Genomic DNA, 57,671 nt, shown 5'->3' with positions numbered 1-57,671 from the left:
CAGGATATTGACAATATTCAGAAATTGTATGATGAAAGAATAGATTTGTATAGAAAATATGCAGATATTATTATAAAAAATAATGACGATATGGATGTAATTGTGAATAGAATAATTACATCTTTAAAAGGAAAGCTTTAGGCTAAAAAAATGAGGATGGTAAAATGAAAATGAAAAAAATAATGATTATAAATGGCCCTAATTTGAATTTTTTAGGAATCAGGGAAAAAAATGTTTATGGAAACGAGGATTATGAAAGCATTTGCAGCTATATAAAAGATAAATTTTCAGACAAAAAAGTGAGAATTGATATTTTACAGTCAAATTCGGAGGGAAAGCTTATTGATTTTTTACAGTCGGCATATTTTAGGAACTTTGATGGAATTGTAATAAATCCAGGGGCCTATACTCATTACAGCTATGCAATTCTTGACGCAATAAAGTCAATATCAATTCCAACAGTGGAAGTACATTTGAGCAATATTCACGAAAGGGAAGATTTTAGAAAAATCTCAGTTACGGCGCCTGCCTGCATTGCCCAAATTCACGGGAAAGGCAAGGATGGATATGTAGAAGCTGTGGAACTGCTGATAAAGGACGAAAATTAAATGAGTCAATTTAAAAAAAAATTATTCTTTAAGGAGATTCCAAAATGGAAGAAAATAATAAAAGTGTAGAAATATGCAGAACAGCATTAAAAATGGCTATTTCTTCACGAGATGAAGAAAAAAAATTGATGCAGGACTACCGAAAAATCGGGATAAAAACCGCTGCTGTAAATGTCGGCGGCGCAATGCCCCAGTCCCGTTTTAAATTTATTGAAAGCGCATTAATAGCGGCAAAACGAAATACCCTGATTCAAGATGTTCATGCTCACGATGGCGCAGTAATCGGTGCAATGCGTGAAGCAATGAGCCAAATTGAAGCAATTATAAATGGACTTAGTGTCGGCGGGAAAATTGGATTGGCACGAGAAGGAGAGCATCTGGCTGTGGCGATATTTCTAAGCGTGGGAATATTACAGTTCAATGAAGTAATAACTTCTGTTGCTCATCGTTCTGTTTCAATACTTGATAATGAGAAATAAAATTTATAAAATAAAAATACAGTTAAACATAAAATAACAAGGAAATTAAAAATGGGAAAATTAATAATTATTGAAGGTACAGACGGAAGCGGAAAACAGACGCAGACAGAATTGCTGTACAACAAACTGAAAAAAATAAAAGGGGAAAACAAGGTAAAAAAAATATCTTTCCCAAACTATGAAAGCAGAGCCTCCGAGCCAGTGAAAATGTATCTTGCAGGTGAATTTGGAAAAACGGCTGAAAGTGTGAATGCCTATGCGGCTTCGGTTCTTTACTCAGTTGACAGGTTTGCCTCGTTTAAGACAGAATGGGAAGACTTTTATAATAATGGCGGCATTGTTATTAGTGACAGATACACAATTTCAAATATGATTCATCAAGCACCCAAAATTTTGAACAAAGCTGAGAAAGAAAAATATTTAAATTGGCTAATAGATCTGGAATGGGATAAAATTGGAATACCGAAGCCAGATATTGTGTTTTTTCTGGACATTCCTTTTGAGTTTAGTCAAAAACTTATGAAAGACAGGGAAAATAAAATAACTGGTAAAAAAGAGAAAGATATTCATGAAAAAGACAAAAATTATTTAAAAAATGCATATGAAGTTGCTAAAGATTTATCAGAAAAATACAGCTGGAATGTAATTTCATGTGTTAATGAGAATAATTTGAGAGCAATAGAGAATATAAATGATGAAATGCTGGAAATAGTATTGAAAAATATATAATGCTGTTTTTATTTACACATTGTTTTAACCTATCTCTAAACCATAATAAAACCATCTTAAAATCAAACTTACAAATTTTAAATTTTTATATTATATTTTTAAGTAAGGGCACTGTTATTATCATGCCCTTACATTTTTTATTAGTTATTTTATTTTTATTTATAAAAGAAAATAAAGTTATATTAAATCCTGTAAAAAACTATCTCATTGGCGTAACTGCCGTCAATTCCCACTTATGAATACCCTCATCTTTTTTTGATGAATCATATCCAATGTACACATTTTTTAGCCGTTTATTTACTGGATAAAGCTTGTATCTGTACATTAATGGGACTTCCACTGCTTGTCCAATGTAGTATTTTTGCCAGTTCTTGTAGGCTTCCACTTTATAATTTGGAACTGTTAATGATTTTTCTCCTAATATTTCACCTATTAATCTGTCGTTTTCTTCCGATACAAAACGAGAAAAGTTAAGCTGGGATTTTCTTCCTGCCGAACCAGTCGGATCTAGACTTGTTCCAACTCCCCATGCTCCAAAGAACACATCTATATCTTTAGAATCTCCTTGCACTTTTTCGTAAAAATTCTGAAAAGCCAGCAATCTTCCTGATGTAAGAACAGCTTTTATTCCTATTTTTTTCCAGCTTTGAATATAGTTTTGAGCAAGCGGCTCTGCCACATCGCCTCCTGCCATAAATGCCATCTTTATTTCAAAAGGCTTTCCATTTTTATCTTCACGGATTCCATCGCCATTTACATCCTTGTATCCCGCTTCATCCAATAACTGTTTTGCTTTTTCAGGATTATACGGATAACCTTTCAAATCCTTTGGAAAATATTTCTTGAAAACAGGAGGAATTGCTGAAGTCGCTTCCTGTCTTAACCCAAAATAAAATGCCTGTGCTATTTCCTCAACATTTATACCGTATGCAAGTGCTTGCCGTAGTCTCACATCTGACATCTTGGCATTCGGATCTGTCACATTTTCACCTTTAGCCTTGTCATAATGCCCCAATTTAAAGGCTAAATACGAATAATACAAATCCTGTTGCCCTAAAGTTTCTATATTTTTCAAATCTTTATAATTATTGTACAGTGAATCCGGCATATCCAATACAAAATCATATTTTCCAGCTTTTAACGCAGCCACTATTGATTGCGAGTTTACCACTTGCACTATCGCCTTGTCAATCCTTGGCTTTCCTTTGTAATAATACGGGTTTGCCGTAAATTCCAGACTCTCTCCACGTGAAACTTTTGTCAAATTATACGGTCCCAATGTTACTGGTTTTATCCTAATTTTATCCGATGAAATCAAGTCCTTTATCGGAATACCTTTTAAATAGTGTTTTGGTATTGCATTTCCGGATAAACCGTTTGCAACTGTGTAAATACTTTGTCCTAGTTGTAAAAAGGAAATTTCCACCGTTTTATCGTCTATTTTTTTTATTCCTGAAATATTTTGGGCTTTCCCATCGTGATATTCCTTCATCCCAACAATTTTCTGAGTTTCTTCAGTATATCTCACACCTGTATAATCTTTATTTCCTATAATTTCATAAGGGAAAATAATGTCATCAGCTGTTAGAGGCTGTCCGTCAGACCATTTTATGCCATCTTTTATTTTTATTGTAGCTTTTTTATTTTTTGCGTCAACTGTAAGAGTGGCAGGTCCTGTATTTGTTATCTCAAAATTTTCATCCACTTCAAATATACTCGAACTCAAAAACATTGAGATAATCTCGCCATCATAACCATCTGAATAAAATGTTTCATTAAAAACCCCAACCAATGGATCATCCTTTACTATCGCCACTTGCAAAGTTCCGCCTTCCACCACAGGCTCATTATTTGACGTTTTTTCTGGAAATAATGATAAATTCAGTTTTGCTCCTGGCATTTCACTTCTCTTTTTACCAGGATTACACGAAACTGCGAATATTAATACAAGAAACGTGATTATTAATTTCCATTTTTTCATATTGTTCTCCTTTTTTAGTTTTATCCTCTTCTCTGCTTTGCGTCAGCCGCTCTGTTTAAAGCCTGCCCGACATAATTAATACACAGCATCATAATTAAAATCAATATTGACGCTGGAAGCCATATCCATAATTTTGTAGACAATACTTCCGGATCCGCTGCATAACCAACCAATGTCCCAAGGCTCGGAGTAGAAAGCGGCAATCCAAAGCCAAGAAAACTAAGCCCTGTTTCAATTCCAATATTTCCAGCAAAACCTAATGTCAATTCCACAATTATAATTGAACTCAAGTTAGGCAGTATTTCCCTGAAAATTATCGTAAAATCCTTTGTTCCCATAGTCTTTGAAGCCAAAATATAATCTTTCTGACTTTCTGCAAGTGCCTTACTTCTAATCAGCCTTGCTGCTCCAACCCAGTAAAATGCACTCATTATCAGCACAAAAGTCGCTATCGTATACTTTGGAACAATAGTAACAAATACAATAATTATCATAAGTGTAGGCAAAATTGTAATAAAGTCAATAACCCTCATAATCACATTGTCCACCCATTTTCCATAATATCCTGCAATAAGTCCAAAAAATATCCCAATTCCTGATGTTAAAATCGTTATTGTGAAACCAATAATAATCGAGTTTCTAGCACCTAGTATCAACTGCCCCAATATTGAACGCCCACCAGAATCAGAGCCTAGCCAAAATCCCTCTTTCATAGGAATGGCATATTTATCCAGAAGGCTTATTTTCATAATTTCCTCCTGATTTGCAAAAAGCGATCCGATAAAAATTATTCCAAAAAGTATGATAAGAATAATAAGCGAAGCAAGCGCCAGCTTGTCCTTTAAAATCTCCCTTACAATAACACTAATTCCAGTCGGTTTGTCGCTTTTCTTAATTTCGTCAAAATTTTCTACTTTTTCGTTATTTTCCTTTAAAATTTCATTATTAGACATCCCTTCACCACCTACTCTATTCTAATTCTAGGATCAACAATGCTAAGAATAATGTCTGAAAGCAAACTTCCAAGCAATGTTAAAAATCCAAACAGCAGTATTAATGCTGTGACAACGCTGTAATCCCGTGTTATAATTGAATTTACAAACAGTCCTCCCATTCCAGGATAACTAAATATTTTTTCAATAAAAATCGAACCTCCTAGAAGCCCTGTTATCGAATATCCAAAAAATGCTGCAATTGGTAAAATCGAATTTCTGAAAATGTGTCTTGAATAAACCTTATTTTCTGGCACTCCCTTACTTTTCGCCGTTTTTACATAATCCAGATTCTTGGCGTCAATCACTTCATTTCTCAAATACTGCACAATCCAAGTTGTCCCCAGCAACGCATACGTAATCGCAGGCAATATAATGTGATAAATCCTATCCAAAATATGCCCCAAAGTGCCAGTATTAAGTCCAGCCGTCACCGATCCAGTTGTTGGAAACCATCCAAGCGTATATCCAAAAAACCAAATCATTATAAGCGAAAGCACAAAAGTCGGAATCGCATAGCTCACATAATTATAAAATGTAACAAATTTGTCAAGCATTGAGTTCTGATAACGTCCAGCAAGCATTCCAAGGGGTATTGCAATACAATATGTCAAAATAAGGCTAAGCAGCGACAAAATAAACGTATTTACTGCCCGTTCCCCAATAAGCGTCTTTACAGGAACATTATAAGTGTAGCTCATTCCCAAATTTCCAGAAACGGCATTTTTTAGCCATCTTACATACTGAATATGCCAAGGATCCAGCAATCCCGCCTTTCTTCGTAATTCTTCAAGTGCCGCAGGATCAGTCTGTGGTGTAATCAGCCCAGTAAACGGATCTCCTGGCATAAGTTTTGCCAGAACAAAGATTAATAGACTAAGTATAAATAATTGCGGTATCATAACCAGAATTCTTCGTAAAACTGTTTTCCACATTGATTATTTTCCCCCTTTTCCATTATTTTTCACTATTTCATCTTTAAGAGCGACAAAATGGGTATCTGTCAATTTTTTCAAATCAAAGACACGTCCATTTTCATCATAATATTTTTTTTCATTTTTCAAATATTCCTTTTCAATTTCTATCCTTCTTTTTTTATTCTCCAGCCTTTTTTCAGGATGTACTTCTGGAATTGCGGCAATTAGCCGTTTTGTGTAAAAATGTTCAGGATTTTTATAAATATCATTTTTTGTCCCAGTTTCCACAAACCTTCCACGATACATTATAAACATATAATCGCACATATGTTTTACAACTCCTAAATCGTGGGAAATAAAGAGATAACTAAGCCCAAACTGCTCCTGAATGTCTTTCATATAATTCAAAACTTGTGCCTGAACCGATAAATCAAGTGCCGATACAGGCTCATCCGCAATAATCAACTTAGGCTTAGTCGCAACAGCCCGTGCAATTCCCAGCCTTTGCCTCTGTCCGCCAGAAAATTCATGCGGATATTTGTAAATATCTTCCCTATTCATTCCTACAATTTCCAGCAGTTCTGATACTTTCCTCTTTTCCTCATCTAAAGTCAAATTCTCAAAATTTCTCAAAGGCTCAGAAATCAAGTCAAGCACTCTCTTCTTAGGGTTTAAGCTAGATAGCGAATCTTGAAAAATCATCTGCACATTTCTATTATATTCACTTCTTCTATTCCTAAATTTTCCATCAATTTCCTTACCTTCATAAATAATCTTACCACTTTTTATCTTCTCCAGCCCAATTATCGCTTTCCCAATCGTAGATTTCCCAGACCCTGACTCCCCCACGAGTCCGTAAGTCTTCCCTTCTTCAATAACAAAACTGACTCCATCCACAGCATAAACGTAATCAATTACCTTATTGAAAAAACCCCCACGAATAGGATAATGAACCTTCAAGTCTTTCACTTCAATAAAACTCATATTTTTATTTATTCCCTTCTTTAATATTATTTAATAACCTAAATTTTAAAATATTTAATTTATTTTAATTAATAATTTTTTTCTTTTATATTTTTAGTTTTTTTAACGCAGAGGTATCAAACGCCATACCCTCTTTCGCAATAACAGTTATTTTAACATCTTTAACTGACTGCTACTTAGAGATACTGGCGAAACGTTCTACGAACTCCCCCGCTTTACGCAAAACTTTCTTAATAAAGAAAAAATAAAACTCGATTTTAAATTAAAGTTATTTTAACACCAATAACTGAATATAATTTAAAATTTAACCCAAAATCTCAAACAGTTATTTTTTCTTTAACGAAATTTTGCTTGATTTTTATTTTAGTTAAATTAATTGCAATAATTAAACTAAAAATTCTTAGACGAGTTGGGATTAGTGCTTAGCACTTTAGCCTATATCTTAAAATATTATAATTTGAAGAAATTAAAATAACTAGTATTGCGAAATAAAAGGAGATGGCGAATAATCCCCTTTACTTATAAAAAAAGAAAATACAGAAAAAATATTTATTAACAAAAAATTTATTATATTAAAACTTTAAAAATAAGTTAACTCTATGGTTTATTTTTCAAAATGAAAATTTTTCCAGCAAGTACATCTCACAAAATGATTTTCTCCAACTTCATGCAATATTGGATTTTTTTCGTGCTCACTTTCCTTTATCCAGGGGATTCTTTGAGAAAAACGGCATCCTGTTCTAGTTAATTTAGTCAATGACGGAACAATTCCTTGAATTACGTGTAATTTTTCAGTTTCTGTGTCAAGTTGCGGGATTGAATTTAGTAAAGATCTTGTGTAGGGATGTTTTGGATTATTGAATAAATCATTTACGTTTGCGATTTCTACAATTTCTCCAGCGTACATTACTGCCACTCTGTCTGCCATTTCGGCAACTACGCCCAAATCATGTGTAATCAGGATAATTCCAGCATTTATTTCACTTTGTAAAGTTTTTAGCAAATCCAGTATTTGTGCCTGTATTGTAACATCCAGTGCAGTTGTCGGCTCATCAGCTATAATAATTTCAGGCTTGCAGGAAAGTGCTATTGCAATCATTACTCTTTGACGCATTCCTCCCGATAGTTCGTGTGGAAATTGCCTTGCTATACGTTTTGGATTTTTTATTCCTACATTTTGCAGTAATTCCAGCATTCTGTCTTCTCTTTCAGTTTTGGACAATTTTGTATGATAAATCATTCCCTCTTCAATTTGTTCCCCTATTCTCATAAACGGATTTAAAGCCGATAGAGGATCCTGAAATATCATGCCAATTTTATTTCCCCTAATTTTATTATATTCTTCCTCATCAATTTCTACCAAATTTTTCCCTTCAAAATTGATTTCTCCCTCTAATTTAGTGTTATTCGGATTATGCAGCCCAATAATAGATGTCGCAAGCGTACTTTTCCCACAGCCTGACTCCCCCACTATTGCCAGTATCTCATTTCTTCTAAGTTCCAGCGAAACATTATCCACAGCAGGAAAATATTCATCCTTTATCCGAAAACTTGTAACAAGATTGTTAATTTTTATCAATGTTTCAGTTTGCTCCATATTTTTCTCCTCATACAAAAATTTTAATTAAAAAATTTATTTTTTTATAATAATAATATTGTAACACAGATTTTAACATTTTACCTTATAATTTTCAAAAAATTTACATAATAATTTTTACGATTATAAAAAATAAAACCACAGCTAGCCTAAATAACTGTGATTTTTTATATAATTATCATTTGTTTTTTGTGGTGCGAGTGACGGGAGTCGAACCCGTACGGCTACTGCCACTACCCTCTGAAAATAGCATGTCTACCAATTCCATCACACTCGCAAATTATTTTTTAGTTAGTTTTGTTGAAATTTGTTGAAAAATATATTTTTTCTTAAAATAATTTTATATAGAAATTTATTTAATCGGTGGTGCGAATGATGGGACTTGAACCCATACAGCTAAAAGCTACTACCCCCTCAAGATAGCGTGTCTACCGATTCCACCACACTCGCATAATTTTTTATATATATAAAAAATTAATTTATTTATTCCATTAACTAAACTTATTATACATAGAAATTTCTAAATTGTCAATCAGAAAAAATAATAAAATATAATTAAATTGTTTGACTTTTTAATTAGCAAATGTTATAAATATTATAGTGGAAAACATTGCTTAGAAATAGTTAAATTTAAGGAGGAGAACGATGATTTACACATTGACATTGAATCCAGCGCTGGATTATGACATGTATCTGAAGGATGATTTACAGGCTGAACATCTGAATCTTGCTCACGAAGTAAATTATAGGGCTGGAGGAAAAGGAATTAATGTTTCAAAAGTATTGAAAAATCTGGATGTGGAATCTACGGCAATTGGCTTTGTGGCTGGGTTTGTTGGGGATTTTATTATTAAGGATTTAAAAAAGGACAACATAAAATCTGAATTTGTGGAACTTGAAGGAAATACTCGAATTAACGTAAAAGTTAATGGTAATGACAAGGAAACAGAACTTACAGGAGTTTCACCAAAAATTACAGCGGAAAAATTACAGGAACTGACTAACAAAATTTCTAATTTGAAAGATGGAGATATTCTTGTGCTTTCAGGAAGTATCCCAGCTTCAATTAGCAGCAAAATTTACAAAGAGTTATCTGAAAATGTAAAAGCCAATGTGGAAATTGTGCTTGATACAAGAGGAAACTTATTGCAGGACAACATTCATAACAACCTTTTTGTAAAACCAAACATTCACGAACTGAGGGAAATGTTTAATGAAAAATTGGAAACAAAGGCTGAAATTGTGGAAAAATGTAAATTCTTTTTAGACAAAGGTGTAAAAAATGTTATTCTTTCCAGAGGTGGCGAAGGTGCATTGCTTGTAAATAAGGATTTTGTGCTGGAAGCATCAGTTCCAAAAGGACAGCTGATTAACTCAATCGGAGCAGGAGATTCTATGGTTGCAGGATTTATCGCTGGATTTGTAAAAGGTCTTTCTCCAGAAGATTCATTTAAACTGGCAGTCGCTTCAGGAAGTGCAACAGCTTATTCCTATGGACTTGCGGAAAAAGATTTAGTAAATAAATTATACAGCGAAATTGAAATTACAAAAGAAACTTTCTAAAATAAACTTAAATTAATAAAAATCAAATTTCAATTTGAGTAAAATAATGATGATTTTTGGATCGAATTTTAAAGTGGTTTTATTATGTTAAATACAAAAATAAATTTAATAAGGATGGTATAAATATGAAAATATCAGATTTACTGATTAAAGATAGAATAAATCTGGATGTAAAATCTACAAATAAAGTAGATGTTATTAAAGAACTTGCAAAATTGCATGAAAAAACAGGTGTCTTAAATGACTATGACGGTTACGTTAAGGCGTTGATGGCGAGGGAAGAGCAAAGTTCAACTGGAATTGGGGAAGGAATTGCAATTCCACATGCAAAAACAGAATTTGTAAAAGAGCCTGCACTTGCTATGGGAAGAAAGCCTGAAGGGATCGACTATGATTCATTAGACGGAGAGCCTGCGACACTGTTCTTCATGATTGCAGCTCCAGATGGTGCGAACAACACTCATATCGAAACACTTGCAAGATTATCACAATTATTACTGGATGATGATTTTAAGGCGGCATTAGAAAATGCAAAAACTGCCGACGAAGTATTGGAAATCATTAACAAGGCTGAGGCAGAAAAATTTGCAGAGGAAGAAAAGAAAGAAGCAGCGCCTGCACAGACTCCATCAGATGAAAACGCTCCTTACATAATCGCAGCAACAGCCTGTCCAACAGGAATTGCCCACACTTATATGGCAGCAGAAGCCCTGAAAAAAGCGGCTGACGAAATGGGAATAAACATAAAAGTTGAAACAAACGGTGCCGATGGAAGAAAAAATGTCTTAACTGATGAAGATATTAAAAAAGCTACAGGTGTAATTTTAGCAATTAACAGAAATATTGAAGTTGACAGATTTGATGGAAAACCATTAATTCAAGTAGAGGCAAAAGAAGGAATTAACAACGCAAAAGCATTGATTCAGCAAGTTTTAGATGGAAAAGCTCCTATTTTCCATGCAAGCGGTTCTTCTGCGGCTTCTTCTGAATCATCTTCATCTGAGAAAAAAGGACTTTACAAACACTTATTAAGTGGAGTTTCATATATGCTTCCATTAGTAATAAGTGGTGGAATATTGATTGCGTTGGCATTTTTAGTTGACACATTATCTGGTAATGGTGGAGCTGGAGCAGAATATGGTTCTAAAGCACCGCTAGCTAAAATGTTAAAAGATATTGGCGGACAAGCATTTGGATTATTTGTACCAGTTTTAGCAGGATATATTGCCTATAGTATTAGTGAAAGAGCGGCACTTGCTGCAGGATTAGTAGCAGGAGCTATTGCGTCAGCAGGTGGCTCTGGGTTTATTGGCGCATTGCTTGGTGGATTTTTAGCAGGATATGTTGTACAAGGTTTAGTAAAAGCATTATCTGGTATGCCAAGATCTTTAAGCGGATTAAAAATGATACTTTTATATCCAGTTTTATCAGTATTAATCACAGGTGTAGCAATGGTACTTGTTATAAATCCTTTTGCAGCAATAATTAATAATGCTTTAAATACCTGGTTAAACGGAATGTCTGGTTCAAGCGCTGTTCTATTGGGTGCAGTTCTTGGCGGAATGATGGCTATTGATATGGGAGGACCTGTAAATAAAGCAGCTTATGTATTTGGTTCTGGAACATTAGCAGCTACAATGACTTCAGGCGGAAGTTTACCAATGGCAGCTGTTATGGCAGGCGGAATGGTTCCTCCAATCGCAATTGCATTAGCATCCTCTATTTTCAAAAATAAATTTACTGACGAAGAAAGAGAAGCTGGACTTACAAACTACATTATGGGATTTTCATTTATTACAGAAGGTGCAATTCCTTATGCGGCGGCAGATCCTACGAGAGTTATTCCAGCAAGTGTTATTGGTTCAGCAATTGCAGGAGCATTGACAGGTTTATTCAACATAAAAATACCCGCTCCACATGGCGGAATTTTAGTAATGGCATTGAGCAACAACTTCTTCTTATATTTAGTAGCAGTTATTATTGGAAGTATTGTAGCAGCTTTCGTGCTAGGAACATTAAAACCTGTTGTAAAAAAAGACTAAAATTTTAAGTACAATTTATAGTAAATAACAAAAAACCGTCTTATTTGATTAACTCATTTAAAACGGTTTTTTCTATTTCTTATGCTAGACTTGTTTATCAACTTGATATTCTTTATCTCTAACAATTAGATAGTTATCGAAATCTACTAAACTCAAAAAATTATAACTATTTTACACAACTATGAGATTTGTTCAGTTTTTGTTAGCTTTGCTTGAAAAATTCAAGTATAAATTACGATTTTCCAAAAATTTTTTTAATTTATGAAATAAATTTAAAGATGTAATTTTTCGTTTTTCTTGCTGTTTCTCCATATTTCTTTCTCCCTCAATAACTTCCAAATTTCTTTGTAAATTATTCTTTGTAGTTAAATATTCAATTTCGTCAATTTGCTTATTATTCCTTTTTGCCTCATTTTCAAATAACATCTTTATCGTATTCATATCTTCCTCTTCATAATTTATTTCCAGAACTTCCTTAATCTCATTCCCAAAATAAATCATTTTTGCCTCATTTATTACCGCCTTTGTCAGTTCAAAAATATTATTCCTTGTCAAAATCTTCTCTGCCATCTCAAAACTTTCCAGACTGTTCAAATGTGAATCAAGCGCTATTTCAATCATTGCTAATCCATATCCCAGATCCGCTGAATTTTTTAAGTATTTAAAATAATCAAAAAAGTTCATTTTTAAATTTATTTTTTCTGACTGATGTTTTTTCCTTAATTTCCCCATTCGACAGGCTGCTTTGTAATGCCCTTTGGTTATCGCTTTTACATACCATCCAGCAGCCAACTCCATATCACCATAATTTTCTTTATGTTGCCCCAATCTATAAGCTGCCTCAGCCTGTACATCTTCAAAATCAACAGTTTCATATATTCTTTCAAACTCTTCATATTCATCGTCATAATTTTTCACAAGAAATTCCATTAACGGAAAATACCCGTATTCACTATACTCAATTGACTTTTTATAAAATTCCTCCGCTTTTTCTATTTCTCCTAATTTCTCAAGATTTTTAGCATTTTCCACAAATTTTATATATTCCCTGCTCTTTTCATCCCCAAGCATACATTCAACATTGTATAAAATTTCTTTCGTCAAATACAGAATCTGGCTTTCATTCAGCAGTTTATTCTGAATTTCCTTTATTTTTTCAAAATCATTTCTCCAAAAATAATATTTTGCAAATTCATACAGATTTTTAGCACTTTCGCCGTATTGCAACAAATAATAAAAATATCCATCTATTGCCCAGAAATTCTGTTCCCTTATCGCAAAATAAAACAGCTTCATAACAGACTGCTCAGAAAAATTAAAACTCGTAACATACCAGTTTCTAGCCAAATTCACATTCCCGCTCTCTTCTTCCAGCCGCCCCAAATAATACCCGGCTTTCACAATCCCATTTTCAAACGCAATATACAAATTGCTCTCCGCCTTGCTCAAATCCCCCTCACAAAAGTAATAATACTTTCCAAGTTCATAGTATCCCATCCGATGAAACCCCTTCATCTCTTCCAGAAGTCTTCTTGCCTTCTCAAATTCCCCTTTTTTTATAAAATCATTAACTTTTCTAATATTCTGATTATACTCAAGAACATTGTTTTCCTCATCTGTCACACTTCTTGTCTTTCTTTCCAATTCCTCCAAAGTCCGAATATTTATAAAAATATTTCCAAGTCGTTGATTTATCTCTTTTAAATAATTTTTCATTTCCACATCCGTTATTCATCATTTTTTTGTTATTATATCACACTTTATAAGAAATTTATTGTTAAATATTCAAATTAATGATTTTTATTACAAATTAGTCTAATTAATATATATTTATATTAGACTTATTCGGAAACTATATGTATTTAGAATTTGATAAAACAAATGTTCTAAAGCAAGGGATCTTGACCTCTTTTGAAAATAAAAAAAACTAGGTTATCGAACAGGTCTATTTAACAAATTTCAAAATTTATTTATTTTTATTTTCTTCCTCATCAATTTTAGCCTCTATCATCATAATCAAGTAATCGAGTTCCAATTCTCCACGCATTGCAATCATTTGAAGAGTTGCTATTTTAGACATCATCATATATTGAACAGGATCTAAAAGACGTTTGTACTCTGGAGAAATTAATGGCATATATTCCCTGATATAAGGATATTTTTTAACAATGTCCCCTATTACAGTTTTTCCAGTCAAGTTATATTTGCTTGTAAATACTTCATCAGCTTCTTCTTTTTTTTCATCTTTAGCTTTATTTTCCCAAGTCACAAGTTTTCTTTCCCCTGTCAAACTTCTAATTCTTGTAACATCCTGCATCATTTCAAGCACACCTTTAAACACACCATTCTCATCCCTTACAGCCACATAATAGATGTAAATGAATTTCCCTCGCATTTCTAGCCAGAAATCAATCTCATCCTGTTCCCCTTTTCTAAAAGCATCTATTATTTCCAGCACCGAACTCACACTTTCTCTCGGATGGCAATTTTTAACATCACGCCCTATAACTCCTGCACTTCTTGGGAAAACTCTATGTTTAGTGTCCGTATAAAATTTCACAATTTCATTTTCGTCAACAAATGACAAGTCCACAGGTATATGCTGAAAAATAAGATTAATTTGCTCAATCGTCAATTTCCCCTGCTTCACATCAAAAACTTCATTTTCCTTATTTTCATTTTGATTTCCCATATTGTATTTTGCCATAAGGCTTGCAAGATCATTTATAAAGTTTCCAGTATTTTGATTATTCTGAGCAACAGTTTCTGATTTTACAATTTCCTCTTTTACAAACTGATCACTATCATCATCTTGTTTTCCCTTATTTTCAGGATAAAATCCAGTCGGCTTGTCAATCAGGAAATATCCAATTTCATCATCTCCTGCACGCATTTGCTTAAATTCTTCTTCACTAATCATTTTCATCGAAGTTGGAAAAAGCACCTCTTCTTCCTTATGCATAATATCAAGCGTCAATTCCCACACATTTTCCTGTTTTTCCAAAAATTCTTCAATTTTATCATTTTCAAGTAATTTATATGCTTCACTTATGCTATCCCGTACATTATTGTCAAAGCTCCACATTATTCTTGATGGACGGTCAAATCCTTTTTTCTCTAATATTGAAAATAACTGATGCTGTTTTCTTGCAAGATGAGTAGGGTTAAATTGTGATAATTTTTCATAAAGTTCAAGCCATCTATTCTTTATAAATTTTTTCCCAAATTCATCCTTCATTTCCGCAATCAATTTTTTTGCTGCCTCATTTTCCAAAAGATACGTATTTATCGGATGCCCCTCAGGCAAGTCAAATTCATCCTTCACAATAATATCCTCAAAAAGTCCCAAAACATCATTCATCTTATCGTGAACTGTATTGTCATCAAATCCAAGTTCCTTAATTTTCTGCTCCGAATAAGCAAACTCACTTGCCGTCATTTTATCAAAATTCTCTTTTATCAATTTTTTAGTAGTTTCAAAGTCAGTCTTTCCTTCAATATAATCTTTTTTTATCTGAGTCATTTTCTCAATTTTCTCAAGATCTAATTTTAGATAATTCTTCATATCCTGTGCCATAATAACCACCTTCTATTTTTTTATAATCTTTTCTCAACTAAATAAAACTGTTTTGTTAAGATTTTAAAATCATAACTATTCTACTCAAACCTCAGCATTATTTAATTTTATCAATTTGATATAAAAAGATTCAATTATATTTTGATTCTCAAAGTTATTTTAGCATATTTTCACAAAAAAAAGTGTGATAAACAACACACTTTTATAAATATAAATCAAATTATTATTAATTTTATCCCCAAACTTCTTAATTACGTCCACAAAAGCATTCATTGCAAACGAATAATGTTGTGTAGACACAGAAAATCTCCGAGTTATCTTATTCCCCTTCTTATATTCCTCCTCCAACAAATTAGTCTGTTCCAAAACCTGCCTGGCATATCCTAGAAACCTATCCCCTCCCTAGAAACAATAACTCCTTTATTCGTCCTGCTAAAAATCCTGATATTCATCTCATCTTCCAATTTCTTTATAGCCTTAGTCAGTGCTGGCTGTGAAACAAACAGCTCTTTTGCCGCCCTTTTTCAGCGACTGTAACCACATATTTTAGTTGCTGTAGTGTCATTTCCTTCTCCTCTCTCTAATAAATTCTTTCCTATAATTTAAAACTCTTCTTAACTTTTAAATAAATAAAAAGCCAGCTTCAAAGCCGACTTTTCATTATCTACTTATGTAGTTTGATTTATCAAATTAATACCAAAATTCTATTAAATTATTTTATTATTTTTTTAACTACAATTGTTTCAAATATTCCATCAATGAGGTAGCTTTCCGTCCTAAAACTTTCTCAATATCATCTGAAACTCCTGATTGTTCACCTTGAGCAATTGCAATATAAGTCGAAACCCAAGAATCATATTCCCATTGTTCAGCTTTCCAGATTTTACGGCTTTCATAAGCTTCTTTTACAGTTTCATTAGTATACTTAATTTCTTTGCCAAAATGTTCACTCACAATTTTTACAATTTCATTCATTGTAAGTTCCTCAGGCCCCGTCATATTCAAAGTTTGATTTTCCCATTTTTTTGGATTTTCCAAAATTTTTGCAACAACTTCCGAAACATCTGAACGCACTACAACAGAAACCTTTCCGTTCCCAGCAGGTCCTTTTATTTCTCCGTATTCTCTACATAGATTTACAAAGAAATCCGCATAAAAATTATCCCTCAAAAATGTATATTTGAAACCATTTTCCTTAATATACTCTTCTGTTACAAAATGATCCCTAGCCAACGTGAATACAGAATTTTTTGAAGCATTGTAAAACGAAAGATAAATAATGTGCGAAACTTTTGCCATTTTAGCCGCATCAATAAAATCCTTATGTTGCTGAACACGATTAGGATTTTCCGAACCTGACACCATAAAAAGCACATCAATTCCCTCTAACGATTTCACAGTATCTTCAGATTTATCATAACTCGACTTAAAAACATTAGAAAATCCAAGTTTTTTAGCTTTTTCCACATTTCTAGCTAAGTTTCTAACTTCTATTCCATTTTTCTTACATAATTTTGAAACAATTCCGCCTAAATGTCCTGTCACTCCAGTTACTGCTATTTTAGCCATTTTGCTTCCCTCCTATTTTTTTAATTTCATACATACTTTTTCTATTCCCGATTTATCTTTATATCCTTTTAATCCACCTGATAATTTTAAAACTTTATTATGTATTTTCAAAATATCAGAAACTTCAAAATATTTAATCATTATTTATCACGCATTCTGATAAAAACATCTTTATTTTCTTCCATTTTTTCAAATAAAATATCCATTGAACTTTTTGTTATTTTATTTTTTTCAACAAAATTAGACATTAATTGAACTAAAATTTCACTTTCACTTTTTCCAGTTTTTTCTACTGCTTTTTTAAATTCATTAATTAATTCATTATTTTTTATTTCTGCCGTATACATCATTTTAACCACCTCTAATTTCTATTTTTTCCAAAAAATCTCCCACCCTTTTTATTCAAAAACCATTATTTACCCTTTCACAACAACATTAACCAATTTATTAGGTACAACAATCACTTTCACAACTTCTTTTCCATCAATAAATTTCTTAGCTTTTTCTGATTCCAGCGCAAGTTTTTCAGCGTCATCTTTTGAAATTTCGATTTGAGTCGAAACCATATCTCTCACTTTTCCGTTTACTTGGATTACCAAATTGAAAGTATGGTCTTTTGTCAATTCTTCGTCATATTTTGGCCATTCTTCTTCAAAAGTAAATGTTTTATTTCCTAAATAAGCCCACAATTCATCAGCTACATGCGGTGCAAATGGTGCGATTAACAAAATTGTTTTTTCCAATACTTCTCGCCAGATTTTTTTACTTTCTGTAGAAATATTGTCTTTATCAATCACTTCTTGCTTGTATGTCGTCATGTCGTTTAATAATTCCATGACAGCTGCAATCGCAGTATTGAAGTGGAAGTCATCTTCGATACTTTCTGTAACTTTTTTCACTGTTTGATGCAATTTCTTTTGAATTTCTTCATCTTTTTGATTTCTATTTTTTAATTCAACTCCGTAATGATTTTCTGATTTCGCATTGTGGTCAGAAAATTCTGCAGTTCCAGAAACCAATAAATACAATCTATTTATAAATCTGTATGCCCCTGCAAGCCCATTCATGTTCCATTCCAATTCTTTTTCAGGCGGTGCAGCAAATAATGTAAACACTCTTGAAGAGTCAGCTCCGTATTCTTTCACGATTTCTTCGGGGTCAACTCCATTATTTTTTGATTTACTCATTTTTTCTACTTTTGTAACTAATTCTTCCCCTGTTTTAATCGAAAACGCTTTCCCATCTTTAAATTCAGCTTCTCTTGGAAATAAGTATCTTCTTTCATTTTGTGAATAGAATGAAGGTCCTAAAACCATTCCTTGCGTCAACAATTTTTTAAACGGCTCATTTGTATCAACATATCCCAAATCTCTAAGTGATTTGTGGAAAAATCTCGCATAAAGCAAATGCATTACCGCATGTTCAATTCCACCAATATATTGATTTACAGGTGTCCAAGCATCTGCATCCGCTTTTTCAAAAGGTTTATCTGCATTGTGAGAATCCAAATATCTCAAATAGTACCAAGACGAGTCAACGAAAGTATCCATCGTATCAGTTTCTCTTCTACCTTTTTTCCCATTCGGCAAAATCACATTTTTAAACTCTTCCGAAGTTTCAAGCGGATTTCCTTTCCCATTAAATTCAATATCTGTAGGCAGCTTCACAGGCAAGTTTTCTTCTTCTTCCAAGTAAATATTCCCATCTTCATCATAAATCACAGGAATTGGAGTTCCCCAATATCTTTGTCTACTAATCAACCAGTCATGAAGTCTATAATTTACCGTTTTCTTACCAAGCCCAATTTTTTCCAATTTTTCAGTAATTTTCTCTTTTGCTTCATTACTATTTAATCCGTTAAATTCTTCTGAATTTACCAATACTCCCGGAACTGTCAATGCATTTTCCAATTTTTCAACGGAAACTTCTTCTAAATTTCCATTTTTATCAACAGGATTTACAACAATTTTCAAATCCAAGTTATATTTCTTAGCAAATTGAAAATCTCTTTCATCGTGTGCAGGTACCGCCATTACAGCTCCTGTCCCGTAATCCATCAATACATAATTTGCAACCCACAACTGAACTTTTTCTCCATTTACAGGATTAATCACATAAAGTCCAGAAAATACTCCTTCTTTTTCCTTATCTTCCGCTGTACGAGCGATTTTATCCTCATTTCTCATCGCTTCAACTTTTTCTCTAATACCAGGATTTTCCTTTAAAATAACTTCTTCAACCAACGGATGTTCTGGTGCAACAGTTGCATAAGTAACTCCATAAAGCGTGTCAGGTCTTGTTGTAAACACAGAAATTACAACTTCTCCCTTGTCATTCAATTTCAAATGTGAATTTCCATTATTTTCAAATTTGTAATCTAAAATAAAGTCAACTTCTGACCCAGTCGATTTTCCAATCCAGTTTTTTTGCATAGTCAAAACTTGTTCAGGCCAATGTCCTCTAAGTTCCTCATGTCCTTGCAGCAATTCTTCTGCATATTCTGTAATTTTAAAATACCATTGCGACAATTCCTTTTGAATAACATCAGTTTTACTATGTCTCCAGCATTTCCCATCTTCGACTTGTTCATTCGCCAAAACCGTATTACACTCAGGACACCAGTTTACAAAAGATTTTTTCTTATAAACCAATCCTTTTTTATACATTTCAATAAAAAATTTTTGATTCCATTTGTAATACTCTGGAGTGTAAGTACTAAGTTCTCTACCCCAATCATAAGAAAGACCCATAAGTTTCAACTGTCTTCTCATATTATCAATGTTCGCTTTAGTCCATTTTCCAGGATGAGCCCCATGATCAATCGCCGCATTTTCCGCAGGTAACCCAAAACTATCCCATCCAAACGGATGCAACACATTAAACCCTTTCATTTTCTTATATCTAGCAATCGCATCACCAATCGCATAATTTCTCAAATGCCCAACATGTAATTTCCCTGACGGATATGCAAACATCTCAAGCACATAATAATTCTCTTTCCCATCAGCTTTATTTTCAGATTTAAAAACATCTTTTTGGGCCCATTTGTCTTGCCATTTTTTCTCAATTTCATTAGGATTATATTCCTTAATCATTATTTTTTCTCCTTCATTTTTCAGTATTTATAATTTTGATTTTTTATTCATTTTACAAATCTGTAACTAAACTCCGTTGTTTTAACAGTACATAATGCAAATTACTACTTCAATTCATTTCACAATTCTATTCTCCTAATTATTAATGAATAAAATAATTTTTAAAATTTAAAGCATATGTATTTTCTATTTTTACCTAATAATTGTACTATATTTTGGGATTTTTGACAATTATTTTTCAATTCTTTACTTTAAAATATTTTATACATTTACCTATCATTTTCTAATTTCTAAAAAATTTTTAATACCTTGAACATCAAGTTTATTATCTATAACATATTTAATTTTTAAATTATCTGGTACTAAAAGCATATATTTATTTGAACTTAAGTAAGCATCTACTAAGCTTATTTTTTCTAACTTCCTTGACTCTTTTATATCATTTTCAAAAAAATTCACAATTTGTGTTTCATTTATCCCACTTTTTATAATATTGTTTACAGCTTCTTCTATAACATTATCATTTGATTGAATTGTATCATTTAATTCCCTAAAATCTTTTAAATCTAAAAAAATCAATAATAATATCATCAAAGTTCTGTCTATTTTAGTACTCCTAAATGTTTTTATATCTTTTCTATTTTTATCTAAATAAAAATAAATTTTTTGTTTTAAAATAAGATTTTTTGAAATAATTTCCAAATTTTTTCTTATTTTTTCAGAATATTTTTCCCAATTTTTTTTATCGAATAAAATTTCCTTCATTTCTTTTCTTAATTCATCAGTAATTTCTCCCTCTTCTCCCAAAAATCTAGGTGCTTTCCCATCTGTTGCCTTTTTTACAAATATTTTCTTTACCTTTTCATCTACTTTTTTTATTTTCCAAATTCCTGCGGCCAAATATATATTATCATCTATATTTACTCTTATACCTAGTGGAAGTTCTCCTACTTTATTTTGATTATTGTATACTGAATACATATCCTCTACTTTAAATTGAGTGTAAAACTCTGCTTTTTTTAACAATTTCTCAAGATTAATTCCTGCGATAACATTATTGTCCAATATTTCAATATATTTCTCTTTCAAAAGATAATTACATATATTTGAAAACTCTTCATATTCAATGTTTTTCCAAGTTTGATATTTTTGAATAATTTTTTTAAACTCTGATAAATTTATTTCACTCTTTTCAACTATTAAAGATAATATTTGATGAGCCATTACATCATAAGGCTTTTTTACAACATCTATTTTGTCAACTTTCCCTTTTTTATAAATTGAAATTGCTGACAATCCTTGTAATAAATTCCATTTTTCATCTGAAATAAAATGTAAATTATTTATTCCTGTTCTTCTGCCACTTCTACCTAATCTTTGAGCTAAGGAGGATACAGAATGAGGAGCATTGTATTGAACTATGCTATCAACTGCTCCTATATCTATCCCTAATTCAAGTGTTGATGTACAACATATTGTAAATAAATTTTTATTAGATTCTTTAGCAAAATTTTCTACCATTGTCCTGATGTTTTTGCTTACTGAAGCATGGTGAGAAAAATAACTTATATATTTTTTTTCTTTTTGAGATTTTTTCTTTAGATTAGCTGCTATCATTTCAACTTTTTGTCTTGTATTTGGAAAAACTAACATTGTTTCAGTTTTAGAATATTCATAAATCTTATTTAATGCTGCAATTTCATCAGAATAAAAATTACAGTCTATTTTTAATTCATTTTTCCCTTTATCTCTAATAATTTTTGTTACTCTTTTATTTTGAAATATCTCTTTCAAATCTAAATAATTGTCTTCTGATACTGTTGCAGACATTCCTATCATCCTAGGGTTATTATTTTTTATATACAGGCTCATTCTTTCAAGTAAAGATTTAAGTTGAATTCCTCGATTAGAACCAATAAAACTATGAATCTCATCTACAATTATATTCTCAACATTGTAAAATAATTTCCTCACTCTATCTGATTTTGTTACAAATAACGCTTCCAGACTTTCAGGAGTTATTAACAATATCCCCTTGGGATTCTTTAGGATATCTCTCTTTTTGCTTTGAGAAGCTTCTCCGTGCCATCTAGTGACAGTTATTTCCATATATCTACATAATTCTGAAATCCGATTAAATTGATCATTAATTAATGCAATCAATGGTGAGATATAAACTATCTTAATACCTTCTTCCCAATTTTCAATACTATTAATTGCAGGTAAAAAAGCTGCTTCTGTTTTTCCTGAGGCTGTAGGTGCAATTAAAATTAAATTATCTTCGCTTTCACTATAAAGTTTTATAGAATGATCTTGTATTTTAGTAAATTGCTGCCATTTTTGATCATAGATATATCTTCTGATTTCTTTTTTTAACATATTATAAGTGTCCATTAAAATACCTCTATTTCATCATCAAGATTATTTTCATCCTTTTCCACTTTATTCATTTTTCCTAATTTTGCTTCTATTATTGCTATTATATTTTCATTTGGATTCTGTCTTATTAAATCTAAAATTTCAATATAATCCTTTATTACTGCTCTCGGTGTCAAAAATTCATCTGCTCCCGGAAGATTTAATTTTCCTTCCATGTATAATCTTATTTCATTTGCATCTAGTTCTATAGAAGTTTTATAATTTACATTATAAATATCTTTCAGTCTTTCTAAAAGTATAAATATCTCTTCATTGTTCAAAGGTTTTAATAATAATACAGATTTCTTCGTATTAATTAAATTTGATAAATCATTATTTTCTGTTCCTAATCTCCCTTTTAATGCTTCATAACTTGACATTCCTCTACCTTTATCATATACTGTTTTTTTAGTTGCACCAAAATTTATAAACATTCCTCTTGCCTTATTAGATTTACATTCATTAAAAATATTTAATATCTTCTCATAATTTTTTTCTCTTGTTTGTGATTGAGGTATCTTGTATAACTAATTCATCAAAATTAACTACAAAACCCGAGTATCCCATATCTAAAATTAATTCTCCAAATGTTTTCAAAGCCTCATACCAGTTATCATCATTGATTATTTTCCCAATTCCTAATTCCTTTTTTGCTTCAGTTTTAGTTTCAATATTTCCTCGTAACCATCTTAAAGCTTTTTCTTTTTTATCATAATCTTCTTCTAATATTCCTCTATAATATTGAATAATTGCTTGACCAAATTCATAGGATATTGATGATGTTGTAAATGAAGAAGTTAAATTTAATATTTCTTTTTCAATAAATTGTGGATTTTTATCCAGTTCTTCTACTTTTAAATTTTTATTATTTATGATTTGATTCTTGACTTTTTCTATCCAGATTTCTATTATTATATTTATAGCTCTTCCATTTTGAGCAGTTTGAACTACTATATTATCTATTATTTCACTATAAAGAGCTTTTGCTTTTCCATCTGTTGAATAAAATCTTCTTGTAGGATTCAAGTCAACTGTAGAAACAGCAAAATTCTTTTGTAAGGCAATGGATTCTATTGTCCTCAACATAAAACTTTTTCCTGAACCAAAATCTCCTACCCAAAATTTTATTTCACTATCTCCTTCAGTTATTTTATCTAATATTTTTACTATTTCCTGAACTTCATTATTTCTTCCAACTAACAAATGCTGTATTCCTCTTCTGGGAGTTATCCCTCCCTCTATTGCTTTAATCACACTATCTGCTTCTTTGAGATTTATCTTAATCATTTTCTTTCAGCCACTCCTTTATATCGTCAATATAAAATTCATCTATTTTTACAGTATTATTTTCAAGAATTATTACCTGATCATTTACAATATCATATAACTCTTTATTTATAGAATCTATGTAAGCATTTAATGACATATTTTTTTCCTTAGCATAATTTTTCAAATCATTTTCGCCTATTTTTTGAGTTTCTATTATTACTTTCAATACTTCTTTTATTTTATTATCCTGAAAATTTTCTATTTTTTCTTGTTCTTTATTCTCAACAACTACATCTTTTTGTTCTTCATTACAAATTTTACTAATATCAGCTTCTTCATTTTCTTCTTTTAAATATTCTTCTAAAATATTAACTGTTTCAGCAAATTTCTCTTTTGTCACTTTTACTTTTTCTAAATTCAAATCTATTTTTTTCATTTTCTGAAACTTTAATAATTTTAATTCCTCGTATATTTTTTGAGTTATTTCATTATCTTTGTCTAATAGTTTTTTATAATCTTGAAATCTATCAGCAGATATTATTTTTTCTAACATTTTTACTTCAGTTTTTTTCAATTCTCTATTTCTATTCAATAGAAATAAATAAAATAATTTATAGTCACTATTTTTTTCTTTTTTCAGTAATTCTTTTATTATTTTTTCCAAATTCTCATCATTATTAAATCTTATTATTAAATTTATTTTTTTCTCATTGAATAATTCTATATATCCTAATTTTAATTTCCAATCTTTAGGATAGTTTTTTATCTCATAAGTTATAATTGATTCAATTTTTTCTTTGGATAACTTAAAATTTTCAATATTTTCTAATAATTCATTTAACATTGATTTAGGAAAAAATTTTTTCATACTTTCTAATTCTTTTTCTGTTTCAAGTATTTTGTAATTTGGTATAAAGCTCCTAATCTTGTTTTCAACTATTTTTAAAATTGCGTATAATCCTTCTATTTCATTATATTCAAAATAACCGTAATCTTGTAAATTTAAAATAGCATTTATAATTTTTTTACTTTTCTTTTTTAGTTTTTCTTCAGTTTTTACTCTTTCTTCTATAATTTTCCATTCATCCAAATATAAAAGAATCATTTGCTTCTTAGCTTCATAATTATTCCAAATTTTAGTTTGCCTAAAACTAGTTTGTTCTAATATTCTTTGTTCCAAATCTGATAAATTATACTCTTTTCTAAATTTTCCATCTCTATCCCAATATCTATAAGGTAATCCATTTGGAGTTAAATTATAATATTCTATAATTTCAGTATTTAATCTGGGTAATTCTTTCAGATATGCGTTTATCTCATTTATTATAATTTTATTTATATTTTCTCCTATAATATCGAAAAAATCTCGAAAGTAATAATTTTCATTTATATTTCTCCTATTTCCTCTATATTCTCCATTTATTACTTGTATTGTTCCACTAAAAATATCATTAAAAATCTTTTCTCTAAAATAATAATTTCCTTTTTTTACTTTTATAATTTCTTTAATCAAACTTTTCTTTTTCTTTCTTAACTCAATATCTGCAGTTTCACATATTTTATTATAAAGTTCTATAATTTTCCCCTTTAAAATAGGAATTTTTAATTCACTATAATAATTCCAAATTGTTTTATCTAATTCAAATTTCCAATTATTAATAATTTCTGTTTTTTCATTTTTAAATTCAGTATAATCTATTCTTTCTTCTTTAAAGTTTGTAACATTTATTATGTCATCTTCTTTAATATAATTATTATCTTTTTTCTCATTATTACTATTATTGTTTATTAAAGTTTTTTCTTCATTTATCTTTAATTTTTTTCATTATTCTTAAAATTTAAAATTTTAACTATTTCTTTATTTACTTCTGCAAATATTTCTTTTATTAAATCTGAAATAGAATTTTTCATATTTTTTCGCCTTTCAAGTAAAAATCTTTTTCTTATAATTCTAAATTAATTTACCATAAATTTCCTAAATTCCGTCTATCATTCATACCATTTACTTCTTCAATTTTACAACCATTTTCAATTTCGCTCCAGATTTTTTACCTAATTTATCATAAGCCCAATAAATATACATACTTATTCCAAATGAATTTTCATTTGTCATTGATAATAAGTTGTAATTGGGCTTCATTTGCTTAAGATAAACGTCATCTCTAGTATAAATTCTTCAAATTGTTTGAACATTTTTTCTATTTCTCTAAAAACTTTAAAATTTATGCTTGACTTTTTATAGTTAGTCTTTCAACAAATAATTTTATTTATATTTAATCAATACCCAAAATTCGGATTCTCAATCACCCATTTTCCATTCTTCTTATTAGCTTCCAAAATTTCTTTTCTTCCCACATATTTCCCATTTTTCGTCATTCTAGCCATTTCTTCATCCATGATTTCCATTTGAATTTCACCCATTATTTTAAAATATTTTTTCATTGCTTTTTCATCTTTTTCTGAAATTGACTTTGTATATTCTTCCATTGTTTTTCCTGTTCTTTTCTTAAAGGCCGCCTCAAGTTTTTTAGAACTCTCCTCGGCTTTTTCTAGCATTTTATCAATACTGCCCATGCTTTTTATTTCATCCATATTAATAGGAAATCCCAATTTAACTTTTACATACGCTTTATTTTCAGAAATATAATTTATCTTTTCTATTTCAATTTTATAATATTTAAACATCATATCCATCATTTTAGAAATATAGTCTTCTCCAAAAAAACCATTCATTAATTCTTTTAAGTCATTTCCCTCATTTTTCCCTTGAACAGAAGCTCCGTTCATCATTTTATTCATAATTCCAAACATTTCTTCTTTTGAATATATTTTACTAACTTCCTTTTCAATTTGAGAATTATAGCTCTGAACAACATTTTGAGATATTTTTGCAGATGGCTCTATTTCCACTTGATATTTTTCCTGCGTAAAAGTTGATAAACTTAGCAATACAAATAAACCTAAAATTATTTTTTTCATATTATTCACTTCTTTCTTTTTTCATAAATTTGACTTTATTATTGAAAAAATTTATTTTTTTATTTTTTTCACTCACTATTTCTTCTCGTCCCAATAAATCACAACTACATTCATCTCAAATTTCTCCTCAATCTTTACCATTTCTTTTGCTGAAAGTTCTAAAATCTTCTCATTTTCATAAGACAGATTTTCACCAACAAAAATAATAGCCTCTCCCATTCCATTTTCAATCAGTATTTCCGCTATCCTCTGCGGCGTATTTTTGTTATCTGTTAAAAGTCCGATTTTCCCAAATTCACGCAATTTTTGAACATACTCAACTTCTCGGCCGTGAACACTTGATACAAAAGCATCATTCCAATATTCAGAAATTCTTGCAAACATATACTGGATCGAAGAAATTCCAGGTATTACATTAAGTTCTTCTGCTTCAAAATGTTTTCTCATAAATGTGAGCATGCTGTAAAAGCCCGTGTCGCCAGACAGTATCAATGATATTTTTTTATTTCGATTTTCTTCAATAAAATCCAGAACTCTTTGCAAGTCAGCCTTTATATAGCAATATTCCTTATTTTCAGCATATTTTCCAAGACTTTCGATGTGTCGTTTCCCGCCAATTATTATATCCGATTTTGCAATTTCTTTTAGTACAACTGGCAAAGTATAGTCCAAATTTCCCGGCCCCAAACCAAGTACATTTATTTTATTTTTCATTTTTCTCCTAAATAAATTTTACATTATTTTATGTGTCTATTATACCCTAAATACGTGAAAAATTAAAGAAAAAATAATTTTAAAAACCTATTTTTATACTTACTTTAATCCTCTCAAAATCAAATTGAAATATCAAAATAAATCTAAAATTTGAATAATTCTATCACGTTCAACTTTAAAACGGCAACAAAAAAAGACTGATTTTTACAGCCTTTTTAAAATTAACTTAAAATTTAAACAATATCTTATTCGTAATTTTTTTATTATTTATCTAAATAGCGGTAATGAAAGTCAAAAATCCTAATATTACTCCTGCCGCATTTGGCACAATTAAAATATAATCTTTTTTAGGTTCTTTAGTCCATCCGTAAATTACCCATATTAAACAGGAAACTGAGGCAGTAAGTGGTTGCCATGGCTGTGCTTTTTCTCCACCTATATTAGCAATAATTTGAGGAATATATGTTATAAATACAAATATACCTATAAATGCTCCTATTGAGCCAACGATTGTGTTAATTTTCTTTTTGTTCACTTTTTCCTCCTTGTGTTTAAAAAATTTAGTAATTTTTGCTATATTTTATATTATATCACAGATTCCATCATTTTACAAATTAAAAATTTGACAAATATACTTCTCAAGATATAATTTATTATAAGGAGGCTTTTATGAATAAACAAAAAAAATATATAATAGCTCTAGATCAGGGGACAACTAGCTCACGTGCGATTATTTTTGACAAAAATCTGAACATCATTGGGAAAGCTCAAAAGGAATTTACACAGATTTTCCCTCAGCCAGGGTGGGTTGAGCATAACGCTATGGAAATATGGGCAAGCCAGCGTTCCGTGCTTACAGAAGTTATTGCACAATCTGGAATTTCCCTAAAGGATGTAGCGGCAATCGGAATTACAAATCAAAGGGAAACTGTAATCGTGTGGGATAAAAATACTGGCGAACCTGTTTATAACGCAATTGTTTGGCAATGTAGACGAACAGCTGAAATTTGTGAAGAATTGAAAAGTCGTGGACTTGAAGATTATGTAAAAGAAAATACCGGACTGATAATTGATGCTTATTTTTCAGGGACAAAAGTAAAATGGATTCTTGACAATGTGAAAGGTGTAAGAGAAAAAGCTGAAAACGGGGAACTGCTTTTTGGAACAGTTGATACTTGGCTTGTGTGGAAATTGACTGGCGGAAAAGTGCATGTTACTGATTTTACAAATGCTTCCAGAACTATGCTTTTTAACATAAAAAATTTAGAATGGGACAAAAAAATTTTAAAGGAGCTTAATATTCCAGGAAGCATGCTTCCAGAAGTTAGAAATTCAAGTGAAGTTTACGGCAAAACAAGAATGGGAATTACAATTGGCGAAGAAAACGGTACTTCCATTCCAATTTCAGGTATCGCTGGAGATCAGCAGGCGGCATTATTTGGACAGGCCGGGTTTCATGCCGGAGATATAAAAAATACTTACGGAACAGGCTGCTTTATGCTTATGAACACTGGGAACAAGTGCATAAAATCAAATAATGGCTTGCTTACAACGATTGCTATTGGGATTGACGGGAAAGTGGAGTACGCTCTGGAAGGGAGTATTTTTATTGGTGGAGCTGTTATCCAGTGGCTTCGTGACGAATTAAGGTTTTTTGACAAGGCTTCTGATACAGAATATTTTGCACAGCAAGTTGATGATAATGGTGGCGTTTACTTAGTTCCAGCATTTGTTGGATTAGGCTCGCCATACTGGGATATGTACGCACGTGGCACAATCGTTGGACTTACCCGTGGAACGAACAAAAATCACATAATCCGTGCAGCTCTCGAATCCATCGCCTACCAGTCCAAAGACTTAATAAACGCAATGAAAGAAGATTCCAATATCGAAATAAATTCGCTAAAAGTCGATGGAGGTGCAACTGCAAACAATTTCTTAATGCAATTTCAAAGCGATATTTTAAATGCGAAAGTCTTACGTCCTAAAATTACCGAAACAACTGCATTAGGTGCCGCATATTTAGCTGGACTTGCCGTTGGATTCTGGAAAAATAAAGAAGAAATTCAAAAGAACTGGCAATTAAATAAAGAATTTTCACCAAACTTATCCGAAGAAATGAGGAAAAAATATTACAAATACTGGAAAAAGGCTGTTGAGAAGGCGAAAAGTTGGGAAGAAGAATAGGGGGTATGCTTCGATACCCCTGAACCAGTTATTAAATTTTATAATTTATATGATACAAACTCACAATATCTTAATGCATCCTTAAACTCATCCTTTTCAATTTCAGTTAATTTTACCACATCTTTTCCTATTCTCTTGTCAATATTCACTGTTTTATTCAAATATGGATTAAAATATCTGATTATATAATTTTCACTATCTTCGGCTTTTTTAAAAACAGACATTATCGCCTCTGTATTTGAAAAATTATATAAACTGTATTTTTGAGGCAATGTTTTTTCTTCATCTCTATGCGAAAATATAAGTCTTCCATTTAAAAAATCAGAAAATTGGTAAACTGGAAATGGTGTTAAATATTCTTTTGCTATTTTAGCTACTTTTGCATTATCAAAATCACTTTCATAAAGATAAAGTGCAAAATTACATTCCAAATCTCCTATCAATTGTGCATCTGGTGTTTCCACAATTGTTTCCCCAGACGCTCTTCCTGGCCTGTACAGCAAATTCTCCCTTCCCATGTATCCAAAAGTTCTAAATAATGTCAATCTAATTTTATCAAAATTTTCTCCAATTATTTCATATTCTCTTATATTCTCTGTAATTACTGCACTTCCCTTGTCTTTATCAAAAAGAGTGACAAAACTTTGCATTGGTTCTATTGAAATTGGTTTTTCCTGCCATTTTTCCTTTTCCCATACTTCTAATTCCTTTAATTTCACCGGCCTTTGAATTATTCCAAATAATTGATCTGCTGTTGACATTTTACTTGCCACTTCAGTATCAAATACTACACAGACTCTATGTGAATAAACTTCATTTTTAAATTTTGCATTAAATCTTATAATTTCCTCATTTTTTCTCAACTCAATTTTTACATTATATTTTAATGTTTTTCCCTTTAATCCTTTTGCCCTTTGTTCCAAATTCTCTGGTACTTTTAACTCAAATTCCAAATTTAGTTCGTTATGTACACTGGATTTTATAGTTTGTACATCTAACAATTTTGCTTCAACCGACGAAATAATCATATCTTTTCGTGGAGGAGAATAATTATACGAATCACCATCATCTCCATTTTCTTCAAAAATCATCTGATTTTTACACTCTTTTTCATTTATTTTATTCAAAATTGTCAAAGTATTGTTATCTTCCAATGTTATTTTATATTTTTCATTTTCAATCACTTTTTCAGAAGTTTTTTTAATACTAAAATCCTGTTTTTCATCTAAAAGTTTCAAATAAAATCTGGAATATCCTAAAGATGGCACATCTTTCACACTTACTAATAATTCTGTCAAATAAACTTTTTCAGGTTTATATATTTTTTTTGATGGATTTAATGAAATACACTGATTTAAAACATAATCTGTCTGATCTATACTAGACAATACTTCATACTCCAACTCTTTTCCATCATTATTATAAATTTTAAATTTATATTCTGAAATATATGCTTTAACTCTCACAACTTCACTTTTATTGTATGGCAAAGGATTAAATACTGTAAAATTATATTCTTCCTTATTTTCAATTTTTTCTGAAATTAACCTCATATGTAAGTCAAGTAAATTCTCTGACAAATCTTTTGCCAATTTGTATCTAAACTTAACATCCTTATTTGTTGTATCACTGTTACATCCACCAATACTATCATGTGCAGCATTTTTAAACATTAATTTCCATATTTCTTCAACTTCCTTATGCGGATACTTATTACCTAAAGAATAAGAAATTGATAAAACTGGCTCTAATACATTTACTATAAAGTTTTCAATTTTGTTATTTTCCTGTTTTAAATCCATTCTTGTAGAAAATATAGTTTTGTGAATCCTACTATGTTTTGCTTCTGTCAGCTCACTTTCTAATTTTTCCAAATTATCCTTATTTTCAATACTTTTTTCCAGTTCATCAAAAAATAATTCAGGACTACTGATTTTATATTCTCTTTTACTATCCAATTTATTAAATTTTTCAATTAAATCAGGTAAATTTTTTCTTATTGGAGCCTGATCAAATCCATTTGGAAAATATATTAATCCAGTTGTAGATTTTTCTTCTAATTTTGAAATTTGGGTTTCTAAATATTCTTTTAAATCTTCTTTATTTTCAGGAATATTCCCGCCATAATAATATCCAAATGGTATCTGTTCAGCCAGCATTTCTGTACCATCACTTCCAATCCAAATAAATTCATTCTTTTTCAATCTGTTATCCGCAACACCTCTCCAGAATAAAAATCTGTCAATTCCAAATTGTTTATATATTTGTGGCATATTTGCACCTTGTCCAAAGGCATCAGGAACATAACCGATTTTCATACTATGCCCATATTCCTTTGCAATTCTTGACCCGTACAGCATATTTCTGACTATTGATTCTTGCGAAATAACCAATTGATCTGTCTGTGTGTACCAAGGGCCTATAAGAAATCTTTTTTCCTTTATCAATTTTTTTAATCGTTCTACATCCTCAGGGCAATATTTCACATAATCCTCAATTAATGAACTTTGAGCATCCATCAGAAAATATTTAAATTTCTCATTTTTTTCGAGTATATCCAATACTTCCCTTATATGATTTACCAAATAAACTGTTGATCTGGATGTTGTAAAATACCATTCCCTGTCCCAATGCGAATGTGGAATAACATGAACCTGTGTTTTATCCATAAATTTTCTTCCTTATACAATTATTTACGTCAATTTAGGATAACGCATACTCCTTCTAAATTTCTATCTCTTCAATTTCTATTTCCTCTGTTTCTGTATTTTCTGCTTCACTTCCAACCATTTCAGTTTCTCTAAAGTCAACCATTAAATTAGCCCCTATCGCTATAATCAATGCTCCTATAATTCCTCCAACTAAGTAAGCCCAGCCTTTTGATACTGTAAAGAAACCATACATTCCGCCTAATGGTGGCATTTTCACATTTGCACCAAGAAGAACAGTAATTGCAGCTCCTACCGCAGAAGCAATAACATTTAACGGAATTAATTTTGCAGGACTTACAAGCGTAAATGGTATTGCACCTTCCGTTATTCCAATAACTCCCATTACAATAGCGCCATTTCCTGCTTCCTTTAATGTGGCTGAATAATTATTCTTCTTAAGTAAAGTTGCCAAACCATATCCCAATGGAGGAATCCAAATCGCTACATTTATTATTATGCTTGGGAAATATACACCACTTATAAATAGAGCATTCCCAGCCATCCAGGCTGCCTTGTTTACAGGCCCTCCCAAGTCAAATCCTATCATAGCGCCTAATATCAGAGCCAGTATAACTGCATTTGTACTATTTTCACTCATTTTTGTAACCCAATTAATTAATGAAGTGTTTATATATCCTAATGGATCTCCTAAAATTAAAGCCATCAAAAGTCCCATTGCCCCCATTGTCAAAAGCGGCAAGATAATTAATGGAACAGCACTTGCAGCCGAACCTTTTATTACAATTTTTTCTTTCACTTTATTTGTTAGCCAGCCTGCAAAAAATCCTGCTATTACTGCTCCAATAAATCCCGCATTTGTCTGACTTGCCAAAGCTCCACCGACAAATCCTGAAGCTAAAGCTGGTTTCCCGGCAATCGAATTAGCTATATATCCCGCTAAAACTACATTCATAAGCCCAATTGCAGTCCAACCTACATTCTGAAATTTCCACAAATAATTAAAATATCCTGGTACTTTTGCAAAATCATCCAAATTGGAAACTCCTCCAGCAAATCCCAATAATTTTGCTACTGCAACAACTAATGATCCTCCTATTATCACTGGCAAAACATATGATATCCCCGACATTAGATGCGATTTCATCTCATTAAATTTTGTACTCATATTATTTTCCTCCCTGTTAGTTTATTTTTTATTCTATTTTTTTCCAATAACTGATACGATTTTATTTAAAACTGCTTCTGCATTTGATACACACTGATTAATCTTTACTTTTACAATTTTTTTCCCCTTAAATCTTTCTTCTCCCTCAATAGACTTATCCACAGCGAAAATCACAACATCTGCCTCTTTTATTTCACTTTCTGACAACTTATCAATTATCCCCATTGCTCCCTGCTGCTCAATTTTTACATTATGTCCCAATTTTTTTCCTGCCTTTTCCAATGCTTTTGCTGCCATTGGTGTATGTGCTAAACCAGCAATACAAGCTGAAACTCCCACTATTTTCATAACGCTACCTCCAAAATATTTTTTATATAGTTTAATAATTCATTTTCATCATTTATTTCCAATATTTTTTCCTTAAAATCATCTTCCAATAAATTTGTCGCAAGTGTAGATAAAATTTTTAAATATCCCACATTTGCTTCGTCTTCTGGAACTAATATTGGAAAAATCACTTTTACCTTGTATTCATCTTCAGATTCCCAATCTATCGGATTATTTAATTTTATTACAAATATTTTACTTTTTTTCACATTTTTACTTTTAGAATGAGGAATTGCAAATAAATCCTGTACAGCCGTAGAATACTCTTTTTCCCTCTTCCACAATTCCTGCTCCAATTTATCCTGATTTTCCACAATTCCCAATTCATATGCCTTCTTTGCAATAAAATTTATCACTTTATTTTTACTACTCAAGTTTCGATTCAAATAAATTTGATTTTTAGTCAACAACATAACATACACCTAGCCTTCTGAATTTATTATTTCTTCCAATTTTTCATATATCATTTCCTTATTTTTTTTCAAAATTATTACTCTGACTTCTTTTTCTAAAAGACTTTCTATTATCTTACTTATCATTTTCAATTCTAGTATTTCTTTTTTTATTTTTCTTTCCCTTGATACAATCAGAATTATCACTTTAACTCTTGAATTACTATTATCCCAAATAATTTCTTTTTTCAGTCTAAAAATTATTATTTGTTCTTTTAAAATATTTTTAGATTTCAAATGTGGAATAGCTATTTTGTTTTTTAAATTTGTATCTCCTGTCAATTCTCTATTTTCTATTTCGATACGAAATTTCTTTTTTGATTTTATTATTTTATTTTTATATAGTAATTCAGCTAATTCTTCAAAAATTTCATTTTTATTATCAAATTCTAAATTCAGTTTTATCATATCTTTTGTTAAAATTTTATCAAGTTTAAAATTAATTTCTTTAATTATTTCTTTTTCCTTCATTTTTTCTATTTCAACGTAATTCTTTTCATAATCTTGAATAATAAAGTTATTATTTAACAGTTTTACATCTTCTTCATTCAAAACACTACTCACATAAGCAACTGGTTTATTCATATTCTTTAGATGAATTGTCGAAATTATTAAATCCACATTATTTAAATTATAATTATTTTTCAAGTCATTTACTGAAAGCACATCCTTTACTTCCAATTCAGGAAAAATTTTTTGAATTCTATTTTTTAATAAATATGAAGTTCCAAATCCACTGGAACAAACTATAACTACATTTTTTATAATTTTCCTGCTCTCTAAAATTGCCTGAAAATAAATTGTTAAATAACTAATTTCATATTTTGAAATTTTTTTCATTTTATATTTTTCAATTATTCTGTTCATAATTTGATTTGTTACTTCATACATGTATGGAAATTCCTTTTTTATTTCTTCATACATCGAATTTTGAATTTTTATCTCATATTCCAGCCTATTAATCAATGCCTTTATATGTAAAGCTAAACTTCCATACAAATTTGAATTTTTTCTTAAATCAATTTTTGTAATTTCATAAAAATACTGTATTATGTCTTTTATAATATTTTTTACCTTTAATTTTATTTGCTTCATTAACTGTGAAACTTCCCAATCGCTCTCATCTTTGGAATTTCCAATTCCTGATGATACAAGATATTGATATATAAAATAAATCTCTTCCCCCGGCAATTTCACATCAAACTTTTTTAACAGTTCTTCACCCAATTCCTTTGAAATACTATATATATTTTGTTCACTTACTTCATAATTTTTCATTTCTGCCTTATCATACTTTATTACTCCATTTTTTATTCTTTCCAGTAATATTAATAAGTGTGTCAAAATATTAATATAATACGAATCTGCCAAAGTATAATTAAGTTTTTTCTCTACATTACTCAATAATTTCTCAATACTATAAATATCCTCTTTTTTAAATTGATAAGTTAATTCCTTTAAGGTTTCATCATCAATTCTATCCGAATTTATTTTTTCATCCTCCCTTAAACGTGTTGACATATTTATCAAATTGATTAATGCTTCCCGTATCTCTCTTTCATTCCCTGTAATCTTGCTTCCTTTTTTCCCCTTCTCCAACTTTAAATTATACTTTTTTATTTTTTTCTCTATATAATTTAAGTCATTCACAATAGAAGTTTTGCTAATATAATAAGATTTTGATAATTTTTCTATTGAAGTTGTTTTTGGAGAAATCTTTAGCAAATATGTTAATATTTTTATTCTACGTTCCTGTACCGAATATTTTTCCAAAATGTTCCTGTCATTTAGTATTTTTTCTCGTAATTCTGCCCGTTCTACTAAAGAAATATCTAATCTTATACCCTTTGATTTTATTTTTTCTATTTTTACATTATTTTCTATTATTTTTAATTCTCTGTATATTGTTTTTTTTGATAAAAATAAATCATTGGCAATTTTTTCTGTTGAAATAAATCCTTTTTTATTCAATAATATTTTTAATATTTCTTTTTGTCTATCAGATAAATGCTTTACCATAATCTTTACCTCTCAACTCTCTATAATATTATATACCTCATTTTTTTTCTAAAAAAAATACCAAAATTTGTCCATATTATGTGGACAAAACTGAACAAAACAAAAAAGAACAGCAAAACTTAAGTTCCACTGTCCTTAATTTTTATCCTTTTTTAGTTCTTTACTCAAACATCTGTTACATTTTCAGTTGTTAAAGTTCTTCGCTTTTCCCAATTCTTCATTCTAGTAAATAGCTCTAAATCCTATTCCTGCCCTTACATTATTTCCTTTAGTGTCATATCCTCCATTTACTGTCACTCCGAATCTTGTGTTGTCAACTCCAATGTTCAAGTCAAACTTACCATTTCCTCTTCTGTCTTCCTTTTCCCCTCTTATTCCGAACCAGTCTGCGCTTGTGTATCTTACTCTTCCTTCGTTGTTCTTGCTTGCCATCTTGCCTAATTCGTTTTCATAGGCGGCTGACAATCCCACTGTCAGGTTTGTTCTTACTGCAAGTGGCTGTACGTATCTGAATTCCATTCCGACTTCCGGCTTAACTGAGAAGTAGTCGTTCCCTTTTACTTCCAGTCTCATTTCCCCTCTGTCTTCCTTGATGTCATTGAATCTTCCGTATTCCATCTTCAATGCTCCGTATGGACGTAAATGTGTTCTTTCACTCATTCTTATGTCATATCCCAAGTCTGTCTTTAATGCCGCTCCATAAGAATGATAGTCAGATTTTGCCTGGAATACGTCATCTACAACCAGGTATCTACGTTTCATGTCATTGATACCTACGAATACATCTCCTCCGATTGTCCATTGCAATGCTCCATTGTAATCTTTCTTAGGTGACATTGTCTTAAAGATTCCTGCTTTAAGCTGAGTTTGATTTTCTCTTGAATGTCCTATATCCTTAAACTTGAATCTGTTTGTTACAGCTCCTGCATACCATCCGCTTGAGTTACCCATCTTGATTTTTTCATCTTCGTGAACATAAGCCACACCGTAGGCATTGCTTGTGTAGTTAATGATTCCAGCTGTATCAGTGTTGTACTCATCTCTTGCACCAAACACTTTAATCTTGTTGTTTTGCTTAGACGGATTTCTCCAGTCGTGTTTCAGGTATCTGAATTCCTTGTCCAGTATGTTTCCAGTTGCATTGATTCTTTGTTGAAGGTTTCCATATTGATGTCCCATCATTTCGTCGAATGCTTGGTACAATAATACTTCCTCGTTGTTTCCAATTCCATTTAATTTCTGGAATAACTGGTTTTCTCGTGAACCTAAGGCCTCTACTCCGTATCTCTGTTCCAGTCCATCTGTAAAATTATATGTATCTGTAATGTTTACAGGTGTTTCATCTTTTCCTGCCCAATCAGTGTAAGGTTTTTTCACAAGATATATTTTATTTATTTGGACGTGTCCTGGGAATGCACTCATACTGGCATCTATTATTGTGGCAGTTGCAGTCCAAGTAAGCGCTCCTGAATAAAAATTCCATTTATCTACTCTTCCATTACTTCTCATTGATTCATTATAAGGATCTATTATGTTTGGATCGTCTATTACTATTTCTTTGGATGTCGTTCTTCTTGCTGCTTCTGATCCAATTATCAAATCTGCCTCTTTTGTAAGGTTTTGAAGTCCAATTACCGGTATTGTGTACTCTGTTCCAGATGTATCCACATAAATTCCTATTGAACTTACATTTACATGTTTAGGTGCCGATATTACATTAAATTTAACAGGTTCTGGCTGCACAACTTTTCCATTTACTGTTATTGTTGCTTCTGGCGCATTTGGCTCAGCTGATATTGAAATAATATTTGGAAATGAAGATACTGGTTTTCCTGTTGAACTTTGCTCAAACACTTGAGTTTCAGCCGAACCTATACCACCTGTAACTTCTATTGTTCCTCTATTTATAATAGTTGAGCCTTTTAACAACACCCCCACACTGTTATCAGCATTTCTTATTAATATTTTACCACCTTGATTATCAAGCACGGAATCTTTACCAAGCACAACGCCTTTTACATCCTTCAGCCCATCAACAGTAGTTTGAATTGTACCTCTATTTATTACCCTTGCCCCTTCTTCTGCAAATATTCCAATTGCTCCATCAGATGCTAGATTTATAAAGGCTCCAGCCGCATTAGTTATAACTGTATTTGAACCAGCTCCATACATCCCTGTACTGTCTTTTCCTACTACATTTATTGTACCTGAATTTGTTATTCTTCCTTGATCATGTACAATATTATTTCCTGCTGAATCTTTTACAAGAAGATTTGTTCTAGGATCCCTTTCAAGATATCCAGCTGCCATTCCTACACTGTACAAAGTCCCTACTGGATCTAGCGGTTTTGTTGGGTCTTTTAAGTTTCCTGTTCTTGAATCAATAGGATTGTAATTTGGATTAGTACCACTTGATCCAACAGTTATTACTCCACCTGCTACATTATGTGCATCTCCAGATTTACTATACATTCCTATATTTCCCAAACCTGTCGCCATATTTATATGTCCACTGTTTTCTGAATGTCCTGCAGCATACACCCCGTAGTTTCTATTGCCATCAGATGTAATATTTCCTTTGCTATAAACTGTTCCTGCTGTGTCAGACGAATAAATGTATATATTATTATTGTGCAAATTTACATTTGAATTACTTTCTATCATATTATTGTTTCCAACATTTACAAATCCAAACGAATTATCAGCTAAATTTATATTTCCATAAGAATACACACTCTGTCCATTTCCTACCGTATAAACTCCGACTCCTTCATCAGTACCAACATTAAGCGTACTTCCTGTCAAAAGTTTAACTGTTCCGCCTTTAGAGTACACTCCTATTCCTTCTTTACCTACTGTTGTAACCGAGTTTGATCCAAGTTCAGCATCTAATCCATAAATTCCAACAGATTTATCTCCAGCTACTATATTTTTATTATTTACAGCTTTTCCAGAACCTGTTACAACTATACCTATATTAGGTTCTGAAGAATTTATAGAATCTGCAACATTAAGCACACCTTCATTTACAATGCTTCTTCCATCTCCTATTATGTTATACCCTTTTATAGTTGAAGCATTTATAGTTCCATAATTTGTCAAAGTACCGCCACCAGTTGCATATAGTGAAGCAATACCACCTGTAGTATTTGTTGCATTTACAACATCCACATCGACATAATTTTTTGCATCAGGAATTCCGCTTTCTCCAGCAAGACTTCCTCCAAATGCCAGTCCCGCACCTTTTCCTGTGCCAGAACCATTATATTTATATTCAAATTTCCCAGGTCCATTTATAGTCGAAGTATTCCCTTTTACATAAACACCTGCACCTTCTTCTTTTGTTTCAATGCCATAATTTGTAAGTAAATTAACATTTGAATTTTGTGCATATACTCCTGTCCCTGTCGCTCCTGTAACTATATCAGAACTTCCATTTCCAGTAAGGTTTACTGTTCCGCCATGTAATGGATTTCCGCCAGCCGTCTTAGGAGTTGCTGTAACAATTATTCCAACACCTCTATCACCAAGAGTAATGTTATTTTTATTATTTATAATCACCCTGCTTCTATCAACTTCATCTGCTCTGTTATTTTGTGCCAGTATTCCGATTGGATTTGCCATTCCTGTTGTTACAAGAGTCCCTTCATTAGTGATTTCAATTGCCGTTTGAGTATTTCCTGACTTATCTGTTCCATAATCTAAAAGATGCGTTGTATCAGCCGTCACTTTTGCCGCAATAGCTGCTCCTGAATCTGTTACAGTTATTGTCCCACCAGCTTCATTCACAAGTTTACTTCCATTAGTTCCATAAATTCCAGCTCCCTGATTTACAGTAACATTTCCACCAGATTTATTCAATACTGTTCCATAACTTACATTCATTCCAGCAATATTAGCAGCCGCTGTTCCTCCTGTATTATTTACAGTTCCATAATTATAGTAGGCAGTTTCTGCATTTGATGTGGCATTTTTGTTAGATCCCATTGAAAGCCCCTGAATATTGACATCCAAAGCCGTCGTAGCATTAACAGTCTGAGTGGGAGCTATTGTTATTCTTGATCTTTCAGCAGTTATGGCATTAAATCCATCGCTGGTATAAGGCGTTGCCGTCAAATTAATTGCAGCATTAGTATTATTGCTTCCTGGAACTGTACTTGTAGTATCCAGTGTTATATCAGAATTTTCAAACACAGTTTTTACAAATGGATTCGGATTGCTTGAATCATAGTTAATAATTCCATTAAAGCCTAGTCCGCTTGCCAAATCCTGAGTGCTTCCATTCCAAATAACATTTGATTTATTATTAAATACCCCAAATGTAACCTTATCCCCAACTATCTTATATTTTACTTTTCCCATATTAAAATATTTTGTTGTTGTTCCAGAAGGCGTTGCAGTTTGAGAATAAAATTTAGTATCAGAAGTATCAGGAATAATCAATCCATTATGCATTTCTATTTCTGTATTGGCATTAAAATTAATTTTCCCTCCACCACTAGCATAAAATGGAGTTGTACTGTCATGGCTTCCACCTTGTGCCGCTGTACGGCGAGTATTTGTGTCGCTATCAATATAATCAATATCTTCAACTTTTATTTTCGTTATTCCTCCTATATTCACTACCCCTTTGTCAAATGCTGCAAGTCCTCCAGTTCTTCCTGCTCTAATTGTATTGTTTGCACCATTTAAATTTACAACGGAATCCTCTCCTGTAGCAAGCGCTCCTATACCATTAATTTCAGCCGTTCCATTAATATCAATGTGTCCTTTATTTTTAGCCAATCCCCCTATATTCTTATAAATATACGGTACTGTCTTATCATCATTTGAAACCCATTCGTCAACAGCTGTTATTTTCCCCGTTGTTTCTACTTTCGATACTGTAGATTTGTTATTAGTGTCATATCCTTCCGCAAATGCTATTATTGAACCAAATCCTTTAGCATCTGTTGTTCCCTTAGCACTAACTAATCCTCCATCTTTTGCAAGATAAGCAATCGGGTTTATTCCAGTTTCATTACCATTTGCATCAACACCTGTTTTCAAGTATCTCGCCGAAAGTTCGACATTAGCACCAATATTAATTTCACTTGGTTTCCCTTTAAGATTCCCCGCTGTAGCAGTACTCATACTGTGTTTACTATTATCCCAAACACCATTTGAATAAGCAATAATAGTTCCAGTTGCCGCTTCATTTACAGAATCATCAGCTGAAATTTTTCCAGCTCCCGATGCCCCTATCACTCCTATTGAGGCAACATTTCCATTATCTTTTATATCAGTTGACAATGTTGTTATTATTTCTTTGTTATTTGTGCTCATTGCCACATCCATTACAGTTCCATATTCAGAAGCAAACATAATTCCACTCTTGGAATATTTTCCAAATTTAATATCCACGTCATTTATTTGCAAAGAATGTATCTTATCCTTATCAAAAATATTTAATGCTGCCATATCATCAGAAGGAGTTATACCTTTTCTTTGCCCCGATCTTGCAAATACTCCAACATTTGTCTCAACATATTGATTATCTCCACCTATTTTATTACCACCATATGTAGTTCCGACTGTATCTGTCTGATTTTCGCTGCCACTTGCAGTATTTCTACGTTTATTCCCAATAACTGCTTTTGCAGCAATTTCTCCCTGATAAATTCCTACGACTGATTCTTTCCAACTATTTTTATTGTTAGCATTTGATGTACGATCTGTAAATGGATCTCCATCTATATTTGTCTTATTACCAAAGTATAAAATTATATTGTCATCTCCATAAGATTGAACATATGATGATAAATTAATATATGGTATCATGTCTTTTGCTGAAGGACCAGACTTAACAGTTGTAGTTCCGTTTAAAGTATACTTATAATCTGATCCAATTTTTACTTTGTTTGTTCCATTATCGTATACTTCTCCGTATAATCCTGCTCCATAATTTGGCGAATACCCATATCCTGAGTACACCATATTACCTTGACCTTCAATTATATAATTTCCATTACTTGTTATTCCAAAACTCCCTTGTACTCCAAGAGCAGAATAAATAATATTTTTTGTAGCATTTTCTGGTATTGTAACATCTACATTTCCTTCAAATGTTCCTCTTTTATTAGCTGCTCCTGCCCTAACTGTAGTAAAATTTGTTGAAGAGCTTGATATTCCAGAATTATGTAAAACCAAAGTTTCCCATGCCGCAGGATAAATAAGAAATACTGTATTGTCTGTCCCTTTAAGCTTAACAGTTACATTCTCATACGAATTATGTCCTGCATGCCAAGTTTCTATTGAATGAAATGCAGCTCTACCATATAAATTGGCGGTAATATTAGCTAATTTACCATCGGCTACAGAATGTATTCCTATCTGCCCAGCTACTTTATTTCCACTTCCTACATTTCGTGTTCCATCACTGCTTCCAGCTAAATGTAATGTCACACCATTTGCATCATTACTATACAAAAAACCTGGTCCACCTGCATTACTTGAATTATTTATATAAATTACTTGAGCAGGTCTTGCTTCATCAGTGAAATTTCCAGCATGGTCTACTCCAGCATAATATGTGCGATTTCCTCCAGAACGTCTAGAATCCCCATTTATCCAGCTATTACTATTTCCACATCCTGTGAAACAGTAATCAACAAAAGGACTTGCATTTGGTTCTGGCAAGTTTGGATTTACATTTGGTGCTGTCGGTTCCACAATTTTTATTGGTTTTGGCGGTTTTATTGCTATATTCGGTGTTGTTGGATTTGGCTCTGTCATTGTGGGAGTTATTACATTTAAAGGATTCTTTAATACTACTCTCGGAATTATTGCTACTTCTGCCTTAGCACTTACTAATGGTTCCTGTTCACGTGTATTGCTGATTAAACCATAACTTGTTTGTGCCAAACCCGTTGAAGGTAATTTTTTGTACTGATTACTTAGTGGAGATGTATTTCTTACAAATACGTCATTACTTCTAGTATATACTCCTTCATAAGGATATTTCGCCTGCTTGTCTCCTCTTCCCTTATAAGTTCCATTCCAGTTATTATTAAAATAATTTATGCCGTATTGCCAGCTGCTCCAAGGACTTTTTATAACATGGTCCCCTTGTTCCATTAATTGAATCAATTCCAAAGTTATATATTTTATTAATTTATTATTTTCTGTTCTTGTTTTTTTCAAAGTTTTTTGTATATCCTGCATTGATGTGGAAATTGCATATTTTTGATTTTCCATACTTGAATCAACCTTTGATGCCGCAGGAAACAAATTACCAGCAGTAAATATTATTCCAGCAATTAAAAATACAATCAATGCAGATTCTGTGTATTTAAAATTTTTACATCTTTTTGCAAATGAACGTAAACTTTTTTTTACTTGTTTAAGATTATTTTTCATTTTTTCTCCTTACAAAAATATTTTTTATATTTAACTGAGCCTTTTTTAAATTGAATAGTTAGAATTGTCTTGATTTTTAAGTTTCATTTTAAATGGACTTTAATAAATTTTATATTTCAATGTATATTATACCATAAAAAATAAGTAAAGCAACTTTTATTACAATTTTTTTAGTCTATTTTTAAAAATCCAAATAAAAAATACAAAAATAAACAAAAAAGACTAGAAAAATCTAGCCTAATTTCATCTGCTCCTAAGTAACCTCTTCCCACATTATTCCACTATCTTCATCCCCTTCTCCTTCAATTCTCCAGCGTATTTCTGCGCCGTCGTATAATCAGTAATAATTACAAGCTGGCTTCCGCTCTGAATCAATGTATCTCCACGTGCAATGCTGTCCTTTCCAGCTTTACGCACACTCACAATCAGCAGTTTCTCTGGTAAATGCAATTCTTTCACTGTCTTATTGTCAAATTCTGAATTTGCGCCCACTGGAATTAAAAGAGTAACTATCTTGTCTTCCAAATTTTTTCTGTTTGATTTCACGCCAATATCAATTTTTTTGTTTTTCCACCATTTTTCAAGTATTTCCAGTCTTCTGGCACGTTTTTCATTTTCACTGTTTTCTTTATCTTCTGCCAAAATCTGTTTGTGAAACATATTGAAATAAAGCCGTTCGTAAATTGGCTCCATTTTCAGTAATTCTGTAAAAATATAAGTTATTGTACAGACAATTATTAACATATACAAATATGAAAAGTTTCCAGTCATTTCCAGAATCAATGTAATTCCTGTGATTGGCGCTCTTACAACAGCTGTAAAATAAGCCGCCATTCCCAATAGCATAAAATGCACGATTATTTCATTTGGAATTGCAAAGTATTGACTTAACACTACCCCATATACTTTTCCTGTCAAAGCCCCTATTACAAGCATCGGCAAGAAAATTCCCCCTGGTGCTCCTGTTGCATAGCAAAGCATTGTATAAAAGAATTTTAGAACTAAAATTATAAGAAGTGTTCTAAGAAGCACATTTTTACCAAACATCTCCTCAATAAGCTCATGCCCTCCACCTGTTATATCGCTAAAAAATACCGCTATAATATAAGCCATTATCATAAATAGCGCCATTTTCACATATTTATTCAGTTTTATTTTTCTGTAACGTCTTTGAATAAGCAGCAAAAAATAGCTGAACGCCTTTCCAGTAATTGTGATTATAATACAGAAAATAACTGTTATAAGTGCAAATATATAATATGGTATGTCTTTTGGAAGTATAAAATTGTATTGAAAGGAAGTTTGTGAGCCTAAAATCATTCTGGAAACAAAATTTGAAGTTCCACTTGCCACAAGAGTACAGATTAATAATAATGGCGAGAAAAATTTGTGAAGCTCTTCAAGGGAAAAAATTACTCCTGCAAGCGGTGCGTTAAATGTTGATGAAATCCCGGCACTTGCCCCACATGTCACTAAATATTTTTCTTCCACTTCTGAACGCTTTGCAACTTCCTTCACTCCAGAACCAATCAAGGCTCCCAGATGCACCGAAGGCCCTTCACGCCCCATAGACATTCCAGCCCCAATTGCCAAAATTCCTCCCACAAATTTTGTAAGCAGCTCCCCAAACCATTTGAATTTCACTTTTTTAGTAAGCAGCCCGCTAACCTGAGGAATTCCACTCCCGCTGATTAACGGATATTTTGACAGCATAAACTGCACTGCCATTCCCATCAGGATAAAAATAGTGATCCCGATAACTATTTTTGGAAATTCAAGATTTGTTGTAAAAAATTCCCGAAATATTGACATTTTTTTTAATAAAAGTGTATAAGTTCCAACAATTATTCCTGAAAAAATTCCCACAAGAAAACATAAAAATATCAATACCACATTATTTCGACTTGACTTTAATGAATTTATATCTCTTAATTCATGTAAAACATCTTTTGCCAATTTATTTTTCTCCTCTCTAAAAAATTTTCTTTGTTCTATAAAGCCACTATTTTATTAATGGTAATTCCCGTAATAATTTTGCTAGTTTAATTGCAGCCCAAGGCAAATGTTCGGTAATTCCAAGCCCAATTAAATTAAAATTATCATTAACATCATTTATCAATTTTGAAACAGTGGATATTTTAGCCCCGACAGGAAATTCGTGCTTATATTTATCAAATATTTCAGGTTCTGCAAAATACTGTGAATTAAATTCATACAAATCCAAAACATCCAAGTCAAAATGGACTATCACATTTTTTATCTCACGATTTTTCAACTCTTTCACAATTTTATCTCCATTTTTTTGAAATTCTTCTGTCGTAAAATTTTTAAAATTATACTTCTTGTAAACAACTCTGTCAAACTCCCGAGAATCATCAATTCCAGCAAATATCACATTTTCAGGTTTTACTTTCGTAGTTACCAAATTGTCAATATCCTTATCAGCTCCTCCAAGTAGACTTGCTAAAACCATTGCATGAAAATTCTTCCAATTATCTGCTGTCGTAGTAACGTCAGGATGTGCATCAATCCACAAAATCGCAGTTTTTTCATTTTTATACTTTTCCAGTAAATATCCAAACGGAGCCAATTCCACACTGCAATCTCCACCAAAAACCACAATTTTATCAGGATTCTTTTCATTCAAAATCTCAAATGTTTTTTTATATTGCTTTAACAAAGTATCCTTTGCTACAATCCCATCTTTCATTTCATTGTTTGCAGGTTCTTTATCCACTGGAACTTCCACAGTTTCATCTTCCGACTCAGGTGCCAGCCAATTAAGAAGTTTTGCACCAAAAAAATATTGTTCCCGATTTCCACCTTGCCATTGCGGAATTAATAATCTTAAAGTTTTATTCATTTAACTTCACTCTCTTTTCATATTAAAGTTATTTTTTAAATTTTTAAAAATATTTCTCCATATTAAAATAAAAAAATCTACCTTCTTTATCAATTAAAAAACCAGAAATTTCCATTTCCTCAGATAATTTTTCCATAATTTCATAAAATTTATGGGGAGTCTGGTTATATAGCCCTGTCGAAATAATATCACCAAAAAAGGCATTTTCTGTAATTACTCCAACTTGCTTATTTTGAGATGGAAAGCCTGTTTTGGGGCTTATGATATGTCCATATTTTTTGTTATTTATCAAAAGATATGTGTTTTTCTGATTGGAAGTTGAATAACTTTTATTTTTTATTTTTATTTCAAATAAATCATTGTATTTATTGTATTTATCATCGCCAGTATATTTATTCTGCGCTATTTTAACTGGCATGCCTTTTTCATTTCGTATTATTTCCCTTTCCTCTTCAGGATTTTCGACGATAATTCCCCATTCATCAATGGCAATGATGCTACTCCCTCCAGCATTGACAATTGCGTCCTTTATCCCAATATTTCTCATTTCCTGAGCTATTTTTTCTATTGCGTATGCCTTTATAAATGAACCTGTTATAATTTCCTGGCTTTTTTCAATTTTTACCCGTTTTTTCTTTTTATCAATAATTATTTTTTTATAATCCACAAGTTTTCTAGCTTTTTTTATTTCTTCTAAAGGCGGCAAAATGGGATTTTGTTTATAAAATCCCCAAAGCCTTATGAGAGGCATTATTGTAATGTCGTACTCTCCACCGATAACATTTGACAAATGAATAATTTTACTCAAAATATTTATAGTTTCATCATCCACTCTTACAAAATGCCCACTATTTTTATTTATTTTATCAATGTATGAATTTTCGGCATAAGAATTATACTTTTCATTCACATCTTCCAAAATTCCAAACAGCCTGTCAAAAACAGAATCATCATAGATTTCAGGTATTTTTATTTTTATATCCGAATGAAACAAAAAGCGCACTTGAACCTTATACATCATATTTCCCCACCTGCACTTATTCAACTGTTAATTTGTTTCACTGGAAGAAGATGTGCTTTCGCTTGATTTATCCTCTGTTGCACTTTTTTTCTTTTCTGATTTTGGATTATTAAGTTTATATTGATTTTCAACATTTTTATTTGTTTCAATTTTTAATTTTCCAGCATCTTTTTGCTTCTGTTCAGGTTTTGCAGCCTGTTTCTGATTTTTTGGATTTTCTTTTTTCTTTGCATCATTTCCAGTTGACAACGTTGCACGTTCGCTATTCTTGCCTTCAGTTGCCATATTCTGATTTGTATCAGTATTTGACTTATTTTGTGCTTTTTCAGATGGAACTGGCTGTAACTGGGATTGTGGAACAGACTTTACTTCTGCCATGACTTCATTATTTTGAACATTCTGATTTGCATTATTTCCAGAAGATGAAGTTGCTTTTTCACTATTTTTCCCTTCAACTGCCGTTTTTCCCTTGTTATTCTTCATAAACTGCGTATAATTTCCAAAAGCAATTAACATAACTGCTCCCAAAAATAATAGCACCTTTTTTTTATTGCTCATTATTTTATCTCCTTTTTTTATTTTATTTAAAATAATTCACTATGTGCTCCCGTTCCCATCAGATGCAAACGAAGCTATTATTCTAATTAATGAGAATTTCCGCCATAAAACAAGCCAAACTTAATAGACGTTCTGGAACCTCCTTTAGTTTCAAGAATTTTGCATAACGGTTTTCAGAAGATTTTTCAGATTGAATTGACGTGCTGTTTTTTAAAAATATTATTTTTTCTATTTGTAATGTCTTTGTGTATTCGCCAGGAAAAAATGAATTTGTTAAAATCATTATATTTATATTTGTTTTCTTATCATAGTAATAACTTCCATATTCCAATCCATTATTTCCATAACTAAGCTTAAAGCCTAATTTTTCAGTTTTTTTTCTCATTTTATTAACTAAAAATCCCTTTTTATTATAATCCAGAATTTCTATTTTTTCCTGATTTTTTTCTGTGATTTTGTAAACAGGAATATTAGTCTGTTTTATTGGCTGCTTTATCTTATTATTTTCCAGATTTCTTTCCCAAAGTTGCTGTTCCTCTTCTGAAAGTTCAGGAAAGTACAGCAAATTTACAAAGCTGTCTTCATTTAAGACACATTCCTGATTTTGAGCCGTTTTAAAAGTTCCGTCTTCTGTGTATCTGAACGTCTTTATTAATTTGCCATTTTCATCAGTTTCCTTCCATATAAGCTGGATGGCAAATGTCTGCATAACTGGATTATGGATAAAAGTTTCAATCCATTTTTTTACTTGCCATTTCCGCTCCAGAAATAACGCATTTAAAAGACTGTTTGCCTGCGAAACTGTAATTTCCTTCAACAGTTTTCTTATATGCTTTATTTCTCTTCTATATTCTTCAACTATACTTTCCACATCGTTAAATTTTTTACTTGCCTTAGGAAGCCCCTTTAAGATTTTTTCATTTTCATCATAAGCAATAATTTTAGCAGGTATGCTCATAACATCAAGTTTTGCCTTAATTTTTCTTTCACCATAATCAAAAAGTCTTATTCTATCCTGCCCGAATCCAAAATCAGGAACTAAAATATCATCCAATTCATCACGTGTAATTCCAGCATTTCTGGCAATCACGTCAAGTGACTGCTCAGCAGCCGTTTTTATACGCTTATCCTTATAGTTATTAAAAAAAACTTTTAGCAGTATCCCAATTTCCTTCGTTTCGCTTCTTAATGCAAGAACTCGTATTCCGTAAGCCGCAACTGGCACTTTATTGTATTCGCTCACAATCATGTCAACAATATTTACCATATTATGAACCTGTTTCATATTAACCGTCATTATTAAAGGAATAAAAATATTCTTGTATTTCGGATTAAATCTCTCTTCCTTCCATTTTTCAAAAATCTTTGAAAGAAACTTTTTCAAATCACTTTTGTCAACTATCTGCTCAATTTTATTACAAACCTCAATAGTTTTTATATCTTTTGCCAAAATATATTCTGAAATATAAAATTTCATCAGCTTTTCAGGAACTTTTTCCTCACTTTTTCTTATTCTTACCATCCCATAATCAATTAAATTGCTAAATATGGCATTTTCCTCATGCTTTTCCAGACAAATATTTTCAGAATATTCAAAAATTTCCTCAGGATCTGTCAAGTTTTTTAATTCCCGTTGCGCTTCTGCATTATCCCAGTATTTAATTAAATTTTTGGCAACCTGTGACGCTAATGTGAATTTCTTTTCCAGCAATTTTTCAACTTCTTCCCTTATTTCAGCTTTTTCTCTTAAAATTTTTTCAATTTGCTGCCCTGTCTGCTTATCTGCCTTTAACAATAATTTCGGCAACTGAAAATAATCAAAGCTGTTATTTTTTAAATATAAAATTTCCACGTATTTTTTAATACTTTCAGCCGAGTTAATATCATTTTCAAAGATCTTGTACAGCTCCTTCTCGTGCTTATGCAGAAATTCCATCCAGATTTTATTATTTTCATCATCAAAACCTGTTTTTTCAATATATTCAAAATATTTTTCATTTATAAAATTAATTGATAAATTATAATCCCACATTTCATCCAATATTAATTTTAAATCACTTATATCGTAAATTACGTTGTACCATTCAATAATATCTTCAAATAAGTCTATTTCCTTTATCCCGTTTACAAAAAACTGAAAAATCTTCTTATATGTCTCAGAATACTTTAGCAATGAAAAAACTATTTTATCTTTATATGTCAATACCTTTTCTGACTTGCTTCTAAAACATTGTACCTGAATATTTTCCCAATTAATATTGCTTTCCTTCAAAAATTCAAGATTTTTAAATTCCTTTGGCTTCCATCTCCATATTTTAGCCTTAAATAATTTTTTTAAATTACTGATTAGCATATTTTCAGCTTTTGTAAGAAATTTAGATTTTTCCTTTTCAGTAATCAAATCATATTTTATTAAAAAATGAAGTAAAAATAAATATGCTATTTTTTTCTCTTTTAAATTATCCTTCAAAAATACCCTAGTATTCGCAACATTTTCTTTTATTGTATCTAAAAATAAGCCATACATTTTTTTAGAATAATCAAAGTTGTAAAAAATAACATTTGTCCCATAATTAACAAGCAGATAAAGCTTCTGTCCATGTGAAAATGAATATTTTTTAAAAATTTTTTTTAAATTGTCAAATATTTTATTTCTATAATAATAATTATTATTTGTTGATGAAAATTCTATTTCAGAAAACATAATAAAAAGTTCAATTCCTTCAGAAATAACTCTGGATATATACATATTTTTTTTCAGCACCCAAAAAAAGACTTTTTCAATATATTTTCTAGATTTTTCCAAGCACAGCTCTTCCACACTTTCAAAATATCTCCTAAAATTCCCCTTATCTAGATGTTTTTTAAATATTTCATTTATATTATATTTATTAATCTTATTTTTAATATAATTTATAAATATACTTTCTAATTTCTCTATTTCTTCACTCTTTTTTTTATCAATATTTCTAATAATTATTAAAATGCCGATTTTTAATAAAAAATTATCACAATATTCCTTATAATTTTGTACGTATTCATCCGCCAGATTTTCAAAATAATTCAAAAAATATTCACAGCTTTCAGCAAAAACTTCTTTATCCTTCATTTCTAAATTATTTTCAAAATCCTTTTTTACAAACTCCTCTGAAAAATTTAACATTTTAAATATTTTATATTTTAATGGAAAATTTGAAAACTGATAGCTCAGTTCATCAGGAAAATTATTGTACATATACTTAAAATACTTTAACAAAACTTCCCCTGCTTCAGTTTTAAAAAAATTTTTATTTTTTGTAAAATCTTCCATTTTAAAATTATTAACAAATCTCAAGTTTTTTTTAGTAATATATAAAAAATTATCTGTTTCTCCATTCAAAAATTTTTTAATCCTGTTGCGGTGGGACTCTTCCTCTACTTCGCTAACAAGGTTTTCTATCACCTCATTTTTAGTCATCTAAATACCTCCACTTATTAAAAAAATATTTTATGATTTTTATTTATTTTTTTAATAATTCAATCTGTCAAATTTATTATAAAAAAACTTCTATTATATTATACACCATTTTTAATTTTTTTCATTAATATTTTTTTAAAAATCATATAAAAAAGAAAGAGTTACATCATTTATTTTGAAATAACTCTTCCTCACATAAATATATTTTTTCTTTATAACTATGAACAATAATTAAGATTAAAACAGGATAAATTTAGTAAATTGCCCTAAATCCGATTCCACCTCTTACATTTTCACCTTTTGTATCATAACCTGCGTTTACCGTTACACCGAATCTTGTGTTTTCAATTCCAAGGTTCAAGTCAACTTTTCCATTTCCACGTCTGTCATCCTTTTCACCTCTTATGTCAAACCATCCAGCTGTTGTATAACGAACTCTTCCCTGATTGTTTACATCTCCAACTTTTCCTAATTCATTTTCATAAGCAAGTCCCAATTTAGCAACAAAAGTTGTTCTTACTGCCATTGGCTGCTGATATTTGAATTCTATTCCAACTTCAGGTTTTATTGAATAATAGTCATTTGCTTTTACTTCCAGACGCATTTGCCCAGTATTTTCTTTTATTCCATCAAATTTTCCATATTCAAATTTTAGGCTTCCATATGGTGAAATACTTGTTCTTTCACTCGTTCTGATATTTTTTCTAAGTTCATTTTTTAATCCAAATCCATATGAACGGTATTCAGATTTTGCTTCAAATATATCATCAACAACAAGGAATTTTCTCTTCATTTCACCAGTTCCTACAAATCCTTCCGCTGAAACAGTCCAGTTCAAGTTGTTATTATGATCTTTTCCAAGCGGCATTGACTTAAATACACCTGCTTTTACGATATTCTGCTCTTCTTTTGAACCACCTATATCACTAAAGTCAAATTTATTTCTTACTGCTCCTGCATACCATCCTGTCGATTCTCCAAGTTTAACAGTTTCATTTTCATTCAAATATGCAAATCCGTAGGCTTTATTTTTATAATCAATGATTCCAGCTGTATCTGTCTTATATTCGCCTTTCATTCCAAATGCTTTTATTTTATTTGAATTTTTTGATTTTGTATCCCATTCATTTCTTAAGTATCCAAATTCTTTATTTAATAAATTACCTGTTTCAAAGATTCTTTGCTGTACATTCCCATACTGGTGTCCCATCATTTCGTCAATTGCTTGAGCCAATAATGCTTCTTCGCTATTTCCGATTGTATTTAATTTATTAAATAATTCTTTTTCCCTCGAATCCAGGCTGTTGACATCATATCTCTGTTCCAGCCCATCAGTAAAGTTATATTCATTTGTTTTTCTATCTACAAAGGCTGTATAAGGGATTTTTGTCATAAGTACACGTGAAATTTGCTGTGTAGCTGGATCCACTTCAGGTGTTGCTATCCAAGTTAATGAAGCTGAATACGGAGTAAAGTTAAATATTCCAGCATTTATCTGATTTAAGAACGGCTGCAGTATTTTTTTACCAATAATTACATTTTTAGAATTTGTAAGTACTGAAAATTCTGTTCCGATTAATAAATCACTATTAATTCCAAGAGAATTTGCTCCATTTATGTTAATTGGACGTGTTCTTCCCAATGTATCCACATACACTCCAAAGTTTGAGAAAGCATAGTTTGTTTGAGGAGTAGTATAATCTAGTGTTTGAACTTGGCTATCATTCAATGTTACACCATTTCTCTGAATTGCAAGCCGCCCATTTGGCAATTGAACAATTCCTACTCCACCGACAGTTTTACTTGGATCTGTTGGTGCATAATAATCTTTTGCTCCATTTCCAGAGGTAATGCTTCCAGCTCCAGAGTTCAATGCTGGTAACACATTTCCAGGAGTTGCATTAGCTGCTATTGGTAAATCTCCAGCTGTTCCTTGAGAATTTCCGTCATATCTTACTCCATAAGATTTGGAACCATTTATGTTAATTTCTCCATAATTTTTAATTATAGATTTATTAGTTGCAGTCCCTTTTATCAGTACACCATAACTGCTGTCCGCATCAATATTTATCTTTCCGTAATTTTCAAGCGTACTTCCATTTAATACGGCAACTCCCACGAGTCCCTGAACATTGCTATTTCCGTGATAAGAACCTGTTGTAGTAATATTTCCCCTGTTTACAAATTTTGCTCCATTATTTACAAATACTCCCATCATTGTCTGAATTTTATCAGAAGCTGTTGCTTTTGAAGCATCCAAATATATATTTCCAGAGTTTCTCAATGTTGTTCCCCTGTCATCTCCATACATTCCAATGCTTAAATGTCCTGAAACATAAATATCCCTTTCATTTGAAATGCTTGCTCCGCCTACAGCTGCCATTCCGATTCCATAAACAATGTTATTTGGATCAGATTTATCAGTTTTTCCAACTTTTATTATTCCTCTATTTACAGCATTAGACGCCCCTGTTACAAAAATTCCCTGATTTCCGGTTCCTTGCGACAAATCAATTGTTCCGTTATTTACAATATTTGCTCCATCTTTTCCATAGATTGCAATAATTTTTCCATTTATTCCAGATGTAATTGTTGCATTATTTATAACTTTTGAGGCTCCTTCTGTATAAATGAATGTTGCTTCTTTTCCTAAAGTTACATTTGATGAAGCTGAATTTGAATAAACATTTATTTTATTCATTCCTGGATTTGCCAAAATTACACCGTAAGATTTATCTCCAACAGTAAAGTTTGATGTCGTGTCATTAATTGTAACTCCACTTGTTCCATAAACTCCCACAGGCTCACTATTGGCAGCTGTCGCCACATGATTTGCAACATTGACTGTTCCGCCCAAATTAACATTTCCACCTTTTTTATACACACCGATAGCCTTGTCTGCAACATTAATTACAGAACTTCCTGTAGTTTCCACATTTCCATTTTCACTAAGTGAATAAACTCCAAATGAAGCCTCTCCAACATTTATTGTTCCACTGTTTTTGATATTAATTACTGATCCATTTTGTGCATAAATTCCGACAGTAGAATCATTTTTAACAGAAGTTGCAGTTCTATCCACATTTATTGTTCCGCTGTTTTCAAATGTCTGATCCGATGTTCCTTCCAGATACGCTGCAATCGAACGTTTTCCAGTAATATCAATATTTCCGCTATTTACAATCGTCTTTGCCGTACCTGATTTATTTTGTGAGAAAATTCCAACCGAATCATCATTAGAGAATTTCATATCAACTTTGTTTGTAACATTTGAATTTATTGAAACAATTCCTTTTGCCTTATTAGATACACCTGTTATTTTCTTACCATCTATTGCAGCATTTGAATTATCCATATAAATTCCAGTAGAACCGTTATTTAGAGTCATATTGTTCCATCCGCCGAAAGTAGATGTTCCAGCCATATAAATTCCAGTTCCTTTTGAAGATACAACAATATCATTATTACTCATTTGTGCCTTACTGTTAATAAGGTATAACATTGGCTCAGAAGAAGTTGTCAGTGTTCCAGCATTATTATAATTTAACACTGCATTATTTTCCAAGTATGCCAGACTTCCATTATTTGCAAAGTTATAATTTCCACCATTTACAGTCAATGTCGAATCATTTCCATACAATGCAAAACCTTTATTTCCAACTGTTATATCTCCAGTAGTAGTCAAATTGGTTTTATTTTTTACAAAGATTCCAACTGAAGTAGATTCAACACTACCACCAGAATTGAATGTAGAATCTCCAACCGTAATATTTCCACTATTTACAACTGTAGCATTTGAAGCATTTGCAGTTTCCGGCGCAATATAAATTCCTGCTGCACCTTTTCCTAAAGTGATATTTCCTGTATTTTCAACATCGATTAGTTTGCTGCTAACAGACGTATTTTTAGCATAAATTCCAACTGATTTATCTCCACCAGTTATACTTCCATTATTTTCAACTTTATCAAATCCAATTGAGTAAATAGCAGAAGATTCGTCTCCGATTGTTATTTTAGAAGTTGCTGTTGTTGTAATTGTACCTTTATTTACAGTTCCTGCTGGTGCACCACTATAAACTGGTGTCGAATCTTTATAGATTCCATAAATTCCAGTTGATTTATTTCCTACAAGAATATCTTTTGAATTAAGTCCTCTTGATGATTCAAGATACATCGCTGTACTTGTTTCGGCATTTGACAAGTCCAATTTTCCTTTATTTTCAGCATCATATCCGGCAGTTCCAGCCCAAGTTAATGAAGGATTGCTATTACCGTCTGCCATAAGTCCAATAATATTCTTAGTTGACGGTTTTGCTTCAACTGTAACTCCTGTTTGTATAATAGCTTCCCCATTTATAACGTGAGAAAGTATATTTCCAGTATCTAAGGCATTTCCAAGTGCTACTGTTAAATTTTTTGAAGTTATGGAGCTTCCTTCAGTAACCCGTGTTCTTTCTACAGCGTGTCCATTAGTAACTAATGTTCCACCATTATCAACAATGTGTCCTCCCTTTTGGGCAAAAATACCTACTCCATCGCCACCAAATTCAATTTTTGCGCCACTTTCAAAATTAACTGTCGCTTTACTAGTAACTATTGCTCCAACTCCATTTGCTCCATTTAACTTAATATCCGCACCATTATCAATCGTTACATTTGAAGCTTTAGTTCCATCACCACCATTTCCAACATAAATACCAGTTCCAGCAGTCCCATTAGCTCCAATGTTCATAGTTCCTGTATATTTTATATGGCTACTATTTTCAGCAAATAATCCAACCCCATTTGATCCTGTTGTAATAGCAGTTGATATTGCTTTTGGTGTTCCAGAAGTCCCCTGTCCATCAGTATAAATTCCTATTGCATAAAAATCTTTTAATCCGCCTATTACAGAATCTCCGACTTTTATACCTTGGTTATAAGCTGAAATATCAGTATTTCCTTTTAATAGTAATCCGATTATTCCTTTTCCTTGCGTTGAACTTCCACTTACAAAATCAAGTGCTGGTGCGTTTAACTGTGCTGGTGTTGCTAAAGCTGTCCCTGTACTATTCGTTCCATCTAAGTAAACTCCAACACCATATCCTTTAATATTTCCAATAGAATTTAATATAGTTCCATTACCTTTAATATAATAAGCAACTTGATTTTGTGAATCGCTGTTTAAATCAATCACGGAGCTTGTTCCATCAGCTTTTGCATCCTGTGTAAGATAAACACCAACTGACGAATCAGCATTATTTGTCATAATTATATTTCCTACCTTAGAAATATTTGATTTTGGCGTATAAATACCTACTGTTTTTTTAGCATCTAAAGTTATAGTTCCTGTATTTTTTATGGAAGAATCAGTAAGTGCTCCTGTATAAATACCACTTCCAACAGGATTTTCAACGTTACTAGCAAAAATTCCTGTAGATCCTTCACCTTTTAAAGTTACAATTCCTTTATTTGTTAAATCTATTTTTTTACCTACGGCACTTGCAAGTCCAAAAATACCAACTGAATTTTTTCCTTCTAAATTAATATTTGCACCTATTTCATTTTTTGCTACAGCATCATCTTTTGTAAATATTCCAGTGGAATTTTCTTTTGATAAATTTATATTTTTCATATTTGTAACATTTGTTCCACTACCTTTACCATACATTCCAATCACATTTTTAACTGTTCCAGAAATTTCATTTTTATTAGTTATAGATGCACTATCCGCCGCACCCATTCCTGTTGTATTTTCTCCAGATAAAGTAATTTTCCCTGTATTTTCTCCAGTTGTTCCTAAATCTGTAGCATACATTCCTGTTGAATTTTTACCAACAACTTTAATTCCTTCATCAGTTGAAGCATTTTTTATTTCTGATCCTGATTTTCCAAAAATCCCAATAGATTCTTGTCCATTTACTTCTATAGTCTTATTATTTGTAACAATAGCTTTTTCACCAAAGATTCCAACTGATTTTTCCTTTGAAGTTGCAATTG

36 protein-coding genes, 2 tRNA genes and 1 pseudogene (2 of these 39 running past the window's edge) are annotated in these 57,671 nt (G+C 31.3%); 7 read left to right on the top strand and 32 right to left on the bottom strand.

Translation table 11 applies throughout. The features are described 5' to 3' along the window. The 4 genes in view from HW275_RS09050 to HW275_RS09035 are tightly spaced (at most 51 nt apart) and all read left to right on the top strand, a layout consistent with a single transcriptional unit that may run on beyond the window. A protein-coding gene (locus HW275_RS09050) for a shikimate kinase (RefSeq protein ID WP_178936209.1) crosses the window boundary here: on the top strand, nt 1–141 show its 3' portion. It extends 354 nt beyond the left edge of the window; 141 of the gene's 495 nt are visible here — the last part of the coding sequence; its start codon lies beyond the left edge, outside the window; it ends in the stop codon at nt 139–141. 29 nt (nt 142–170) lie between these two features. Next, complete coding sequence (gene aroQ / locus HW275_RS09045) at nt 171–608, top strand: type II 3-dehydroquinate dehydratase (protein ID WP_178936442.1); 438 nt, start codon at nt 171–173, stop codon at nt 606–608. 44 nt (nt 609–652) lie between these two features. Further along, a complete protein-coding gene (locus HW275_RS09040) occupies nt 653–1,087 on the top strand; it encodes a HutP family protein (RefSeq protein WP_178936208.1) in 435 nt (144 codons plus the stop codon). 51 nt (nt 1,088–1,138) lie between these two features. Beyond that, complete coding sequence (locus tag HW275_RS09035) at nt 1,139–1,816, top strand: thymidylate kinase (protein WP_178936207.1); 678 nt, start codon at nt 1,139–1,141, stop codon at nt 1,814–1,816. A 199-nt stretch (nt 1,817–2,015) separates the two neighbouring features. Here the strand turns inward: HW275_RS09035 and HW275_RS09030 are convergent, their stop codons facing one another. From HW275_RS09030 to HW275_RS09000, 7 genes are all read right to left on the bottom strand, one after another. Continuing rightward, complete coding sequence (locus HW275_RS09030; RefSeq protein ID WP_178936206.1) at nt 2,016–3,797, bottom strand: oligopeptide ABC transporter substrate-binding protein; 1,782 nt, start codon at nt 3,795–3,797, stop codon at nt 2,016–2,018. Between the two features lie 20 nt (nt 3,798–3,817). Then, nucleotides 3,818–4,750, bottom strand: coding sequence for an ABC transporter permease (locus HW275_RS09025; RefSeq protein ID WP_178936205.1), 933 nt, complete (start codon nt 4,748–4,750; stop codon nt 3,818–3,820). Nucleotides 4,751–4,761: 11 nt separating this feature from the next. Next, nucleotides 4,762–5,724 (bottom strand): oligopeptide ABC transporter permease, encoded by a 963-nt coding sequence (gene opp4B / locus HW275_RS09020; RefSeq protein ID WP_178936204.1) that lies wholly within the window; start codon nt 5,722–5,724, stop codon nt 4,762–4,764. 3 nt (nt 5,725–5,727) lie between these two features. Then, nucleotides 5,728–6,690: an ATP-binding cassette domain-containing protein gene (locus HW275_RS09015; RefSeq protein ID WP_178936203.1), complete on the bottom strand. Its 963-nt coding sequence runs from the start codon at nt 6,688–6,690 to the stop codon at nt 5,728–5,730. 604 nt (nt 6,691–7,294) lie between these two features. Next, the gene (locus tag HW275_RS09010; protein ID WP_178936202.1) at nt 7,295–8,287 is read right to left on the bottom strand and encodes an ABC transporter ATP-binding protein; all 993 of its coding nucleotides are present in this window, start codon (nt 8,285–8,287) and stop codon (nt 7,295–7,297) included. 192 nt (nt 8,288–8,479) lie between these two features. After that, nucleotides 8,480–8,564 (bottom strand) — tRNA-Leu (locus tag HW275_RS09005). An 87-nt stretch (nt 8,565–8,651) separates the two neighbouring features. Then, nucleotides 8,652–8,737, bottom strand: a tRNA-Leu gene (locus tag HW275_RS09000). Nucleotides 8,738–8,932: 195 nt separating this feature from the next. Here HW275_RS09000 and pfkB point away from each other — a divergent pair. After that, on the top strand, nt 8,933–9,850 hold the full coding sequence (gene pfkB, locus HW275_RS08995; protein WP_178936201.1) for a 1-phosphofructokinase: 918 nt from the start codon (nt 8,933–8,935) through the stop codon (nt 9,848–9,850). 125 nt (nt 9,851–9,975) lie between these two features. Then, a complete protein-coding gene (locus HW275_RS08990; protein ID WP_178936200.1) occupies nt 9,976–11,892 on the top strand; it encodes a fructose-specific PTS transporter subunit EIIC in 1,917 nt (638 codons plus the stop codon). Between the two features lie 192 nt (nt 11,893–12,084). Here the strand turns inward: HW275_RS08990 and HW275_RS08985 are convergent, their stop codons facing one another. The 13 genes and pseudogenes from HW275_RS08985 to HW275_RS08925 form a co-directional block, all read right to left on the bottom strand. Then, nucleotides 12,085–13,608 carry a hypothetical protein gene (locus HW275_RS08985; protein ID WP_178936199.1) on the bottom strand — a complete coding sequence of 508 codons (1,524 nt, stop codon included), beginning with the start codon at nt 13,606–13,608 and terminating at the stop codon, nt 12,085–12,087. Nucleotides 13,609–13,858: 250 nt separating this feature from the next. Further along, nucleotides 13,859–15,469 carry a PAS domain-containing protein gene (locus tag HW275_RS08980; RefSeq protein WP_178936198.1) on the bottom strand — a complete coding sequence of 537 codons (1,611 nt, stop codon included), beginning with the start codon at nt 15,467–15,469 and terminating at the stop codon, nt 13,859–13,861. Nucleotides 15,470–15,852: 383 nt separating this feature from the next. Further along, nucleotides 15,853–15,933, bottom strand: coding sequence for a hypothetical protein (locus tag HW275_RS12435; protein WP_255460084.1), 81 nt, complete (start codon nt 15,931–15,933; stop codon nt 15,853–15,855). 268 nt (nt 15,934–16,201) lie between these two features. Then, nucleotides 16,202–17,038: an SDR family oxidoreductase gene (locus HW275_RS08970; protein ID WP_178936197.1), complete on the bottom strand. Its 837-nt coding sequence runs from the start codon at nt 17,036–17,038 to the stop codon at nt 16,202–16,204. Between the two features lie 140 nt (nt 17,039–17,178). Beyond that, nucleotides 17,179–17,388, bottom strand: coding sequence for a hypothetical protein (locus HW275_RS08965; RefSeq protein ID WP_146961257.1), 210 nt, complete (start codon nt 17,386–17,388; stop codon nt 17,179–17,181). A 66-nt stretch (nt 17,389–17,454) separates the two neighbouring features. Continuing rightward, a complete protein-coding gene (gene leuS, locus HW275_RS08960; RefSeq protein ID WP_178936196.1) occupies nt 17,455–20,133 on the bottom strand; it encodes a leucine--tRNA ligase in 2,679 nt (892 codons plus the stop codon). Nucleotides 20,134–20,409: 276 nt separating this feature from the next. Then, entirely contained in the window at nt 20,410–22,527 is a 2,118-nt protein-coding gene (locus HW275_RS08955) for a DEAD/DEAH box helicase (protein WP_178936195.1), read from the bottom strand. Continuing rightward, nucleotides 22,527–23,838 (bottom strand): annotated as a pseudogene (locus HW275_RS12515) (BREX system ATP-binding domain-containing protein). The gene HW275_RS08955 and the pseudogene HW275_RS12515 overlap by 1 nt, the downstream one beginning before the upstream one ends. Continuing rightward, the gene (locus tag HW275_RS08945) at nt 23,831–25,333 is read right to left on the bottom strand and encodes a tellurite resistance TerB C-terminal domain-containing protein (protein ID WP_178936194.1); all 1,503 of its coding nucleotides are present in this window, start codon (nt 25,331–25,333) and stop codon (nt 23,831–23,833) included. The pseudogene HW275_RS12515 and the gene HW275_RS08945 overlap by 8 nt, the downstream one beginning before the upstream one ends. 489 nt (nt 25,334–25,822) lie before the next feature. Beyond that, nucleotides 25,823–25,960 (bottom strand): hypothetical protein, encoded by a 138-nt coding sequence (locus tag HW275_RS08940; protein ID WP_178936193.1) that lies wholly within the window; start codon nt 25,958–25,960, stop codon nt 25,823–25,825. A 137-nt stretch (nt 25,961–26,097) separates the two neighbouring features. After that, nucleotides 26,098–26,799, bottom strand: a complete 702-nt coding sequence (locus HW275_RS08935) for a hypothetical protein (RefSeq protein WP_178936192.1) — start codon at nt 26,797–26,799, stop codon at nt 26,098–26,100. A 75-nt stretch (nt 26,800–26,874) separates the two neighbouring features. Next, nucleotides 26,875–27,513: a precorrin-6y C5,15-methyltransferase (decarboxylating) subunit CbiE gene (gene cbiE, locus HW275_RS08930; RefSeq protein ID WP_026747697.1), complete on the bottom strand. Its 639-nt coding sequence runs from the start codon at nt 27,511–27,513 to the stop codon at nt 26,875–26,877. A 271-nt stretch (nt 27,514–27,784) separates the two neighbouring features. Continuing rightward, nucleotides 27,785–28,048, bottom strand: a complete 264-nt coding sequence (locus HW275_RS08925; protein WP_026747698.1) for a SemiSWEET family transporter — start codon at nt 28,046–28,048, stop codon at nt 27,785–27,787. A gap of 134 nt (nt 28,049–28,182) precedes the next feature. Here HW275_RS08925 and glpK point away from each other — a divergent pair, with 134 nt between their 5' ends. Beyond that, nucleotides 28,183–29,700, top strand: coding sequence for a glycerol kinase GlpK (glpK, locus tag HW275_RS08920; RefSeq protein WP_178936191.1), 1,518 nt, complete (start codon nt 28,183–28,185; stop codon nt 29,698–29,700). A gap of 38 nt (nt 29,701–29,738) precedes the next feature. On the opposite strand, the gene mngB is transcribed toward glpK, so the two are convergent. The 12 genes from mngB to HW275_RS08860 form a co-directional block, all read right to left on the bottom strand. Beyond that, entirely contained in the window at nt 29,739–32,369 is a 2,631-nt protein-coding gene (mngB, locus tag HW275_RS08915) for a mannosylglycerate hydrolase (RefSeq protein ID WP_178936190.1), read from the bottom strand. Nucleotides 32,370–32,424: 55 nt separating this feature from the next. Further along, nucleotides 32,425–33,537: a PTS fructose transporter subunit IIC gene (locus HW275_RS08910; RefSeq protein ID WP_178936189.1), complete on the bottom strand. Its 1,113-nt coding sequence runs from the start codon at nt 33,535–33,537 to the stop codon at nt 32,425–32,427. 33 nt (nt 33,538–33,570) lie between these two features. Then, nucleotides 33,571–33,885: a PTS fructose transporter subunit IIB gene (locus tag HW275_RS08905; RefSeq protein WP_178936188.1), complete on the bottom strand. Its 315-nt coding sequence runs from the start codon at nt 33,883–33,885 to the stop codon at nt 33,571–33,573. Beyond that, nucleotides 33,882–34,337 (bottom strand): PTS sugar transporter subunit IIA, encoded by a 456-nt coding sequence (locus tag HW275_RS08900; protein WP_178936187.1) that lies wholly within the window; start codon nt 34,335–34,337, stop codon nt 33,882–33,884. Before HW275_RS08900 ends, HW275_RS08905 begins: the two co-directional genes overlap by 4 nt. Nucleotides 34,338–34,346: 9 nt before the next feature. After that, the gene (locus tag HW275_RS08895) at nt 34,347–36,395 is read right to left on the bottom strand and encodes a transcription antiterminator (RefSeq protein ID WP_178936186.1); all 2,049 of its coding nucleotides are present in this window, start codon (nt 36,393–36,395) and stop codon (nt 34,347–34,349) included. Between the two features lie 222 nt (nt 36,396–36,617). Further along, nucleotides 36,618–43,793 carry an autotransporter-associated N-terminal domain-containing protein gene (locus HW275_RS08890; protein ID WP_178936185.1) on the bottom strand — a complete coding sequence of 2,392 codons (7,176 nt, stop codon included), beginning with the start codon at nt 43,791–43,793 and terminating at the stop codon, nt 36,618–36,620. Between the two features lie 273 nt (nt 43,794–44,066). Further along, the gene (locus tag HW275_RS08885; RefSeq protein WP_178936184.1) at nt 44,067–45,749 is read right to left on the bottom strand and encodes a ClC family H(+)/Cl(-) exchange transporter; all 1,683 of its coding nucleotides are present in this window, start codon (nt 45,747–45,749) and stop codon (nt 44,067–44,069) included. A gap of 46 nt (nt 45,750–45,795) precedes the next feature. Beyond that, complete coding sequence (locus tag HW275_RS08880) at nt 45,796–46,656, bottom strand: arginase family protein (RefSeq protein ID WP_178936183.1); 861 nt, start codon at nt 46,654–46,656, stop codon at nt 45,796–45,798. Nucleotides 46,657–46,699: 43 nt separating this feature from the next. After that, complete coding sequence (locus tag HW275_RS08875) at nt 46,700–47,677, bottom strand: FAD:protein FMN transferase (protein ID WP_178936182.1); 978 nt, start codon at nt 47,675–47,677, stop codon at nt 46,700–46,702. Between the two features lie 27 nt (nt 47,678–47,704). Next, on the bottom strand, nt 47,705–48,235 hold the full coding sequence (locus HW275_RS08870) for a hypothetical protein (protein ID WP_178936181.1): 531 nt from the start codon (nt 48,233–48,235) through the stop codon (nt 47,705–47,707). Between the two features lie 82 nt (nt 48,236–48,317). Further along, nucleotides 48,318–51,692, bottom strand: a complete 3,375-nt coding sequence (locus HW275_RS08865) for a DUF4132 domain-containing protein (RefSeq protein ID WP_178936180.1) — start codon at nt 51,690–51,692, stop codon at nt 48,318–48,320. A gap of 253 nt (nt 51,693–51,945) precedes the next feature. Continuing rightward, on the bottom strand, nt 51,946–57,671 hold the 3' portion of the coding sequence (locus HW275_RS08860) for an autotransporter-associated N-terminal domain-containing protein (protein ID WP_178936179.1). 4,900 nt of this gene lie beyond the right edge of the window; 5,726 of the gene's 10,626 nt are visible here — the last part of the coding sequence; its start codon lies beyond the right edge, outside the window; the stop codon is at nt 51,946–51,948.

Origin of the sequence: Leptotrichia sp. oral taxon 223 (genome assembly GCF_013394795.1) — a bacterium.
GTDB lineage: Bacteria > Fusobacteriota > Fusobacteriia > Fusobacteriales > Leptotrichiaceae > Leptotrichia.
Note: the sequence above shows the minus strand (reverse complement) of the source record. Positions and strands in the feature narration are given on the sequence as shown.

Coding starts and splice junctions, on each gene's coding strand:
- aroQ (WP_178936442.1), top strand. CDS start 171: ATGAAAAAAATAATGATTATAAATGGCCCTAATTTGAATTTTTTAGGA.
- HW275_RS09040 (WP_178936208.1), top strand. CDS start 653: ATGGAAGAAAATAATAAAAGTGTAGAAATATGCAGAACAGCATTAAAA.
- HW275_RS09035 (WP_178936207.1), top strand. CDS start 1,139: ATGGGAAAATTAATAATTATTGAAGGTACAGACGGAAGCGGAAAACAG.
- HW275_RS09030 (WP_178936206.1), bottom strand. CDS start 3,797: ATGAAAAAATGGAAATTAATAATCACGTTTCTTGTATTAATATTCGCA.
- HW275_RS09025 (WP_178936205.1), bottom strand. CDS start 4,750: ATGTCTAATAATGAAATTTTAAAGGAAAATAACGAAAAAGTAGAAAAT.
- opp4B (WP_178936204.1), bottom strand. CDS start 5,724: ATGTGGAAAACAGTTTTACGAAGAATTCTGGTTATGATACCGCAATTA.
- HW275_RS09015 (WP_178936203.1), bottom strand. CDS start 6,690: ATGAGTTTTATTGAAGTGAAAGACTTGAAGGTTCATTATCCTATTCGT.
- HW275_RS09010 (WP_178936202.1), bottom strand. CDS start 8,287: ATGGAGCAAACTGAAACATTGATAAAAATTAACAATCTTGTTACAAGT.
- pfkB (WP_178936201.1), top strand. CDS start 8,933: ATGATTTACACATTGACATTGAATCCAGCGCTGGATTATGACATGTAT.
- HW275_RS08990 (WP_178936200.1), top strand. CDS start 9,976: ATGAAAATATCAGATTTACTGATTAAAGATAGAATAAATCTGGATGTA.
- HW275_RS08985 (WP_178936199.1), bottom strand. CDS start 13,608: ATGAAAAATTATTTAAAAGAGATAAATCAACGACTTGGAAATATTTTT.
- HW275_RS08980 (WP_178936198.1), bottom strand. CDS start 15,469: ATGGCACAGGATATGAAGAATTATCTAAAATTAGATCTTGAGAAAATT.
- HW275_RS08970 (WP_178936197.1), bottom strand. CDS start 17,038: ATGGCTAAAATAGCAGTAACTGGAGTGACAGGACATTTAGGCGGAATT.
- HW275_RS08965 (WP_146961257.1), bottom strand. CDS start 17,388: ATGATGTATACGGCAGAAATAAAAAATAATGAATTAATTAATGAATTT.
- leuS (WP_178936196.1), bottom strand. CDS start 20,133: ATGATTAAGGAATATAATCCTAATGAAATTGAGAAAAAATGGCAAGAC.
- HW275_RS08955 (WP_178936195.1), bottom strand. CDS start 22,527: ATGGACACTTATAATATGTTAAAAAAAGAAATCAGAAGATATATCTAT.
- HW275_RS08940 (WP_178936193.1), bottom strand. CDS start 25,960: ATGAAGCCCAATTACAACTTATTATCAATGACAAATGAAAATTCATTT.
- HW275_RS08935 (WP_178936192.1), bottom strand. CDS start 26,799: ATGAAAAAAATAATTTTAGGTTTATTTGTATTGCTAAGTTTATCAACT.
- cbiE (WP_026747697.1), bottom strand. CDS start 27,513: ATGAAAAATAAAATAAATGTACTTGGTTTGGGGCCGGGAAATTTGGAC.
- glpK (WP_178936191.1), top strand. CDS start 28,183: ATGAATAAACAAAAAAAATATATAATAGCTCTAGATCAGGGGACAACT.
- mngB (WP_178936190.1), bottom strand. CDS start 32,369: ATGGATAAAACACAGGTTCATGTTATTCCACATTCGCATTGGGACAGG.
- HW275_RS08910 (WP_178936189.1), bottom strand. CDS start 33,537: ATGAGTACAAAATTTAATGAGATGAAATCGCATCTAATGTCGGGGATA.
- HW275_RS08905 (WP_178936188.1), bottom strand. CDS start 33,885: ATGAAAATAGTGGGAGTTTCAGCTTGTATTGCTGGTTTAGCACATACA.
- HW275_RS08900 (WP_178936187.1), bottom strand. CDS start 34,337: ATGTTGTTGACTAAAAATCAAATTTATTTGAATCGAAACTTGAGTAGT.
- HW275_RS08895 (WP_178936186.1), bottom strand. CDS start 36,395: ATGGTAAAGCATTTATCTGATAGACAAAAAGAAATATTAAAAATATTA.
- HW275_RS08890 (WP_178936185.1), bottom strand. CDS start 43,793: ATGAAAAATAATCTTAAACAAGTAAAAAAAAGTTTACGTTCATTTGCA.
- HW275_RS08880 (WP_178936183.1), bottom strand. CDS start 46,656: ATGAATAAAACTTTAAGATTATTAATTCCGCAATGGCAAGGTGGAAAT.
- HW275_RS08875 (WP_178936182.1), bottom strand. CDS start 47,677: ATGATGTATAAGGTTCAAGTGCGCTTTTTGTTTCATTCGGATATAAAA.
- HW275_RS08870 (WP_178936181.1), bottom strand. CDS start 48,235: ATGAGCAATAAAAAAAAGGTGCTATTATTTTTGGGAGCAGTTATGTTA.
- HW275_RS08865 (WP_178936180.1), bottom strand. CDS start 51,692: ATGACTAAAAATGAGGTGATAGAAAACCTTGTTAGCGAAGTAGAGGAA.